49 protein-coding genes and 2 tRNA genes (2 of these 51 running past the window's edge) are annotated in these 57,671 nt (G+C 44.7%); 16 read left to right on the top strand and 35 right to left on the bottom strand.

Annotated elements, in window-relative coordinates; translation table 11 throughout:
- On the top strand, positions 1–1,726 hold the 3' portion of the coding sequence (locus tag GCWU000325_RS07115) for a chloride channel protein (protein ID WP_006255664.1). 80 nt of this gene lie to the left of the window's left edge; 1,726 of the gene's 1,806 nt are visible here — the last part of the coding sequence; its start codon lies off the left edge, out of view; its stop codon occupies positions 1,724–1,726.
- Between the two features lie 2 nt (positions 1,727–1,728).
- The gene (gene fmt, locus GCWU000325_RS07120; protein WP_006255665.1) at positions 1,729–2,697 is read left to right on the top strand and encodes a methionyl-tRNA formyltransferase; all 969 of its coding nucleotides are present in this window, start codon (positions 1,729–1,731) and stop codon (positions 2,695–2,697) included.
- A gap of 44 nt (positions 2,698–2,741) precedes the next feature.
- Here fmt and GCWU000325_RS07125 read toward each other — a convergent pair whose 3' ends face one another.
- From GCWU000325_RS07125 to GCWU000325_RS07135, 3 genes are read right to left on the bottom strand one after another with little or no spacing between them, the layout of a single operon-like run.
- A complete protein-coding gene (locus GCWU000325_RS07125) occupies positions 2,742–3,167 on the bottom strand; it encodes a DUF2141 domain-containing protein (RefSeq protein ID WP_006255666.1) in 426 nt (141 codons plus the stop codon).
- Positions 3,168–3,189: 22 nt separating this feature from the next.
- Positions 3,190–3,483 (bottom strand): winged helix-turn-helix domain-containing protein, encoded by a 294-nt coding sequence (locus GCWU000325_RS07130; protein ID WP_006255667.1) that lies wholly within the window; start codon positions 3,481–3,483, stop codon positions 3,190–3,192.
- A gap of 2 nt (positions 3,484–3,485) precedes the next feature.
- The gene (locus tag GCWU000325_RS07135; protein WP_006255668.1) at positions 3,486–4,082 is read right to left on the bottom strand and encodes a hypothetical protein; all 597 of its coding nucleotides are present in this window, start codon (positions 4,080–4,082) and stop codon (positions 3,486–3,488) included.
- 191 nt (positions 4,083–4,273) lie between these two features.
- On the opposite strand from GCWU000325_RS07135, the gene GCWU000325_RS12000 reads away from it, so the two are divergent.
- From GCWU000325_RS12000 to GCWU000325_RS07155, 4 genes are all read left to right on the top strand, one after another.
- Complete coding sequence (locus GCWU000325_RS12000; protein ID WP_169303828.1) at positions 4,274–4,489, top strand: hypothetical protein; 216 nt, start codon at positions 4,274–4,276, stop codon at positions 4,487–4,489.
- Between the two features lie 358 nt (positions 4,490–4,847).
- Positions 4,848–6,539, top strand: coding sequence for an AMP-binding protein (locus tag GCWU000325_RS07145; protein ID WP_006255671.1), 1,692 nt, complete (start codon positions 4,848–4,850; stop codon positions 6,537–6,539).
- A gap of 71 nt (positions 6,540–6,610) precedes the next feature.
- A complete protein-coding gene (lptB, locus tag GCWU000325_RS07150; RefSeq protein ID WP_006255672.1) occupies positions 6,611–7,429 on the top strand; it encodes an LPS export ABC transporter ATP-binding protein in 819 nt (272 codons plus the stop codon).
- Entirely contained in the window at positions 7,426–9,924 is a 2,499-nt protein-coding gene (locus tag GCWU000325_RS07155) for a S9 family peptidase (protein WP_006255673.1), read from the top strand. Before lptB ends, GCWU000325_RS07155 begins: the two co-directional genes overlap by 4 nt.
- A gap of 742 nt (positions 9,925–10,666) precedes the next feature.
- Here the strand turns inward: GCWU000325_RS07155 and GCWU000325_RS07160 are convergent.
- Positions 10,667–11,077, bottom strand: a complete 411-nt coding sequence (locus GCWU000325_RS07160; RefSeq protein WP_006255675.1) for an HU family DNA-binding protein — start codon at positions 11,075–11,077, stop codon at positions 10,667–10,669.
- A gap of 477 nt (positions 11,078–11,554) precedes the next feature.
- Here GCWU000325_RS07160 and mltG point away from each other — a divergent pair, with 477 nt between their 5' ends.
- Positions 11,555–12,562, top strand: a complete 1,008-nt coding sequence (mltG, locus tag GCWU000325_RS07165) for an endolytic transglycosylase MltG (RefSeq protein WP_006255676.1) — start codon at positions 11,555–11,557, stop codon at positions 12,560–12,562.
- 123 nt (positions 12,563–12,685) lie between these two features.
- Here mltG and GCWU000325_RS07170 read toward each other — a convergent pair whose 3' ends face one another.
- The 8 genes from GCWU000325_RS07170 to GCWU000325_RS07205 form a co-directional block, all read right to left on the bottom strand.
- Positions 12,686–13,135, bottom strand: coding sequence for a hypothetical protein (locus GCWU000325_RS07170; RefSeq protein WP_006255677.1), 450 nt, complete (start codon positions 13,133–13,135; stop codon positions 12,686–12,688).
- Between the two features lie 154 nt (positions 13,136–13,289).
- Positions 13,290–13,363 (bottom strand) — tRNA-Arg (locus GCWU000325_RS07175).
- 11 nt (positions 13,364–13,374) lie between these two features.
- Positions 13,375–13,448: transfer RNA gene (locus tag GCWU000325_RS07180), tRNA-Arg, on the bottom strand.
- A 182-nt stretch (positions 13,449–13,630) separates the two neighbouring features.
- Positions 13,631–14,461, bottom strand: coding sequence for an orotidine-5'-phosphate decarboxylase (gene pyrF, locus GCWU000325_RS07185; protein ID WP_006255679.1), 831 nt, complete (start codon positions 14,459–14,461; stop codon positions 13,631–13,633).
- 62 nt (positions 14,462–14,523) lie between these two features.
- Positions 14,524–15,639, bottom strand: coding sequence for a peptide chain release factor 1 (gene prfA / locus GCWU000325_RS07190; protein ID WP_006255680.1), 1,116 nt, complete (start codon positions 15,637–15,639; stop codon positions 14,524–14,526).
- Positions 15,640–15,674: 35 nt separating this feature from the next.
- A complete protein-coding gene (locus tag GCWU000325_RS07195; RefSeq protein ID WP_006255681.1) occupies positions 15,675–16,844 on the bottom strand; it encodes an AIR synthase-related protein in 1,170 nt (389 codons plus the stop codon).
- Between the two features lie 28 nt (positions 16,845–16,872).
- Positions 16,873–17,475 (bottom strand): LemA family protein, encoded by a 603-nt coding sequence (locus tag GCWU000325_RS07200; protein ID WP_006255682.1) that lies wholly within the window; start codon positions 17,473–17,475, stop codon positions 16,873–16,875.
- 71 nt (positions 17,476–17,546) lie between these two features.
- Complete coding sequence (locus tag GCWU000325_RS07205) at positions 17,547–18,383, bottom strand: TPM domain-containing protein (protein WP_169303829.1); 837 nt, start codon at positions 18,381–18,383, stop codon at positions 17,547–17,549.
- Positions 18,384–19,093: 710 nt separating this feature from the next.
- On the opposite strand from GCWU000325_RS07205, the gene GCWU000325_RS07215 reads away from it, so the two are divergent.
- The 9 genes from GCWU000325_RS07215 to ispF all read left to right on the top strand — a co-directional run bounded on the left by GCWU000325_RS07215 (position 19,094) and on the right by ispF (position 31,839).
- Positions 19,094–20,008 carry a ribonuclease Z gene (locus tag GCWU000325_RS07215; protein WP_040599487.1) on the top strand — a complete coding sequence of 305 codons (915 nt, stop codon included), beginning with the start codon at positions 19,094–19,096 and terminating at the stop codon, positions 20,006–20,008.
- Between the two features lie 114 nt (positions 20,009–20,122).
- Entirely contained in the window at positions 20,123–21,163 is a 1,041-nt protein-coding gene (gene galE / locus GCWU000325_RS07220) for a UDP-glucose 4-epimerase GalE (protein ID WP_006255688.1), read from the top strand.
- A 74-nt stretch (positions 21,164–21,237) separates the two neighbouring features.
- Positions 21,238–22,386, top strand: coding sequence for a carboxynorspermidine decarboxylase (gene nspC, locus GCWU000325_RS07225; protein ID WP_006255689.1), 1,149 nt, complete (start codon positions 21,238–21,240; stop codon positions 22,384–22,386).
- 41 nt (positions 22,387–22,427) lie between these two features.
- Positions 22,428–24,389: an OPT family oligopeptide transporter gene (locus GCWU000325_RS07230; RefSeq protein ID WP_006255690.1), complete on the top strand. Its 1,962-nt coding sequence runs from the start codon at positions 22,428–22,430 to the stop codon at positions 24,387–24,389.
- Positions 24,390–24,486: 97 nt separating this feature from the next.
- On the top strand, positions 24,487–25,065 hold the full coding sequence (locus GCWU000325_RS07235; RefSeq protein WP_006255691.1) for a 30S ribosomal protein S16: 579 nt from the start codon (positions 24,487–24,489) through the stop codon (positions 25,063–25,065).
- Positions 25,066–25,645: 580 nt separating this feature from the next.
- Complete coding sequence (locus GCWU000325_RS07240) at positions 25,646–26,275, top strand: fumarylacetoacetate hydrolase family protein (RefSeq protein ID WP_006255693.1); 630 nt, start codon at positions 25,646–25,648, stop codon at positions 26,273–26,275.
- 72 nt (positions 26,276–26,347) lie between these two features.
- On the top strand, positions 26,348–30,124 hold the full coding sequence (gene porU / locus GCWU000325_RS11025; protein WP_006255694.1) for a type IX secretion system sortase PorU: 3,777 nt from the start codon (positions 26,348–26,350) through the stop codon (positions 30,122–30,124).
- Positions 30,125–30,189: 65 nt separating this feature from the next.
- On the top strand, positions 30,190–31,350 hold the full coding sequence (porV, locus tag GCWU000325_RS07250) for a type IX secretion system outer membrane channel protein PorV (protein WP_006255695.1): 1,161 nt from the start codon (positions 30,190–30,192) through the stop codon (positions 31,348–31,350).
- Positions 31,351–31,353: 3 nt separating this feature from the next.
- Positions 31,354–31,839 carry a 2-C-methyl-D-erythritol 2,4-cyclodiphosphate synthase gene (ispF, locus tag GCWU000325_RS07255; protein WP_006255696.1) on the top strand — a complete coding sequence of 162 codons (486 nt, stop codon included), beginning with the start codon at positions 31,354–31,356 and terminating at the stop codon, positions 31,837–31,839.
- Between the two features lie 985 nt (positions 31,840–32,824).
- Here the strand turns inward: ispF and GCWU000325_RS07260 are convergent.
- From GCWU000325_RS07260 to GCWU000325_RS07380, 23 genes are all read right to left on the bottom strand, one after another.
- Complete coding sequence (locus GCWU000325_RS07260; RefSeq protein WP_006255698.1) at positions 32,825–33,277, bottom strand: lipocalin-like domain-containing protein; 453 nt, start codon at positions 33,275–33,277, stop codon at positions 32,825–32,827.
- A 39-nt stretch (positions 33,278–33,316) separates the two neighbouring features.
- A complete protein-coding gene (locus GCWU000325_RS07265) occupies positions 33,317–34,813 on the bottom strand; it encodes a capsule assembly Wzi family protein (RefSeq protein WP_006255699.1) in 1,497 nt (498 codons plus the stop codon).
- Entirely contained in the window at positions 34,803–36,341 is a 1,539-nt protein-coding gene (gene rny, locus GCWU000325_RS07270; RefSeq protein ID WP_006255700.1) for a ribonuclease Y, read from the bottom strand. The genes GCWU000325_RS07265 and rny overlap by 11 nt, the downstream gene beginning before the upstream one ends.
- 91 nt (positions 36,342–36,432) lie before the next feature.
- Entirely contained in the window at positions 36,433–36,735 is a 303-nt protein-coding gene (locus GCWU000325_RS07275) for a cell division protein ZapA (protein WP_040599712.1), read from the bottom strand.
- 13 nt (positions 36,736–36,748) lie between these two features.
- Positions 36,749–37,042 carry a hypothetical protein gene (locus GCWU000325_RS07280; protein ID WP_006255702.1) on the bottom strand — a complete coding sequence of 98 codons (294 nt, stop codon included), beginning with the start codon at positions 37,040–37,042 and terminating at the stop codon, positions 36,749–36,751.
- 98 nt (positions 37,043–37,140) lie between these two features.
- Positions 37,141–37,779, bottom strand: coding sequence for a hypothetical protein (locus GCWU000325_RS07285; RefSeq protein WP_006255703.1), 639 nt, complete (start codon positions 37,777–37,779; stop codon positions 37,141–37,143).
- Between the two features lie 722 nt (positions 37,780–38,501).
- Positions 38,502–39,839 (bottom strand): dihydrolipoyl dehydrogenase, encoded by a 1,338-nt coding sequence (lpdA, locus tag GCWU000325_RS07295; protein WP_006255705.1) that lies wholly within the window; start codon positions 39,837–39,839, stop codon positions 38,502–38,504.
- Positions 39,836–41,329, bottom strand: coding sequence for an aminomethyl-transferring glycine dehydrogenase subunit GcvPB (gcvPB, locus tag GCWU000325_RS07300; protein WP_006255706.1), 1,494 nt, complete (start codon positions 41,327–41,329; stop codon positions 39,836–39,838). Before gcvPB ends, lpdA begins: the two co-directional genes overlap by 4 nt.
- A gap of 10 nt (positions 41,330–41,339) precedes the next feature.
- Positions 41,340–42,656, bottom strand: a complete 1,317-nt coding sequence (gcvPA, locus tag GCWU000325_RS07305) for an aminomethyl-transferring glycine dehydrogenase subunit GcvPA (protein WP_006255707.1) — start codon at positions 42,654–42,656, stop codon at positions 41,340–41,342.
- 62 nt (positions 42,657–42,718) lie between these two features.
- Positions 42,719–43,096, bottom strand: a complete 378-nt coding sequence (gene gcvH, locus GCWU000325_RS07310) for a glycine cleavage system protein GcvH (RefSeq protein ID WP_006255708.1) — start codon at positions 43,094–43,096, stop codon at positions 42,719–42,721.
- A 21-nt stretch (positions 43,097–43,117) separates the two neighbouring features.
- Positions 43,118–44,203 carry a glycine cleavage system aminomethyltransferase GcvT gene (gene gcvT, locus GCWU000325_RS07315; RefSeq protein ID WP_006255709.1) on the bottom strand — a complete coding sequence of 362 codons (1,086 nt, stop codon included), beginning with the start codon at positions 44,201–44,203 and terminating at the stop codon, positions 43,118–43,120.
- A gap of 19 nt (positions 44,204–44,222) precedes the next feature.
- Positions 44,223–45,257 carry a lipoate--protein ligase gene (locus GCWU000325_RS07320; protein ID WP_006255710.1) on the bottom strand — a complete coding sequence of 345 codons (1,035 nt, stop codon included), beginning with the start codon at positions 45,255–45,257 and terminating at the stop codon, positions 44,223–44,225.
- A 610-nt stretch (positions 45,258–45,867) separates the two neighbouring features.
- Positions 45,868–46,380 (bottom strand): NUDIX domain-containing protein, encoded by a 513-nt coding sequence (locus GCWU000325_RS07325; RefSeq protein ID WP_006255711.1) that lies wholly within the window; start codon positions 46,378–46,380, stop codon positions 45,868–45,870.
- A gap of 86 nt (positions 46,381–46,466) precedes the next feature.
- Positions 46,467–46,670 (bottom strand): hypothetical protein, encoded by a 204-nt coding sequence (locus GCWU000325_RS07330; protein WP_040599490.1) that lies wholly within the window; start codon positions 46,668–46,670, stop codon positions 46,467–46,469.
- Between the two features lie 16 nt (positions 46,671–46,686).
- Positions 46,687–47,868, bottom strand: a complete 1,182-nt coding sequence (locus GCWU000325_RS07335) for a phosphoribosylaminoimidazolecarboxamide formyltransferase (RefSeq protein ID WP_006255713.1) — start codon at positions 47,866–47,868, stop codon at positions 46,687–46,689.
- Positions 47,869–47,972: 104 nt separating this feature from the next.
- Positions 47,973–49,424: a Do family serine endopeptidase gene (locus GCWU000325_RS07340; protein WP_006255714.1), complete on the bottom strand. Its 1,452-nt coding sequence runs from the start codon at positions 49,422–49,424 to the stop codon at positions 47,973–47,975.
- A 228-nt stretch (positions 49,425–49,652) separates the two neighbouring features.
- A complete protein-coding gene (locus GCWU000325_RS07345) occupies positions 49,653–50,132 on the bottom strand; it encodes a BatD family protein (protein ID WP_040599491.1) in 480 nt (159 codons plus the stop codon).
- Between the two features lie 56 nt (positions 50,133–50,188).
- The gene (locus GCWU000325_RS07350; protein ID WP_006255716.1) at positions 50,189–52,153 is read right to left on the bottom strand and encodes an NAD(+) synthase; all 1,965 of its coding nucleotides are present in this window, start codon (positions 52,151–52,153) and stop codon (positions 50,189–50,191) included.
- Positions 52,154–52,991: 838 nt separating this feature from the next.
- A complete protein-coding gene (locus tag GCWU000325_RS07360; protein ID WP_006255720.1) occupies positions 52,992–54,287 on the bottom strand; it encodes an ABC transporter permease in 1,296 nt (431 codons plus the stop codon).
- Complete coding sequence (locus GCWU000325_RS07365; RefSeq protein WP_006255721.1) at positions 54,280–55,191, bottom strand: ABC transporter ATP-binding protein; 912 nt, start codon at positions 55,189–55,191, stop codon at positions 54,280–54,282. Before GCWU000325_RS07365 ends, GCWU000325_RS07360 begins: the two co-directional genes overlap by 8 nt.
- A gap of 5 nt (positions 55,192–55,196) precedes the next feature.
- Entirely contained in the window at positions 55,197–56,441 is a 1,245-nt protein-coding gene (locus GCWU000325_RS07370; protein WP_244832885.1) for a TolC family protein, read from the bottom strand.
- A gap of 81 nt (positions 56,442–56,522) precedes the next feature.
- Positions 56,523–57,626, bottom strand: a complete 1,104-nt coding sequence (locus tag GCWU000325_RS07375) for an efflux RND transporter periplasmic adaptor subunit (RefSeq protein ID WP_006255723.1) — start codon at positions 57,624–57,626, stop codon at positions 56,523–56,525.
- 33 nt (positions 57,627–57,659) lie between these two features.
- Positions 57,660–57,671, bottom strand: the end of a protein-coding gene (locus GCWU000325_RS07380; RefSeq protein WP_006255724.1) for an ABC transporter permease. Its footprint extends 1,233 nt past the window's final position; the window shows 12 of its 1,245 coding nt (coding positions 1,234–1,245); its start codon lies off the right edge, out of view; the stop codon is at positions 57,660–57,662.

Raw genomic sequence — 57,671 nt, forward strand, 5'->3', positions numbered from 1 at the left:
GCAATTTATACAACTGCTTAGCTTTTTGGTGGGCGTGGGAGCTGCGCTTTCAGCACAGCTTCTAAAATGGCTAATCCATGAGATACAGTTTTTGCTGACTTTCCGCTTTGATGTCGGAAGGGCGCAATGGCTTTTCTTGGTTTATCCGCTCGTTGGTATATTGTTGACAGCGCTTTTTATTAAGTATGTTGTTCGTGATGACATCGGACACGGCATTACGCGCATCCTTTATGCTATTTCGCGCCGACAAGGGCACATTCGCCGCCACAATACTTGGTCAAGTATCTTAGCTTCTTCCCTAACAATTGGTTTTGGCGGTTCAGTGGGCGCGGAGTCGCCGATCGTATTAACAGGTTCGGCCATCGGATCCAACCTTGGCGAAGTGTTTCATTTGGAGCACAAAGAATTAATGTTGCTTATCGGGTGTGGCGCATCAGCTGCAATTGCCGGTATCTTTAAGGCACCCATTGCGGGAATCGTCTTTACGCTTGAAGTTTTGATGATAGACTTGACGATGGCTTCTTTGCTTCCCCTACTGATTGCTTCGCTGACGGCTACCTGTGTTACTTATTTCCTGACCGGCCCCGCTGCGATGTTTAGCTTTCACTTAAACGATCCCTTTGTCGTTGAGCGTGTGCCCAGTTCTATCTGTCTCGGCGCTTTCTGCGGCATTCTTTCGCTTTATTTCACACGAGCGATGAATTGGTTTGAGCAAGTTTTCGGGCGCATCAATGGTACTTTTAAACGAGTCGCTTTAGGAGGAACAATCTTAGCGATTTTGATTTTCTTCTTCCCTCCGCTTTATGGCGAAGGCTACAATATCATAGCGATTTTGTTGAATGATGCCGGCACAATAAAGGCCGAAAGCGTGATGAACAATTCGCTTTTCTTTAATCATTCTGAATATTTTCTGATCTACCTTGGCTTAATCTTGTTCTTTAAAGTCTTTGCAACGACGGCGACTAATGGCGGCGGTGGTTGCGGTGGTACTTTTGCGCCGAGTTTGTTTATGGGGTGTTTGGGCGGATATTTCTTTTCAAAGGTTTGGAATAGTCTTTCTTTGTTAGGCATCCACGTTCCGGAGCGCAACTATGCACTCTTGGGTATGGCGGGTTTGATGAGCGGCGTCTTTCATGCGCCTTTGACCGGCGTCTTCCTCATTGCAGAGTTGACGGGTGGTTATGATCTCTTCCTACCTCTGATGATTGTTTCAGCTGTTTCGTTTCTGACGATCAATTTGTTTGAACACCATAGTATTTATGCGATGCGTTTGGCGCGTAATGGCGAATTACTCACGCACCATAAAGATAAATCGATCCTAACGCTAATGACCTTGGATGCTGTTATTGATAAAAGCGTCCCGGTGTTGCGTCCGGAGATGAAATTGGGCCAAATTGTGCGTATCGTCTCCAATGCGCAAGGAGAAGACTTTGCGGTGGTTAATGGCGCTGGCGCACTTTTGGGTATCGTCAATTTAAAGGCATTGCGCAAAGTTATATTCAGAAGCGAGTTGTATGGCCTATATACGGCAGAGCAATTGATGCAGAAGCCCCGTATTACGTTAGAAACGCTCGATGCTATGTCTTCGGTTATGGATCGCTTTCAAGAAACCGAGGCCGAAATGCTTCCCGTGCTTGATGGTGAAGGTATTTTTGTCGGTTTTGCATCTAAGACCCGCTTATATAGCTTATATAGAAAGCTAATGAAAGACTTTTCAGAAGAATAACGATGACAAAAGAAACATTACGTATAGTCTACTTTGGTACACCTGAATTTGCAGTTGAGAGTTTAAAGAGATTGGTCGATGGCGGCTATAATATTGTCGGCGTAGTTACGATGCCCGATAAACCGATCGGACGCCATCAAAGCATCCTTTCAAAATCAGCCGTCAAAATCTTTGCTGAGGCCCACGGATTACCACTTTTGCAGCCTGCGAGTTTAAAAGATCCTGATTTTTTGACTCAATTAAAAGCTTGGCAGGCGGATGTGCAAGTCGTCGTAGCCTTTCGTATGTTGCCCGAAGTCGTTTGGGCAATGCCGCGTTTCGGAACGTTTAATCTTCACGCCGCATTATTGCCGCAGTATAGAGGCGCTGCGCCCATCAATTGGGCCATAATAAATGGCGAACGTGAGACCGGTATCACAACATTCTTTTTGCAGCACGAAATAGACACAGGCAATGTGATCCAACAAGTTCGCGTCCCCATCTCAGATACGGATACGGCCGGAGATATACACGATCGCTTGATGCTGCTGGGCGGAGATTTAGTGATTGAAACAATAAACAAACTGATTGAAGGCGATATTGAGGCCATTCCCCAAGCAGAAATGCAGACCGATGAACCGCTTAAGCCTGCTCCGAAACTATTTAAGGATAACTGCAAGATAGACTGGAGTGCGGGTGTCAAGCGTTGCTACGATCACATCCGTGGTTTGTCTCCTTATCCCGCAGCTTGGACCACCTTCGTGAGTGGTGAGAAGCAGCAAGCGCTTAAAATAATTTCATCAGAAAAGGAATTTTGCACGCCCGCAGCGCCTGTTGGCACCATCATCATTGCAGATAAAGCCGATTTGAAAGTGGCTTTAAGCGATGGTTATTTGCATTTAAAGGAAATACAACCGGCCGGAAAAAAACGCCTGCCCGTTGCCGATTTCCTTCGTGGCTTCCGTCCTTTCGGAAATGAAAGGGTGGAGTAGGGAAGGCTTTATTGTCGGCAACGAACACGCGTAGTTCGTTAAGCTTAAAGCTCTACTTTTTGAAGATTTATGGTGCTTTCTGCATCTTTCTCAAACACAATTTTTGCATCTTCAAAAGCCGGAGGGCCCATAACGCACTTTGCATCGTTGCTGAACCCAAACTTTTCAATGGGGATTCCCATTTTTCCAAAATCCATAGTGCCGTTGCCGTTTTCGTCGTGGAAAATGGCGATGGCATATTCACCTTTGGGGAGATCCGAGAAAGTTACCGTGCAAGTAGCACCCGTTACGTCCTGCTCAAGACTCTTAAACGATTGCTTCAGCCACGTTTCCTGACTATTAAACAGGGCTACGAAAACCTTACCTTTGTCTTGTTCAATCCCTTGGATGTGAACGGTTAAACTCTGGGCCTTCATTTGATTGAGGCCGAACCATGCTGAGCAGATCAGCACAAACAAAAACTTTTTCATAATCAGATATTTTTTATTTGAGTTAGGGGTTTAATGTCGAGATGTATGACTGAAGCGCCTGCACATAAGCTTCGAATGCCTGCTTTCCTTTTGAGGTCAGACGGCATACAGTGCGCGGTTTCTTTCCGGCAAAGGTCTTTTCTACGTGGATGTAGCCCGCAGCGCCTAACTTTTCTATTTGCACACTCAAGTTGCCTGCCGTGGCCTGCGTCTTCTCTTTGAGATAGACGAAGTCTGCCTCTACGACATTGCTGAGCAGAGAAATGACGGCCAAGCGCAATTGGGAGTGCAACAAGGGGTCGAGTTCCGGCAACATAGTTATTTGGCGTATTTATGATTGAGGTAATGGCCGGGAATAATCATCAGTACGACGAAACCCAACGCAAACCATAGATTCGAGTTATAGTAAATGCCTCCGCGAGAGAGTTGGACTAACAGATGCAAGCCCAGACAAAAAGGCAGGAAGGGTAGGTAGGTCAGTAAGCGCTCCTGACTAATAAGACCGCTTACGCTTACTCCGACCGAGCAAAAGAGCAGTACGAGCGGCTGTATGTAGGCTGAATTGCTGCCCAATATGGGAAAGATAATCATCATGAGCATAAAAGCCGTCCCGATGACCATCCACAGCTGATTGATCATTGAGCGCACATACGTCTTCATCGGTTTTTCTCGCTGCCTGCTAAATAAATAAGATGACAGAAAACCAACAAAGGGTAAGCTTAACCAGAGCAGATTCCATTGCGGTGTGTTTGTAGCCAGCGTCAGTCCGTAAATGCCAAGTCCAAGCAGCGTCGTAAGGTAACCCCATATTAACATGGTGTCGCCGCTGTGGCGTCCATCGTCCGTTTTCGTCTGGTCGATCATTGTCATGATCAGTTTCAGACTCTCTTTCTCTGAAATCTTTTTCTCTTCCATTTTGAGTATTATTTTGCGAGTTTGTATTTCGTTGTCTTTTGCAGCAATGTAAGCGTGTTCGCATCGGAGTGGGCTTCATAAAGAAGTTTATATTATAAACCAAATGCTGTTTAAAATAAGCGACTTCCTGATTTTGCCGCTCTTAAACCTGGTGCAAAGATAAAGTAGTTTATTTTATAAACCAAGAAATCTTGCGTAAATTTTTGGAAAATCGATTTTTCTTCGCGGTGCGGGTGAAAATGACTGCCAAGCACATAAGGCCGGTTGACGATCTTGCCGCTGAAGTTGCGCAAACCTCAGCAGCCTATTGTTTGGCGGCAGCAAACCATCGTTTGGTGGGAGCAAACTATCGTTTGGTGGCAACAAACCATTGTTTGGTGGGAGCAAACGAAAATCATTCGTCATAAAACGATTCATTTATTGGCATTTGTGCCCTACTATCTACCGGCGGCGTTTTGTGAAGAATGTTGTCAGTCTTTACGGAATTGTTAGAGTAGCCGATTGTTAGAACATCCTTGCTCACAGTAGGCGATACCTTTTTCAAAGGCAGTATAGCTGCGTTGGTATTTGCGCCTTCTTATGACTATTTGTCCTCATTCTACCCATTCTGATCCAAACTACAAAAATTATATGCTTATTACGGAGCAGAATTTGAGACTTTAACCGTCAAATAGGGCGTTTATAGCCCTGCGAGGTCCTTACATTCCAATTTTATTGCTTAATTTTGCACAGTTAAAACACACTTGTGCTAAAATTTAGTAGAAAATGAATCCGTCAGCATACGACTATAAAGATTTTATCAAAAGAATAGAGGACAGTTTGAAAGAGCATTGGGATCAAGATGCTTTCACCGATTATCAGGGAGCGACCCTGCAATATCACGACGTTGCACGAAAGATCGAAAAACTCCACATTCTCTTTGAATATGCCGATATTCACCCCGGCGATAAGATAGCTTTGTGCGGCCGAAACAGTTCCGGATGGGCTTCAGCTCTGTTAGCGATTTTGACTTATGGAGCAGTCGCAGTCCCGATTTTGCACGAATTTAAAGCAAAGCAAGTACACGACATCGTGAATCACTCCGGCGCCCGCCTGCTTTTTGCCGGCGATCAAGCGTGGCCGGAGTTGGATGCCGAGCAAATGCCTGATTTGATGGGCATAGTCAGCTTGGTCGATTATAGTTTGCTACTCAGCCGTTCAGAGCAATTGGTGCAGGCGCGCGAATCGCTTAACAAAATCTTTGGTGAACGCTTCCCCAAATATTTCCGCCAAGAGCACGTTAATTATCGCCCTGCATCAGACCCTGATGCTTTGGCTATTTTGAACTATACTTCCGGAACAACGAGCAACTCTAAAGGCGTTTTGATCCCTTATCGTGCGTTGTGGTCGAATATGGACTTTGCCGACAGCGTTTTAGGTCATAAGTTGGAGCGCGGAAGTAAAGTGATTAGTATGTTGCCGATGGCACATATGTATGGCATGAGCTTTGAATTCTTCTACGAATTCTTGATTGGCATCCATATTTATTTCCTCACGCGCGTTCCAAGTCCGCGCATCATCTTCCAAGCCTTTGCCGAAGTGAAGCCCGACTTGATCGTTGCAGTCCCTTTGATTATCGAAAAAATCATACGCAAGTCGGTTCTCCCCAAGTTGCAAACACCCAGTATGAAAGTATTGCTGAAGTTGCCCTTGATCAATCAGAGAATCCGCGATAAGATTCGCGAGCAACTTGTGGCGGCTTTCGGTGGAAAGTTCTATGAAATCATAATCGGCGGCGCGGCATTTAATAGCGAGATTGAAAACTTCTTGTATAAGATGAATTTCAATTACACCGTGGGGTATGGAGCAACAGAGTGTGCGCCCATTATTACGTATGCCGATTGGCACGAACGCCGCTTAGGCTCTTGCGGTCGCGTCGTTCCGCATATGGAAATCAAGATTGATAGCAAGGATCCGCAACGCATCGTGGGCGAAATCTTGGTGCGCGGCGCCAATGTAATGCTCGGCTATTATAAAAATCCGGAGGCTACGGAGGCGGCCATAGATAAAGATGGCTGGTTTCACACGGGCGATTTAGGTGTTATTGATGCTGATGGCTTCTTGTACATCCGTGGGCGCAGCAAGAATATGCTGCTTGGCTCAAGCGGGCAGAATATCTATCCGGAAGAGATCGAAGAGAAATTGAATATCCTGCCTTATGTAGCAGAATGTATTGTCATTCAAGAAGGAGATCGACTCTTTGGACTCGTCTATCCGGATGAAGAAGAGGTGAAGCGCGACAATCTGAGCGAAGAACAATTGAAAGAAAAAATGGAGCAAAACCGCAAAGAGTTGAATACGATGGTCAACAGCTACGAGCAGCTCTCCGGCATACGCATCCATAGCGAAGAGTTTGAAAAAACGCCCAAGCGCTCTATCAAACGTTATCTCTATACGAGCAACTTTGAAAAGGCTTAGTAAGAAATCCTTACGCGGCTTGGCGCTTCCGCACTTTCGCAATGAAATGATACAGATAAGCATACCTTTATATGGATGACTTAGAGAAAGATTTGGCTGACTTGACGGCAAAGGACGCAATGGTTCTGCGCACAGAGGGTTTAGTAAAAAAATACGGGCGCCGAACGGTTGTGAACGACGTCTCATTTAACGTGCATCAAGGGGAAATCGTCGGACTGCTCGGACCTAACGGAGCGGGGAAGACGACTTCCTTTTATATGACTACGGGCTTGGTAGTGCCGAATGGGGGACACATCTATTTAAATGACCACGACATTACAAAGTTTCCTGTGTATAAGCGAGCGCGCTATGGCATTGGTTACTTGGCGCAAGAGGCTTCCGTGTTTCGCTCGATGAGTGTCGAGGACAATATTATGAGCGTACTCGAAATGACGGGGAAGTCAAAAGAGTATAGAAAAGACAAGCTCGAAAGTCTTATTGCGGAGTTTCGCTTAGGGAAGGTTCGGAAGAACAAAGGCAATCAACTGTCGGGCGGAGAACGGCGGCGCACGGAAATAGCTCGATGCTTAGCCATTGATCCTAAGTTTATCATGCTTGATGAACCCTTTGCCGGCGTCGATCCGATTGCAGTAGAAGATATCCAATACATTGTTTGGAAACTAAAAGACCGACATATAGGTATTTTAATTACCGACCACAACGTAGAGGAAACGTTAAGTATTACTGATAGAGCCTATCTGCTTTTTGAGGGGCGTATCTTGTTTCAGGGTACGCCTGAAGAACTTGCTGCCAATCAGGTCGTGAGGGATAAATACTTGACCAACTCTTTTAAACTGAGAAAGAAAGATTTCCAAAGTATAGAAAAACAAAAAGAAAATAGTCTCTCATGATGAAAGTATTTTTAAGCTGCTTGCTGCTATTGCCGCTCTCAGCCTTTGCAGACACGATCCACGTGGACAAGGTTTACCTTCAAGGTGCCTTGGTTTTGCAAACTCCGTATCAAACGGATAAGACGAATATGAAAGGAACTACCTTTGATATGGAGGAAGTTCTTAGTAAGAACAGCACTTTGATAGATCTCCCGACCGGCGACAAAACGATTCGGAGGGCAACGGCACTACCGGCAATTGACAATAAGCCTACTTTGCGCGCTTTACGCTTTACGCTTCGCACGCAAGACTTCCTTCGCCCTACAATTATTGCGAAGAATCTGAGTAAATATAAAATGTATCTCAACGGCAAGGAGATTTCAGCCGGTCAGCCTTTCTCCTTGCGGCCGGGCGAAAGCAATGTGGACATTCTCAGCCTTACTAAGCCTGAAGAAAAGGATTCCTTTAATATAAGTTTAGCGGGAAAGGACTTGAATCTTTTACAAATCAATGCGACAGGTAAGCGCTTGTATGTAAGAGACGATATGATTTTAGGGCCGCATCCCAACTACCTGAGCATTTCTCCAAACGGACGATATCTTGCCTACAGTATTGTTACGGTTAAGAAAGATGGAACGTCTGTATATGAGACATTTATCAAAGACGTTAAATCACAAAAGGTACTCAATCGCTACAATGCTTATACAGATGTTAGATGGCTGCCTAAAGCAGACATTATGTATGGTACGAGAGAAGAAACGGGAGGCCGCGTTTTATATACCTTTGATCCTGCAACACAACAAGAGTCTGTACTTGCTTCGGGCATTCCCACCGGTAGTTTTGAAATCTCTCCGCAAAGAGATTACTTGGTTTATCGTGTGGAAGAAGACGGACAGAGTTATGAAAACGGAATTAAGCGTATCTTTCAGCCCGATGATCGTATGCCAGGCTGGAGAAAGCGCCAATCTCTTTTCCGTTATGATCTAAAAACCGGGACGATGGCGCGCCTAACCTTCGGAAAAGAAAGTGTAGGACTAGAGGATATTTCTTCTGATGGGCGCCGCTTGCTTTTGCTTTACGACCGTTTTGAGGCCACGCAACGTCCCTTTAATCGTAAGGTTATTTTGACCTTAGATTTGTCGACCAACAAAGTAGATACGATCTACAACAACGCGACGTTTGTAGAGTCCTGCTCTTTCTCGCCCGACGACAAACAAATCTTGATCAAGGCCTCTCCTGCGGCATTTGATGGCATAGGATCAGAAGTTAAACCTGATCAATTTCCTAACTCCTTCGACTATCGTCTCTATTTGCTTGATCTCGCTACGAAGCAGGTACGCCCCATTTTGAAGAACTTTAAGCCTAGCGTTAATAGAGTTAATTGGGCTACGGGTGATAAGAACATCTACTTCTCGGCCGACGATGGTTTTGATATTTCCTATTTCAAATTAAATCCTCAGACAGAGAAGGTAATAAAATTCTCCCTTCCCGTTACTTGTCTCGGAAGCTGTGGCCTGTCTTACAATGAAGCGCAACCGCGCCTCTTCTTTACCGGACAGACCGACCATAGCGCAAGAGAGATGTTCTTGGCGTCATTAAAAGATGCTAAGCCGGCCGCAACTCGAATCGGCAATATCGATTTTGCTAAAATGATGAAGGATGTAGCCCTTCCTGCTTGTAAAGACTGGTCGTTTAAGACAGAGCGAGGCGATACAATCAAAGGCTTCTATTATGTGCCGGCTAATTTTGATCCCAATAAGAAGTATCCGATGATTGTCTATTATTATGGTGGTTGCACGCCGACTACAAAGCAGTTAGAGTATGTCTATCCTGTAGCTGACTTTGCTAATCAGGGCTATGTGGCTTACGTAGTAGAGCCCAGTGGCGCCATAGGTTTTGGGCAAGAGTTTGCGGCACGTCACGTTAATACTTGGGGTGACGAGAGTTCTGACGATATTATTCAAGGCGTAAAAGCCTTCCTAAAAGCCCATCCCTTTGTTGACAAGTCTCGTATTGGTTGCATCGGTGCCTCTTATGGAGGTTTTATGACGCAATATCTACAAACAAAAACGGATATCTTTGCTTGTGGAATTAGTCATGCCGGTATCAGTGATATTGGTGCTTATTGGGGTGGTGGCTATTGGGGCTATTCTTATGGTGAGACTGCTGAGTATGGAAGTTTCCCTTGGAATAATCCTGATTTGTTTGTAAAGCATTCTCCTTTGTACAATGCTGATAAGATTCATACACCGCTCTTATTGTTGCATGGTACGGTTGATACAAACGTACCGACTGATCAAAGTCAGGCTATATTTACTGCTTTAAAGATTCTGGGGCGTCCCACAGCCTATGTGGCCGTAGAAGATCAGAACCATTATATTGGCGACTTCACTAAGCGTAAAGCTTGGCAAGAAATCATCAATGCTTGGTTTGCGATGTGGTTAAAGCAAAAGCCTCTTTGGTGGAATACACTCTATCCGGGCGATGAATTTGATAAAACAAATACCACGAAATAAATAAGGCCGTAAACTATAACTTAGACTAAAAGAGCGCTTAATTACTACAGATAGGAGTTAAGCGCTCTTTTTTTTGTTGTGTCTACATCTTCTGAACTAAAGTCTTACTTGTTTCTATTAAGCAGACATTATTGTTCTAATGACCGTATCGATACGATTAAAGCCTTCCGCACTCTCAAAGAGGTAATGTCCGCGAAAAACATGGCATCATATTTTTTCACTCTCTGTACTTTTTATGTTTTCTTCTTGCGGTTTTCAAAACAAATAATGCAGAAAAGCTAAGTGGAAAGGCGATTTTTTAGTTTTATTTTGCTCCGCGTGTCGCATATCAGCCTTTGACGGAGATCTTTAAAGCGATGAATCAGTGTGAAAGCAGGTAGAAAATCCTTCCCCTGAAAGAGCCTTTGAAAATAGAAAAAGAGGAAATAAAAACGACTTTTACGACTAAGATTTTCGGAAAGTTGCTATCGGAGAACCCGCCTCCGCATCCTCGCTAAACTTTCACCTATGATCGTTGAAACTCTCCTATAAGACAATTTTAATTTGCCTATAAGACCGTTTAAACTTTCCTATAAGACAATTTTTCCGATCATAGGTGAAAGTTTGCCCGAAACCTATCCTTGCATACACGGAAAACAACCCTTTTTCAACAAGACACGAAAAAGCCGCGCCCCCGAAACCGGAAACGCGGCCTTTGTTAAATGTAATTTTTTGCCGGCACTAAGCTGTGCCTTAATCCCACTTACTTCGCATTCCGGATATCGTCCTGCGCACCGAAGATTAAGTTGCGCTTGTCAAGAGCTAAGCGCATCGCACTGCTTTTCGTAAACCTTACGCTCACGCGTTTAATGAGATTTGCACCTTTTTCCTTGGCCTCTTTCGCCGTCGACGCGCCCTCGCCGTGCATCGTCAGGCGAAAAGAACCGAGGTCTCCTAAGCGAACCGAATTACCGTCCGCAAGTGTTTGGAGAATCTCATATTGCAGGGCATCCAACACCGCCTTAACAGAGGCAGAAGATACGCCCGAACGCTTCTCGATGCGCCCGACAATCGTGCGCAACATTACGGGCACGCCCGGCGCCATCTGCGGATAAAATTTCACTTGATCTCTCTTGAGCGGATTTTTCTTCGCCCTAATAACGAATTTAATCATTGTGGTATAGATTTAATTGGTGAATAATTGAATCAAGAGCGCTCCTCGCCCTTGCGTATGCAAAGGTAAGCATTTCCGCCGAGCCGGCAAAACGCGCAATAATCGCTTGATTATAAGCTGATATGCGGATGATTTTGAAAGACCAACCCTAAGGGGTTGCCCTTTTGCGGCGAACTATGTCAGGGTTGTCGCTTCGCTCCAACGCCTGCCCTGCCAAAAGACTAAGCCTAAGGGCTTGTTGTTGCACTTTTTGATAATAAGTTGTTATCTTGTTATCTTCATCGAGAGAAGGCTATATTTAGTTGCGTATTGGATAAACAATTACACAATCATACCGACTCGCGTTAAATAATAACAATAGTGGAGTCTTCAACTAACATTGACATGTGCTTAAAGGAAATCCTGTAAAAATAGGTGAGGAGTTTTGCTCTTTTCTTGAGTTAGCGTACTTTTGCAGACAGTAAAAAAGTAGAGAAAATGAAACGTAACTATCGGTATATAATATTGTCTGTACTCGTCGGTTTAATTGTCGTTGCGTATTGGATGTTGTTTGCAGATTTTTCTTTGAAGAAGGATGCTTATATCTTTGTTGATGCTGACGACACGGCCGATTCTGTTTATGTGAAGTTAGATCGTGTAGCAGCACCCGGGCATTTTCTTAGTTTTAAGACCTTGTCGGCAGTGATGGGTTATCGTAAGCATATTCGTCATGGGCGGTATACGCTTACGGGTGTGGGTACTTTGCAATTGTTTCGTAATATGCGCAATGGGAAGCAAGGGCCTGTGGCTTTTGTCGTCCCCATTGTGCGTACATCCAACGATTTGGCAGGTAAATTGGGGCAGTCGTTTGAGACTGATTCCGCAACCTTCGCACGTGCCTTTCACGATCCCGCCTTTTGCGCTAAATATGGTGTAGATACAGCCACGATTATCGCACTTTTTATTCCGAATACTTATGAGTTGTATTGGAGTACCACGCCGGAGCAACTGATGACAAGGATGAAGAAAGAGTATGACAATTATTGGACTCCGAAGCGTAAGGCTTTAGCTAAGAAGAACGGGCTTACTCCGCTGCAAGTAATGACTTTGGCTTCAATAGTGGAGCAAGAGACGAACGACAATAAGGAGAAACCAATGGTTGCCGGTATGTATTTGAATCGCTATAAAAAAGGTATGCGTTTGCAGGCTGATCCTACGGTGAAGTATGCGACGGGTAAATTTTACCTGCATCGTATCGCGGGCGACATTCTCTTTACTGATAGTCCTTACAATACCTATAAATATGCAGGGTTTCCTCCAGGGCCGATTTGCATCCCGAGTATCGCGAGCATTAAGTCGGTACTCAATTATGCACACCACAACTATTTCTATATGTGTGCGAAAGAGGATTTCTCCGGATCACATAACTTCGCCGAAACTTATGAAGAGCATCAAGTCAATGCCCAAAAATATGCGGAGGCGTTGAATGCGAGAGGAATCAAATAAAGACTTTGGTAAAGAAAACTCAAGCGCTCCTTGCGAAGAACTATTCGCAAGGAGCGCTTGAGCTGTTATAGCTGAAAGTTTATTTGTGTGCCGGTTGAGCAGCCAAGGCCGCGCCTCTGCTACCTACTTCTTAGCTTCAGACAAACTATAGCCGGATTGTCGGTATAGCTGAACGAGGATGCGGTAGCGCTGGTTATACAGATTGTCTACACAATCAAAAGCCAAAACATCGAAGGACCTTTGCGTGATATAGATGGATATGCTGTTGTTGTGGTTACTCGGATCAAAACTTAGCGTAAGTCTATCGCCTCTTAAGTTCCAAAAACCATATTGCCTACCACTGAATGTCTCTATATAAAACTCTGAGGAGGTGCTGCCGAAGACGAGTAAATTTCCTATCCTAAACGGACAGTTTCCCGGGTTTTGTTCTTCTATGTTGATTACCCGCCAAGCTGTTTCTCTCAATGGGTTGCGCTGAAACCAAATATCTTCTTCGCAGCTACTGAAAAATAAGAGCGGGCAGAGGAGCAATAAACTGCAGAGGAGTCTTGATGCGGATGCGATTCTTTTCATATGCTTATCTTTACAAATTTATCTTGTTTTGCGACCAAAAATATAGAATTGGTCATATTTCAGATTCAAAGTTATGATAAGCAGATCAAATAGAAAAGAAATCAGCATAAAAAATCCCCATATCAACCATAAGGAGATATAGGGATGAATGGAGTGACTCGCATAGGATTCAAACCTATAACCTTCTGATCCGTAGTCAGATGCTCTATTCAGTTGAGCTAGCGAGCCAAACGTCAGAGTGACTCGCATAGGATTCAAACCTATAACCTTCTGATCCGTAGTCAGATGCTCTATTCAGTTGAGCTAGCGAGCCAATTCTTTCCGAATTGCGACTGCAAAAGTAGGGATTCTTTAGAGAATGAACAAGCGTTTAGCAGAAAAAAATAGCGCTTGGTTTGATATTGTCCTGAAAGTACAGATTAACGGCAAATGTATCACGCGCTTATGGCTAAAATTCGTTCTCTCCTTCTATTGCTTTAATTCATTATAAGATTGTTATAAGCCACGCTCGGTGAGGAGCTGATCCATTTCTATTTGTAGCTCGTGTGCTTTCTCACCGGCTACGGTAGCAAAGCGTGAGGATGAGTCTGCGTAAATAATGCCGCGGGAAGAATTGATAAGCAGACCGCATTCTTCATTCGTCATTCCATAACGACAAACTTCAGCAAGTGATCCTCCCTGAGCGCCAACTCCGGGTACGAGCAAGAAATGATGCGGGACAATCTCGCGAATATGTTTGAAAAAATCGCCTTTTGTTGCGCCTACAACATACATCATCTGCTCGCTATCTGCCCATTGCTGGCTCGTTTTCAGAACTTTCTCATACAAAGCCTCGCCATCAGCCAGCGTTTGTTGTTGGAAATCTGCCGATCCTTTGTTGCTCGTCAGTGCCAACAAGACTACCCACTTATTTTTATAGGGTAGGAAAGGGGCAACGCTGTCTTCGCCCATATAAGGTGCGACGGTTAGTGCGTCTACGTTGAGGTCTTCAAAGAAAGCACGCGCATACATCGCCGAAGTGTTGCCTATATCGCCTCGCTTCGCGTCGGCAATGATTAGATGTTCAGGATAATTGGTGCGCAAGTACTCCACTGTGGCTTCAAAGGCCGTCCAACCGGCCACGCCAAAGCATTCATAAAAGGCTAAATTGGGCTTGTAAGCCACGCAATAGGGAGCTGTGGCGTCGATGATCGCTTTGTTGAATGCAAATATGGGGTCTGGCATATCTAAAATATGTGCTGGCACTTTTTTTAGGTCGGTGTCCAAACCCACACAGAGGAAGGTGCGCCGTTTGCGTATGATATCGACTAATTGTTGTTTGTTCATTGAGATATACTTTTCGGTTTGTTGTTTAATTACTGAGGAATTTACCGGTAGAGACTTGCTGCTTATAGTTCGGCTTCCTTCATTCGCTCTGCATTTTCTGCCACCATCAATTGATCAATGCAGTCTTGGATATCGCCATCTACAAAGGCGGGGAGATTATATATGGTATAATTGATGCGGTGGTCTGTAATGCGGCCCTGCGGATAGTTGTAAGTGCGAATCTTTGCGCTTCTATCGCCTGTCGAAACTAAAGTTTTGCGCCGATTGGCTATATCGTCTACGTATTTTTGATGCTCTTTGTCATAGATAAATGTGCGCAAGCGGGCCAAAGCTCGCTCCTTGTTCTTCGGTTGGTCGCGCGTCTCCGTACATTCTATCAATATTTCTTCCGTCTCTCCGGTATTTGGATTCTTCCAATCATAGCGTAGGCGCACACCGGACTCTACTTTGTTGACGTTCTGCCCGCCTGCGCCGCTCGAACGGAAGGTTTCCCATCGAATTTCTCCTTCGTGAATTTCAACATCGAAAGCTTCCGCCTCAGGAAGTACGGCTACCGTTGCCGCCGAAGTGTGTACGCGTCCTTGCGTTTCCGTAGCCGGTACACGTTGTACGCGATGTACACCGCTCTCATACTTTAATGTGCCGTAAACATCCGCTCCTGTGACGGAGGCAACGACTTCTTTGAAACCGCCGACGGCACCTTCGTTAGCTGAAGATACTTCAAATTTCCAACCTTTGCTCTCGCAAAATTTCGCATACATACGAAAGAGATCGCCGGCAAAGAGAGCAGCTTCATCGCCTCCGGTTCCGGCACGTATTTCTAAGATTGCATTTTTCCCATCTTCGGGATCTTTCGGCACAAGCATCAATTTTATCTGCTCTTCACAAGTCGGGATTTCCGCTTCGCACGCAGCTACTTCTTCGCGAGCCAATTCTTTGAGTTCCGCATCCGTTTCCGTTAACAGCAGATTCTTGCTTTCTTGCAAATTAGACAAGAGTTCTGCATAGCGTTTGCGAGCTTGCATCAAGTCTTCCAGCTCTTTGTACTCTTTTGTCAGGCGCACGTAGCGCGTTTGATCAGCTATGACTGAAGGATCTGTGATTAACGTGGAAACTTCTTCAAACCGACTGCGCAGGCCGTCAAGTTTTTCTAAGAGCGTATTTGTGGTTACTGCCATTTTCTAAGTGTTGCACAAGATATAGTGCGTGAGTCTTAATAATTAAATTCGCCAAATTCGCTTCGAATCGTCAATGAGCGCTTTCCCTCTTCAATTCTGCCGACGATTTGTGCATCGATATTAAAGTCTTTTGCCGTGCTGATGACTTCTTCGGCCTTTTCCGGTGCAACGTAAATCTCCATTCTATGCCCCATATTAAAGACTTTATACATCTCTTGCCAATCTGTGCCGCTTTGTGCTTGGATTATACGGAACAAAGGAGGCAAGGGGAACATATTATCTTTGATTACACGGCAATTTTCACCAACAAAATGGAGCACTTTTGTCTGTGCGCCGCCGGTGCAATGTACCATTCCGTGAATCTCTGCCCGCATTTTCTCCAACAGACGTTTGATTACCGGCGCATAAGTACGGGTTGGCGATAAAACCAATTGGCCCGCCGTGAGCGGCGTGTCGGGAATCGGATCCAAAAGCTGGTAGATGCCGCTATAAACAAGTTCTTGCGGAACGTCGTGGTTGTAAGTTTCGGGGTATTTCTTCGCGAGATCTTTTGCGAAAACGTCGTGACGTGCCGAGGTGAGCCCATTGCTGCCCATCCCGCCATTGTATTTCGTCTCGTAGGTCGCTTGTCCGAATGAGGCTAAGCCGACAATCACATCGCCGGGGCGGATGTTCGCATTATCAATAACTTCTGAGCGCTTCATACGGCAGGTTACCGTGCTATCCACTATGATTGTGCGCACCAAATCACCCACATCGGCCGTTTCGCCTCCCGTGGCGTAAATACCAATGCCCATTTCGCGCAGTTGCTGTAAGAGTTCGTCCGTACCATTTATGATGGCTGAGATAACGTCTCCCGGAATCAGCATCTTATTGCGCCCGATAGTTGAACTTACTAAGATATTGTCGACTGCTCCGACGCAAAGCAAATCGTCGGTATTCATAATCAGCGCGTCTTGGGCTATGCCTTTCCAGACGGAGAGGTCACCCGTCTCTTTCCAGTACGCATAAGCCAAGCTCGACTTCGTGCCGGCGCCATCGGCGTGCATAATATTGCAATACTCCGGGTCGCCGCCCAAAATGTCGGGAATGATTTTGCAAAAAGCTTGTGAGAAAATCCCTTTATCAATGTTTTTAATGGCGTTGTGCACGTCTTCTTTCATTGCGCTAACGCCACGCATCATATAGCGTTGTTTTGGATCCATAATAAGGAGATATGTATTTTACCGCTACTTATTCAAAGTTGACAGTCGGTGCGTTTTGTGCGTTTTCTGCAGCTTCAAATTTTGCTTTAGGAGCAAAGCCAAACATTTTAGCTACGATGTTTCCCGGGAATTTTCGTACTGATATATTGTAGCCCTGCACAGCTTTGTTGTAACGCGTGCGGCTTTCTGAGATACGATTTTCTGTACCTTCCAACTGCGCTTGCAGTTCGGAGAAGTTTTCATTGGCTTTTAAGTTAGGATAGCTCTCAGATACAGCCAAGAGTTTCCCAAGTGCTGCCGAGAGTTGTCCTTGTGCCTGTTGATACTGTTGCAATTTTTCCGGTGTTAGTCCGTCTGCGCTGACCGTAATCTGCGTAGCGCGGGCTCTTGCAGACACAACGGCTTCGAGCGTTTCTTTTTCGTGTTTTGCATAGCCTTTGACCACGTTCACCAGATTAGGGATGAGGTCGCTTCGGCGTTGATATTGAGTTTGCACGTTGCCCCAAGCAGTGGTGACAACTTCATCTTGTCCCACTAAACTATTGTATGTGGAAAAGGACCAAAAGACACAGATGAGTAGCAAGCCTCCTACGGCGAGGAGAATCAGATTTTTCTTGGATAATGATTTCATAATGCGTTATTATTTTTGTTCTTAAAAATAGAGAAAGAGAATCGTGTACGCCAATTACTCATTCGGCTCGTCTAAAAGCTACCACCGCTTCCGCCGCCGCCAAAACTTCCACCGCCGAAGCTACCTCCGCCTCCAAAGCCACCCCCTCCACTGAAGCCTCTGCCCCAGCCACTACCGAACGAGTAGGGACCAACGTTTCTCAAGTGGGCTTGATTACGAGCAAGAGAATATTTTTTCTCATCCTCGTACCCACATTTTTTACAGCGATAGGAGAATACTTTATAGAGGTGTTTATCTTTGCCTCGTTCTATCCTTGTTTTAACGACCTTTAGCTTACTGTTACGACATTGCGGACAAATTCGTCTTGTTCTAAGGGCATTTACTACGGCATAAATTGCGCCTAGAAAGGCACAAAAACCAAAGATGATTAAGCCGAGTAATTGCGATAACTCATCCTCGTCCAAATCTCCGTTGGAGTTTACTAAACTTTTATCGCCCATGCAATAGGTTGACAAGGCTTTGACGGAAGTAAACATAGCTTCGTCCCAATCACCTCTTTTTAAGGCCGGGACCATCAGTCGATTCTCTACACGCCGGCAAATGGCATCCGGCAGTGTACCTTCTAAGCCCGTTCCCGTCAAAATTTGATATTTTCTATCTTTCGTTGCAAGCACGATGAGGAGGCCGGAGTTTTGCTCCTTGCTACCTATGCCGTAATGTTCCGCCAGATCCATACCAAAACGGTAAGCATCGGCATTTTCTACGCGCCCTACAACCACGACTATAGCCTGTACACCACGCTTTTCTTCAAGCACAGTAAGCATATTGTTGATCGAATCAGTCGTGGCTTTAGATAAGATTTGCTCCGGGTTGCAGACGTGCTGAGTCTTATCTTTCAAATATACCATTGGCAGATTCTTAGGTGTCCATTCTGTCGTTTCAGAAAAGCAACTTAAGGCACTTAAAGTCAATAAAAAGATGAAAAGTTTTCGCAGCATAATTCTGTAAGCGTGTATTTCTTTTCAGCAAATTTACATGAAGCCTGCCAAATACGCAAGAATCTCTGCTTTACTTTTGTGTTTCGCTCGTTTTAAGTCGAAAAAGTGACGCTCACCGTGCTGTTTTTGATGCTTATCTCTATTGTTGTTTTATGCTATTTTCATAGTGGAGGCAGTATGTCGCTCGCGTTTATAAGGCCGGTCAAAACAATAAGGACAAAGAAGCATAAAATCGGGTCAAAAGTCTCGGTGTGCATTGCCGACGAGTTGAACCGTCCATTGTTTGCCGGCAGCAAACGATAGTATGCTCGCGCCAAACCATAGTATGCTCCCGGCAAACGATAGTTTGGTGCCGGCAAACAATACTCATAGCATTGAAATAAGATGCATATAAGGATATAATCAGTTGAAAATAAGCCCATAATAAAGAATCTTAGACGAGGAAGAAACGAGTGGGGGAGTAAGTGTGCGACATACGGCTCTGCCGCATAAAATCATAGCCGAGAGTTGATCATTTTGCGGCGAATATCGTATCTTTGCCAAGCATTCGGCCCTTCAATTTGCGAAAGTCTTATGCCCGATTGAATGAACGGAAGCATCATTTAAGATGAAGAAGCCAAATGGAAAAGTTTGAAATCTCAATTCTTGGGTGCGGCTGCGCTGTACCTACGATGCGCCATAATCCGGCAGCACAGATCGTAAACTTTCGCCATAAATTGTTTATGATCGATTGCGGCGAAGGAACGCAACTTCAATATCGTCGCCGGCGCTTGCCCTTTGCTCGTCTGCAAGCCGTCTTTATTAGTCATTTGCATGGCGATCATTGTTTGGGTCTGGTCGGCATGATTTCAACGTTTGCCCTATTAGGCAGAACCGCCCCCTTGCACGTTTATGCTCCGGCAGAGTTTGAGCCGATATTGCAGGATCAAATTGATTTCTTTGTCGGAAAGTCGGCCTTTGAAGTGCCTTTTCATCCAATAGATACCAAGCAAACACAAGTGATATACGAAGATCGCGGCTTGACGGTGACCTCCTTGCCTCTTCTACATCGCGTTCCCTGCTGCGGTTTTCTCTTTCGCGAGAAACCATCTTTGCCTCACATTAAGCGAGAGATGATAGACTTCTATAAAATACCTCACTATGCCATCAACAGCATTAAGCAAGGAACTGACTGGACGACACCTGAGGGCGACATAATCCCAAATCATCGTTTGGTTTTTGCGGGTGATGCGCCGCGAAGTTATGCCTATTGTAGCGATACGGCTTACTATCCATCACTTTGCGAACCCCTCAAAGGTGTAAACCTGCTTTATCACGAAGCTACCTTTGCCGAAGATATGACAGAACGTGCGCGCCTTGTCGGCCATTCCACTGCACGCCAAGCGGCGCAGATTGCTCGGGCGGCTGAAGTGGGAAAGCTGTTGCTGGGACATTTCTCTGCGCGCTATGAAGACGAAACTGTACTCTTGCAAGAGGCGCAGGAGGTGTTTCCAAATGCGATTTTGGCGCACGAAGGCTTGTGCATCTCGCTTTGAAGAAAGAGCGCAGGTCGTACCATCGATTAAAGATAAAAGTAAAGATGGCTTTGTCTTTTTACATGCAAATCGTACATTTGCAGTAAGTATATGCATTGAAAAGTAACATAGAATATGAAAAAAAGAATTTTAGTCAGCGGCGGTACAGGCTTTATCGGCTCGCACACAACAGTAGAGCTTCTCTCGGCAGGTTACGAAGTGGTGATTGTTGATAACCTCTCTAATTCCTCAGCTGACGTTGTAGATGGCATAGAACAAATCACAGGACAACGTCCCTTTTTTGAAAAAGTAGATTGCTGCGACTATGCAGCGCTGGATGCCGTCTTCCATAAATATGCACCAATCGACGGCATTATCCATTTCGCAGCCAGCAAGGCTGTAGGCGAGAGTGTGGAGAAGCCTTTGAAGTATTATCGCAACAATACCCTTTCAACGATAAACCTGCTTGAGATGTCAGCAGAGCATAAGGTGAAAGGCTTTATCTTTTCCTCATCTTGCACGGTCTATGGACAGCCCGACCCTGAAAATTTACCCGTCACCGAGGCTGCTCCGCGCAAAGAAGCGGAGAGTCCTTATGGGAATACGAAAAAAATAGACGAAGATATTATCACTGATTTCTGTAAGAGCGGCGCACCACTAAGCGCTGTCTTGCTGCGTTACTTTAACCCGATCGGTGCGCATCCAACGGGAATCATCGGAGAAATGCCTAATGGCGTTCCGGCAAACCTTATTCCGTATCTTACACAAACGGCCATAGGCATTCGAGAATGCTTAAGCGTCTTCGGCGATGATTATGATACGCCTGATGGGTCTTGTATTCGTGACTATATATATGTGGTCGATTTAGCTAAGGCTCACGTTGCAGCAATGGAGCGCGTTCTGTCGGGAAAGAATACTGAACAAGTGGAGATTTATAACGTAGGCACTGGTGAAGGCGTTAGTGTCTTAGAGTTGATCCATACTTTTGAAAAATGTACGGGCGTCAAACTTAATTATGCTATTGCCGGCCGTCGCCAAGGCGATATCGTTAAAGTGTGGGGCAATGTTGATAAGGCCAATAATGTATTAGGATGGAAAGCTATGCACTCTTTGGAGGATGCACTTTCGTCTGCGTGGAATTGGCAATTGAAGCTCCGCGAAAGAGGCGTGATGTAAAGCAACCATATTCACTACCGAAGAGATTGCCTGCGGCGTTTAGGTGGTTTCTTCGGCAGTTTGGTAACTGAAATATGCGGGAAACACCTTATTATAGAATAGAAGAAAGATTGTTGCGCAATAATCTGGCGCTGATTCGCAGAACGGCAAACGAAGCCGGCGTGGAATTTATCTTGGCTTTCAAAGCTTTTGCCCTTTGGAAAACTTTCTTCATTTTCAGAGATTATATTGCGCATACCACGGCGTCATCTCCCAATGAAGCGCGTTTGGCTTTCGAAGAATTTGGTTCTAAGGCGCATACTTATTCTCCGGCTTATGAGGATAAGGACTTTGATACGATTATGCGTTGTAGTAGCCATATTACTTTTAATTCACTACAACAATTCGAACATTTCTATCCTCGTATTGTCGAAAATGGGAAGCTGATCTCGTGCGGGTTGCGCATCAATCCGCAGTATAGCGAAATAGAGACTACGCTTTATAACCCTTGTGCGCCGGGTTCTCGATTCGGCATTTTGGCAGAGCAACTACCTGACCAATTGCCTGAAGGCGTAGAAGGCTTTCATTGCCATAATCATTGCGAGAGTAGCGCCGCAGCTTTGGTGCATACACTTGAACATATCGAAGCGCGTTTTGGTAAGTGGCTTCCGGCAATTAAATGGTTGAACCTTGGCGGCGGGCATCTGCTTACGCGTAAAGATTATGACGTAAGACTGCTGATTGATACACTAAAAAGTTTTAAGGCGCGCTATCCTCAGCTTCATTTGATCTTGGAACCGGGTTCTGCTTTCGCATGGCAGACGGGCGATCTCTTTGCAAGTGTCGTTGACATCGTGGAAAATGATGGGATAAAGACAGCTATTTTAAATGTAAGTTTTACTTGCCATATGCCCGATTGTTTAGAAATGCCTTATTGGCCTGCAATTAGAGGTGCGGAGACATTGGAACCGCCGCAAGCTGCCGGACGCGAGCGCGAGCCACTCGTTTATCGTTTAGGCGGGAATAGTTGCTTGAGCGGAGACTTTATGGGTTATTGGCGCTTTGAGCAACCTTTGCAAATTGGCGATACCATTCGTTTTTCAGATATGATTCATTATACAACGGTAAAGACCAATATGTTTAACGGTATTCCCCATCCTTCCCTTGTCTTGTTGAGAGAAAATGGAGAAGAAGAGTTATTGCGCCGTTTTGGATATGAAGATTATCGAGACCGAATGGATTAAGAGAAACAATGACTTATTAACCAAGACTAATTGTATATATTATGAAAGAAGAAACCAGACTGCCGGATAATGCACTTCGAGAATTGAAGCTCGGCGAGGAGTATGAACCAATTATGAAGCCCAATAAGCAGTACAGAGAAGTTTCTGCTTGGTCGATTACTTGGGGTATTCTTATGGCTGTAATCTTTTCTGCAGCTTGTGCTTATTTGGGCTTGAAGGTCGGGCAAGTATTTGAGGCCGCCATACCTATAACCATTATCGCTGTGGGTCTTTCCGGCGCTACGCATCGTAAGGATCCTTTAGGTGAAAATGTCATTATTCAGAGCATTGGTGCCTGCTCCGGAATGATTGTAGCCGGCGCTATTTTTACTTTGCCTGCTTTATACATTCTGCAAGCAAAATATCCTGAGATGAGTGTCAACTTTATGGAGATCTTCTTCTCATCTTTGTTGGGTGGTGTGCTTGGTATCCTGTTCTTGATACCTTTCCGCAAGTTTTTTGTGAAAGATATGCATGGAAAATATCCTTTCCCGGAAGCAACGGCATCTACGCAGGTCCTGATTTCCGGTGAACGAGGCGGCAGTCAGGCCAAGCCTTTGCTGGTTGCGGGCTTGATTGGTGGCCTTTACGACTTCCTTGTAGCCTCTTTTGGCGCGTGGAATGAGTGCTTCACAAGCCGTGTTTGCGAGTGGGGTAGTACAATAGCCGACAAAACGAAGCTTATTTTTAAGGTCAACACAAGTGCCGCCGTTTTAGGTATGGGCTATATTATCGGATTGAAGTATGCAGCTATCATCTGCTTTGGTTCTATGATGATTTGGTGGGTCTTTGTCCCCGGCATAGCTCTGTTTTGGCCCGATCAAGTTGTGAAAGACGGCATTGTAGCTTCGCAAGCTTCTCCCGAAGACATCTTCTTTTATGCGCGCAGCATAGGTATTGGTGGCATAGCTATGGCCGGCATCATCGGCATCATAAAAAGTTGGAGCGTGATCAAGGGTGCTTTCTCTTTAGCCGGACGTATTTTCAAGGGTGGCGCAAAAGATGAAGAAAACGTACCTCGTACGCAGCGCGATCTACCGATGAAGATTATAGCAATGGGCTCTTTGCTTACCATTGTCTTAGTGACGCTGTTGTTTTACTTCGATGTTATGGGTGGTAACTTACTGTTTACCATTGTCGGTATTTTACTTGTAGCCTCCATAGCCTTTCTTTTCACGACGGTAGCTGCAAATGCTATTGCGATTGTCGGATCTAACCCCGTGAGTGGTATGACTTTGATGACCCTTATTCTTGCTTCTGTGATTATGGTGGCTGTTGGCTTAAAAGGCACGGGCGGAATGGTGGCCGCTTTGATTATGGGTGGCGTCGTTTGCACGGCACTTTCTTCTGCCGGTTCTTTTATTACCGACCTGAAAATTGGCTATTGGCTTGGATCAACGCCCTACAAGCAAGAGACCTTTAAGTTTATTGGCATCTTGGTAAGTGCTGCCACGGTCGGTGGTGTCATAATGATTCTAAATAAGGCTTACGGTTTTGAAGGTGACGCCTTAGCTGCTCCCCAAGCACGTGCTATGGCGGCCGTAATAGAACCTTTGATGAGTGGAGCAGGCGCACCTTGGTTACTTTACGGCATAGGCGCGCTTATCTCTATCATCTTAACGCTTTGCGGAGTTTCAGCTTTGGCTTTCGCTTTAGGTATGTTTATTCCTTTGCAATTGAACCTGCCCCTGCTTGTTGGCGGATTTGTCAGCTGGTATATTAGTTCGCGCACAAAAGATGAGGCCCTCAACAAGGCACGCAATGAAAAAGGCACACTGCTGGCCAGCGGTTTTATTGCCGGAGGCGCTTTAATGGGTGTTGTCAGTGCAGCTATGCAGTTTGGTGGCATTAAATTCATCAACAAAGATTGGATTAACAGCCCTAACAGCCAGTTGCTATCACTCGTAGTCTACATCTGCTTGGTGCTCTACTTCATAAATTCCTCAAAACGTGCGAAATTATAGGTAACTATAGTGTGCTAATTCTAAAAGAATATTGTACTTTTGCACCGCCGTTACGAGATAGCGGCATAGTTCAAACCTAAATAATTACATTTAATTAATGGCAACAAGAATCAGATTGCAACGTCGCGGCCGCAAAGGCTATGCTTTTTACAGCATCGTTATAGCTGACGTTCGCGCACCACGTGATGGTAAATTTACTGAAAAGATTGGTACGTACAACCCCAACACTAATCCTGCCACGGTAGATTTAGATTTCGACAGAGCCCTTTATTGGGTAGAGACAGGTGCACAACCTTCCGACACCGTCCGCAATATTTTGTCTAAAGAAGGCGTAATGTTGATGAAGCACTTGAGATCAGGTGTTCGCAAAGGCGCTTTTGACGAGGCAGCAGCACAAGCTAAATTTGAAGCTTGGAAAGCTGATCGCACGAAGAAGCTTGAGGCTACGGTAGGTAAGTTGGTTGCAGAGAAGCAAGCTGCAGCAGATGCCCGTCTCGAAGAAGAGAAGAAGCAAAACGAGCAAATCGCAGAGAAAGTAGCTAATAAGAAAGCTGCTGAGGCTGCCGCAAAGGCAGAAGCTGAAGCTGCTGCAGCTCCCGCTGAGGAAGTTGAGGCTGCTCCTGCTGAAGAAGCAGCTCCTGAAGTAGCTGCTGAAGAGGCTCCGGCTAACGAATAATTAGCGATATCTTCTTCTTAATCAATTAAGACAAGTCTCAATTGATATACCTCCGAAAGTCTGTATATGACTTTCGGAGGTTTCTTATATATAATTGACGTTTAGCGCAGAAGGTCTTATCACTTCTCGGTTTCCTTGCAAGCTCTTATCCACCGATTGCAGTCAACAGACTTCAAATCATTGTAGAAGTTTGTGCAAGCGTCATTATTTTTTGTCTTATTCTCCATTTTCATTTTCAAAGGTCAGAAAGATCTTGCGCAGCGTCTGATTTAGAGAAAACTAAGTTCCGTTTTTCACGGTTTATCCCTCTCTCTTGAATCCCCAGCGCTTGATTGATCAAAGTTTCACCGTGGTGAAACAACTGTACTGTTGTGAAGGTACATTCATACCATCGTGAGCGTACACGTTTACTGTCGTGAGTGTACGCATCATTGATCATAACGATGCGGTGGGAAGTCGGTCATTGATCACTTTATTTTCGACTGAATCGGGAGCGAAAAGGGCATTGCTTGTGCGAAGGTGAGAACTTGGGCGCAAATCATCTGTTGCTTTTCAATTTAATTACTATCTTCGCATTCTTATGAAGATTTTTGTGGTAGAGGGAAACTACCCTCAATACAATATAATAGACGGCGCATCGTTAGATGATAAGGTGGAGCGTCCAAAAACTGCAATCAATTTATTGCCGGATACGGCGCTCTTGATGCGCGGACGCCCTTTCTTCGTCCCCGATTTTGCTTGGCCTTGCACGGTTCAGCTGCATGGGGTCGCGCGGATAGCGCGTCTGGGAAAAAATATTGCGCCTCGTTTTGCTTATCGTTATTATGATGCGGTGAGTGTGGGAGCTACTTTTACGGCCGCCCGACTTTGGGCTCGCTTGCGGGCCTCGGGCTTGCCCTGGGATAAGGCAAAATCTTTTGATGGGGCTTGCAGTCTTGGCACGTTTCAAACGCTCTCGGAAGAAGAACGGAGGGACTTGAGTGGGTGCATTGACTTGTCAATTAACGAACAGGTTGTGCAGACGGCCGATCTGAAAGATATGCTGTGTAGTATTGATGATATTATTGCAGCAATCAGTAGGTATCATAAACTTTGTCAAGGTGATTTGATTTATTGTGGAACGCCTGCGGAAGGTAGTTTGGTGCAACTGGACGATCATATCGTAGGGCGTTGGAAAAATAAGCCTCTGTTGGCTTTTAATGTCAAATAAAAACAAGAATAGTCATACAATACGCGCTCTTAGTAGCACATACTTCGAGCCGTTTTAGCATTTCAGACAAATATGCGTAAGTTCTTGATCATTGTTTTCTGCTTAAACGCACTCTTAAGTGCGGCGCAGCATTTCATAGACTTGCCGGCAGCGAAATATCCTTTGTCGGCAGCGCTTGCCCCTCATTATACGACGCAAATATCTGTGACGGATTCGGTGGGTATAGCAATTACTTTTCCTGAATATCAACCCGTAACGCCTAAAGAGCAGCAAGTGTTGAAAAAATACTTCAAGCAGTTGGGCGATACGCCGGAAGTAAAGACCTCGTTTGGCAAAAGTAGGAAAGAGGGTTTGCTGGATATTTCTATTTTTCCCTTTATTAAGCGCGACAAACGCTATTACCGGTTGGTAAGTTTCAAGTTGGAGTTAGATAGTATAGCTTTGCGCACAAGTCAAGATAAGCGCCTCTTCAACAAACAGCTGAATGCCGCATCTGGTGCTGCGAATCGGTATGCACCTCATTCGGTTTTGGCAACAGGAAAATGGGTAAAAATACACGTGGGTGGCGAAGGTATTTATGAACTTTCAGCTACAAAGTTGAAGGAAATGGGATTTGCCGATATCAATCGTGTGAAGGTGTTTGGTTATGGTGGGCGAGTCTTGCCGGCTGTCTTTGACTTCTCTTCTGCCGATCGCCTCATGGACGATTTGGAAGAAGTGCCGCTTTACCGGCGCAATGGTAGTGTGCTCTTTTATGCTGAAGGGACGGTGCGTAAAATGTGGAGCCCCACGAGGCTGAAATGGACGCACAAGAATAATACTTACGCCCGTTATGCTTACTACTTTGTGACTGAAGGTGAGCAACCCCTTGCTCTGAATCGTATTGCAGCGACGCAGACTCCGGATACAACGCTGGATGCGACGATTAGTCAGGTCGTTTTGGACGATGATGCGTTTTGCTGGTATGAGGGCGGCACGGAAATGTATGATAGTTATGATTTTGCCAACGGAGCAACGCACGCTTATAAGCTCAACACGCCTTTTTATAATGGAAAACGCAACGCTGAGGTCGAAATAGCCTTTGGTGCAGCGGCGCAAAAGAAAGCGCTACAAGTTAATGTGCAACTTAATAATAGCGACTTGGGAACGTTTTCGATAAGCCGTTACTATGGAGAGACAGAAAGTGCACGCGAGACGCGCTCAAAATATAGCGTGGCAAATCTGAAAGAAGAAAATACGTTCAACTTTTCGGTAGGTGGTAATAGTAGTGCGCGATTGAATTATATCTCGATCAGCTATGCGCGCCGCTTAGACGCAACGGATCAGGCCTATGCCTTTCTGCCTGCAACCATAATGCAAGAGCCCGTTCGGCTACACATCGCTAACGCTACGCAAACTACGCAGGTGTGGCAAATAGGACGGGCAAAAGAACCGCTTGCGCAAGTGGCGGGAACGCTAAAAGGCAATACGTTGGAAGTGGATATTGACGATTCGAATCGTCGCTACATTATAGTTGATGTAGCTAAAGCTTATCCGGCTCCGAGCGTAGATGGACAGATTGAAAACCAAGATCTACACGCTGATGGGGCTGTCGATATGGTCATTATTATTCCTCAAAGCGGCAAACTGCTTGCGCAAGCCGAGCGCTTGGCTGAGGCGCATAAGAAGCAGGGGCTTCGCGTGAAGGTGGTGCGGGCAGATCAGTTGTACAATGAGTATTCTTCGGGTACGCCGGATGTGGCTGCGTATCGCCGTTATATGAAGATGTTGTACGATCGTGCACAATCGAATGCGGATATGCCGCGCTATTTGCTACTCTTTGGCGACTGCTTCTGGGATAACCGGATGCTGACAACAACAAAACTGAATGCGGCAGACTTCTTGCTGGCTTATGAGGCCGGTCCGGGAGATGGACAAACAGATATTTCTATCGGTACGCTTTATAGTTACGTTACTGATGATTACTTTGGAATGCTGGATGATGGAGAAGGCAACTCGATGGCGCAAACTGACAAACTCGATTTGGGTATTGGGCGATTTATGTGCTACGATGCGGAAACGGCAAAGATGCTTGTGGATAAAACGATCGACTATCTCGAGAATAAAAAGGTGGGTAATTGGAAGAACAAGATCGTAATGATTGCTGATAACGGCAAAAAAGGAGAGAATAATCTTCATATGAATGATTGCGAAAATGTAATTCGAACGATTAATGCTGTAAGTGGTGATCGATTTAATCTGAAAAAGGTTTATCCGGATGCATATACTTATATGACTTCCGCTACTGGTAATTCTTTTCCGCAGGTAACGAAGATGCTGCGTGAAGAAATGAATCGTGGCGCGCTCATATTCAATTATACGGGCCATGGTAGTCCGATTGAGTTGTCGCAGGCTCATCTCTTGGCCACTAAAGATTACGAGTTGCCGACGCAAGGTAACCTTCCACTCTGGATATTTGCGTCTTGTGAAGTAACGCCGTTTGACCAACAGACGAATGATATTGGCCGAGCTGCTTTGTATAATAAGAATGGTGGTGCAATGGCCGTCATCTGTGCTTCGCGTTCTGTCTTTGCCAACTACAATCGCTCATTAAATGTTGTGCTTAACAAGAACTTGTTGTCGATGAATCAAGATGGCGCCTATAATACGATGGGCGAAGCGATGCGATTAACTAAAATTGGTCTGCTTGATGGCTCATATAATAAAGAAACAGACCGCTCAATGAACAAGTTAAAGTATACATTGTTGGGCGATCCTGCATTGCCATTGATGGCTCCTCGGCAAGAGATCGTGTTAGATAGTATCAACGGCGCGCCAATCAACTCCTCGTCTAAAATACAGCTGAAGGCGGGAGAAAAAGTGCGCTTTTCGGGTCACGTAATCAAGAACAACGCCGTAGATACAGGTTTCTCCGGTGTCGTAACCGGCTCGCTGCACGATAGAAAAGAGACCATTACGTGCAAAAATAACGGAGGCAATGCTTCAGAGGCAATGGTTTATACGGATTGGCCAAACAGCCTGTACGAGGGTAGCGATTCTGTTAAGCAAGGTTGCTTCACGCTAAACATAACAATACCCCATGAAATCAGCTATTCAAATCAAAATGGTCGCTTATCGCTTTATGCCGTTGACAATACGCGGCAGGAAGAAGCGCATGGCTTTAATGAAAACTTCTTTATGAATGGTTCTGCTACAACAACAGAGACAGATTCTATCGGGCCGAAGATTTTTATATACCTAAATACGCCGGATTTTCCGAATGGTGGTTACGTAAAGTCAGACGCACTACTCATCGCGACTTTAAGTGACAGCGCGGGCATCAATACAGTAAAGAATAGTGTAGGACATGCGCTAGAGTTAGTCTTGGATAACCAGCAAGGAATACCGATCTTGCTCAACGACTATTTTAGTTATGATTTCGGAAGTTCTACATCCGGCACAGTTACTTATCCGCTTGAAGGTCTTACTAACGGAAAGCATCGTTTGAGTCTGAGAGCTTGGGATATTAATGACAATTCTACGACAGCCTATCTCGATTTTATCGTATCAGAGCAGGCAGGTAAAGAAATGGACGTAAATGCTACGCAAAATCCGGCAAAGAATAATACCTTATTCATTACAACGATTGCCTCCGACCAAGCGGAGCAGCCCGTTACGACGGAGGTGTATGACGTTTCCGGCCGACTAGTTTGGTCTGCTTCGGCAAAGGTTAGTGGCACTTACGCTACAATCAATTGGGATTTGACCAATAGTAGAGGTGCGAAAGTCAATGCCGGTATTTATATCTATCGTTCTTTAGTTAACGGGAAGCATACGAAAGCGAAAAAAATGATAGTTCTAAAGCAATAAAATCGCAAAAGCCAAGTTTAAATGACTGTACATAGCAGCGCGATCAGCGCTAACGAAAGAAAAATATGAAACGCATCATTCTCTTCACAATAGCCTTTATTGCCTTTGCCGGCATTTCACGTGCCGATGATAAAGATGAATTTAAGAAGAAGTTTAATCCGATTATGACGGCTGTTACTTCTCAAAGCATTTCTCCGGATGCACGTGCCGGAGGTATGGGAGACGTTGGCGCGGCTACAGATCCCGACGTCTTTTCTCAAGCTTGGAACCCCGCAAAGTATCCCTTTACCATTAGTCGGGCAGGTATATCTCTGAATTACACACCTTGGTTACGTAAGATTACTTCGGGCATTGCGCTTTTAGATGCAGCCGGCTATCTGCGCATCGGAGATTATCAGGCAGTCAGTGGCTCTGTGCGCTACTTTACGCTGGGCGATGTGATGACAGACGATAAAAACATGACGGTTCGGCCTTATGAATTTGGCGTCGACGTGGCCTATTCTCGTATGCTGAGTGAAAAACTTTCAGCCGCCATTGCTTTGCGATACATTTACTCTGACATAAGCGGCCATTATGATGACCAAATGAAAGCCGGCTCAGCCTTTGCTGCCGACTTAGCTCTTTATTGGAACAACTATGTAATGTTAGGTAGCCGCGAAAGTCAGTTGGCTTTTGGCCTAAATATTAGCAATGTAGGTAGTAAGATCAACTATGGAGGAGATTACTCCTACTTTATCCCGACCAACTTGCGCTTAGGTGCGAGCCTGATGATTCCTGTAAACGAATTCAACCGCGTTTCTTTCAGCGCAGATGTCAACAAACTCCTCGTACCCTCTCTTCCGTTGAGGAATGATGGGGAAACAAATGAAGATTATAACGAACGCGTGCGTCGCGAATATTACGATATGAGCTCCATCAAGGGTATGTTCAAGAGTTTCGGAGATTCTCCCAACGGCTTTAAGGGTGAATTAGAAGAAATTCAATGGGGTTTGGGTATGGAATATACTTACAACGATCAATTCTCTTTGCGTGCAGGTTATCACCACGAAAGCGACAGTCAAGGAGGTCGTAAATTTTTCACCCTGGGTGCCGGATTTAGAATGAACGTCCTCTCAATTGATGCAGGATATGTCGTTGCTACCAATGCTACAAACCCTTTAGATCAAACGCTTCGCGTGTCTTTATCATTTGATATGGACGGCATAAAATCTCTTTTTAGTAGATAAAAAATGAAGATAAGGGTAGGTTTTGGCTTCGATGTCCATCGCTTAGTACAGGGGCGTGACCTTTGGCTTGGCGGCATTAAGATACCTTATGATGCCGGTTTATTAGGCCACAGCGATGCTGACGTTTTGCTCCACGCTGTTTGCGACGCTCTCTTGGGAGCTGCTAATATGCGCGATATTGGTTACCACTTTCCGGATACGGGAGCTGCTTATAAGGATATTGATAGCAAGATTTTATTGCAGAAAACTATGCAATTGCTTGCCGATAATGCGTGGAGCGTAGGCAATGTCGATGCTACCATCTGCGCTGAGCAACCAAAACTCAATCCTCACATAGAAAAAATGAAGGCGGTCATAGCTCCGCTTTTAAGCATATCTGAAGAAGATATCTCCATCAAGGCTACTACAACTGAGAAGTTGGGCTTTACAGGGCGGCAAGAAGGTATCTCTGCTTATGCTGTCGTACTGATTGAAAAGAAGGGCGCATAGTTGAATCTTATTCTCGTAATGTTGGTTTGATATAAACGCAATTTGTTTTGAAGGCTATTAAAACAGGTCTTACTAACGTGATATAGAATGGGCTGAAAATCGGATATGGTTTTTCAGCCCTTTGCTTTTTCTTGGGTGAGTAGTACTTCCGGACAACAATACAATCGTTTGACAAAGTGAAGTTCCAGATCGTTTATAGCACCTTCTCTGAACTCAAGTATTTTTCGCTTATTATCAGGTAGATGCCTTTTGTCCTCATCTCTCGAAGTCTTAGTTTCGTATGGTTTGCTCCCGCCAAACTATCGTTTGGTGCCGGCAAACCATAATTTGATACCAGCAAATGATAGTTTGGTGGGAGCAAACGAAAAACTCATCAGTTAGAGGTAGAGTTTAATAATGTGATACTATGACAAAATTAGGCGTAGGGCAACTATATCTCTTACGTCAGTCGGAGAATATAGAAAGAACGAGCATATAGAATGGTACTTGCCAAATGACTTTATAGATCTTATGCGTGAGTTTTGTGTCGTTTTGTGTAAATAATCGGCAAGCAGTTTTTTGTAGAGGATACAATTGAGATTTATATAAAAGTAAGTTTTTGTTCAGTAAGACTAGCTTGTTATAAAGGCTAAGAATCTTATTCTATAATGAATGGTAACTCTTTATATATGTGCGTTTTGAAATGTGAACTCAAAGTCAATTTTATATAGGATTTTGCTTCGTTTAATGCTTTTCAATCTTGGTCAATACACGTTTGCATAGCAGAGAGTAGGAGAGAAGCCTCAGCCATAACTGAACAGTTGTACAAGGCCAAATCTTGATGTTAATAGTTGGGAAGGTGATTATAAATTAGCCCAACCACTACAATTTGAAACAAAAAACACTTATGTCGCGAACTTGTCTGCGGCATAAGTGGGAGTAGGATTGTTATAGTAAGCGCTTACCTTGAAGCGCTATTGTAGCTTTCTGCTATCTATGCTCCATTTTAGAATTTTCTAAAAGATAGTTTTGCATAATCTGATTGCAATAACATCGTTTTGCGGTCCAAATGTAGTACTGCAAAGTTGGCTTTTATGCCATTGATCCCTGTCTTTTGAAAGCAAGTCGTCAAAGGGTCGTCTATCTTTTGATCAGCTTCGCGATAGTGGCGATAGAAGTCGGATAGTTTTAAAGAATCTCCCGTAAAATTGAATCGACACAACGACTCTTCTGTCAATGATTCGTGGAGTTTGCCGGTCATACTATGTATGCTGATCAACTTATATTGTATATCCCAGAAGATTAGTTGCTCTTTCGTTTTTACTGTTCTGTTGCTGCCATCTAAATAGCTTACTTCCATTAATTGCCAGCGGCCATCCAACTTTCCATTGTCGGATGTCTCAATAGAACAACTGGTCAAGAGCAGAAGAAATATAGTGATCAGAGAAAAGTTTCTCATCTTTCTTATCGTATCATTAAGTTTTTAAAAAACGTTTGCTTAGAACAGTCCCCGCTTGCTAAGACCTATTTGCAGACCAACATTATTATCTAACAAATTACCTCGATCTATGCCGAACGAAGATGTGATCTGCCAATCTTTAGGTAAGCTATAGCTAACTTCGCATAGGATTGACGTGTTGTATTTTTTATCCTTGAAGGGCACAAAGTATGAACCCCAGTTTTCGGAATAAGTCAGAAGGAAACGATAGTGCAAGCGGTCAGTTGGGTTTCCACGAAAACCTATATGGTGCGCAAACAAACGATTGTTGCGAATTTGAAGTACGCGATCCTTATTGTAAATTGGAGAGGTGATTAAGGGGTTACCAATTACTTGCCCCCAATGCGCCCACGCTAAATAAAGATTGTGACTGTAGTAGCCGTCTTTTCCGCCAACCTCATCAGGAATTTGAGTGGTGTGGTCGTGATAGAGGGGGCCGCTTTGGTATTTCGTGTATAGATATTCATAGACTATGTCGGAGACAAATCTGTTTTTCGGCAATGTAACTTCAACTCCCCACAGCCCATCTTTGAGCTTGTAGCCGGTAAAATGCCTACTTTGCTTCGTGTTGTCTGCATTCCATCCTCCGCTTCCTAACATAAATAGGCCTGAATGGTCTTCAAAAAAATGGTCATAATAGGCTCTGACTTTCCACGTGGGAAACTTATAGGAAATATCTGCGATCCAACTACCCAACATATTGCCGGAGTTGTTCGCATATACGCCGTCTGTTGGGTCATTTCCGCCAGAGAAGAATGCATTCCAAAAAGCTTTTAGGCCGTGATCTAACTCAACTTTTGGATGAGTTGCGTCTAAGTTGTAGATAGTTCCACCAAACTGCGTTGCCATTTCTAACCCTAAGGTTCCGCTTAAAGGAAATCTTTCTTCGTTTCCAAAGTGTAGATAGCCGGATTTGCTATGATAGAGCGCTTTACGTACATATCTGCTTCCTGTAGGTTGGTAGTTCTCTTGCCATTTTCCATCCGTGAACCAGCCATAAGCAACGTGGCCTTTCAAACCAAGCCACGGCGTTACCTGCCAATAGTCCGGAAGTTCGACGCGAACTTGAGGTACGGGACGACTATTAATGCCTAAGGTCATTGAACCGCTACTCAGTTCGTCGTTTTTCAATTCTAAGGGGCGCTCTTTGCTACCTATCGCGAAGCGAACCTTTTTGTATTGGGCCTCACCATAGAGTTGCTGAATAATAAGCCCGCTTGTGTGGTCTATTGCGCCAGCAATATCTGCCCCATAATCTAAATGCCACTTTCCAAATTCATCTTGGCGAGTAATTTTAGCCCTAATATAGGCGCTCTGGGCGCGTACAGACGAAAGGCCATACTTGTTGGCGTTTAGCCAAAATGGATTACGGTTGCTTGCAAACGAAACTTGCGTGGAGGCCTCATAGACCCAAGGACTCTGCTCCGATTGGGCGGCAACCGCAACACAATAGAAAAAGGATACGAATAGGATTCCTAAACCTTGCTTACTTAGCATAATTGATTGAGCGTGTTTCTCGAATGACCGTAATTTTAACTTGACCCGGATAAGTCATTTCATCTTGGATCTTTTTCGCGATTTCGAAAGATAATTGCTCTGTCTGCTTATCGTCAATCTTATCTGCGCCAACTATGACACGTAGTTCGCGACCGGCTTGTATAGCATAGGTCTTCGTAACACCGGGATAGCTCATCGCAATGTTTTCCAAATCATTCAAACGCTTAATGTAAGCTTCTATAATCTCGCGGCGAGCGCCCGGACGAGCGCCACTAATCGCGTCACACACTTGTACAATCGGCGCAATCAAAGAAGACATTTCTACTTCGTCGTGGTGAGCGGCGATAGCATTAACAACTTCTGGCTTTTCCTTAAACTTCTCAGCCAATTTAGCACCGTATAATGCGTGTGGAAGTTCGCTTTCTTCATCAGGCACTTTACCTATATCGTGTAGTAAACCTGCTCGCTTCGCCTTTTTCGGATTTAAGCCTAACTCAGAAGCCATAACGGCACACAAGTTTGCCGTTTCGCGAGCATGTTGTAGTAAGTTTTGTCCATAAGAAGAGCGATATTTCATTTTACCAACAATGCGAATAAGTTCTGGATGCAGGCCGTGGATTCCTAAGTCAATTGCTGTGCGCTTTCCAGTCTCAATAACTTCTTCCTCAACTTGTTTCTGCACTTTTGCAACAACTTCTTCGATGCGTGCGGGGTGAATACGTCCGTCTGCGATCAATTGGTGCAAAGCTAAGCGCGCAACTTCTCGGCGCACGGGGTCAAAGGCTGAGATGACAATTGCTTCCGGCGTATCATCAACAACAACTTCTACGCCTGTAGCGGCTTCCAGAGCGCGAATGTTGCGTCCTTCACGGCCGATAATACGGCCTTTTACCTCATCGTTGTCGATGTGGAAGACCGTTGTACTATTTTCTATGGCCGTTTCTGTGGCTACGCGCTGAATAGTTTGGATAACGATTCGCTTTGCCTCTTTATTTGCCGTCAGTTTGGCGTCATCCATAATGTCGTTAATATAGGATTGCGCATTAGTGCGCGCCTCATCTTTCAACGACTCTACCAATCTCATTTTCGCATCTTCAGCAGAGAGGCCGCTGAGTTCCTCTAATTTTTGCTGTTCTTGGCGTTGAATTTTCTCTAAGTCTGCTTCGCGATTGGCTAATGCTTTCTGTTGATTCTGCAGGCGTTGGATTTCTTCTTCTAAGTCGCCTTTGCGCTTATTGATTTCCTCTTGGCGTTGCGTGAGTGTTTGCTCCCGTTGTTTTAGCTTGCTTTCTACTTGTTGTAGCTTTTGATTGCGCTGTTGCGTATCTCTTTCAAGCTCATTCTTCTTATTTAAGAATTTCTCGCGTACCTCAAGTAGTTTTTTCTCTTTCAGTACTTCTGATTGCTTCTCTGCCGCTTTGATTGTGCGACGATACTTTCCCGTAAGCATATAGCGGAAGCAGGCATAACCAAGTCCGCTTCCAATCAATAAAGCTAAAACTGTGGATATAATAAGAATAGGTTCCATATAGATTTTGTCCTTTTGATATTTTGTTGTTTCTGATTTGTTATTATTGTTATGTTGAAGAAGAGTGCTGAAAGAAAGACAAAATTTGTTTTTAGTCGTCCTCTTTTTTTAGCGTATCTTCTATTTCAGATGTCAATGCTTCCATGCTGGCTACGAAGGGCGCCGTGTTTTGTACTTGTTCAAGTTGTAGCGCTTGCACCGCAAAATCCAGAATGGAGATAGACATATATTTTTCGATTGTTTGATTAGGATAGGTTTGTGCATATCTGCCCAACTTATCATTAATCAGCTTTGCCGCTTTTCGGTAGATTTCTTCCTGACTCCTTTGGACTGAGATAGTGTGCATTTGACTCCCAATTCTGAGCTGGATAACTAATTTATTGCTGTCTGCCATATGTGTTTGCGAATTATCCATTTAGCAGTGCGATGCATTTGTCTATTCTTCTAATGAGCGAAGCCATTTTTGTCTTTGCTCCTTGAAGATCTGAGTTGCTTATTTCAATCATTTTAGCCAGTTTTAGGTTGTTATAGTCATCCTGAAGCTGCCTAATTTCCTCTTTTGCAGCTGCTATTTCTTTTTCACCTTCAGTTAGGGCCAACTGTAGTTCTGCATTTTTCTCCGTGAGCGCCTTGTATTGCAAGATGAGCTGTCTTACTCTCGTCTCAAACACTCTAAGTTTTTCTTCCTCTTCTTTTGTCATTACTCACCAACTTGTATAGCGCGAAGATACGTAAATATTTTATTGTATGCAATTTACCTATCTTCTGCTCATGCAAAGTTTATATAGGAGAAGTAGGCTTATTTTTCTTCGACGTCTTTCGGTTTTTTCTCCTTCTTTACCAATACGAGGAGGTGAAAGACATAGTCCGTTACCCACTGTTGCGAATAGCCCAGCGCGTGTTGGTAGCGGCGAACCGTAAGGGCTGCTTTGTATGCACCGGGATCTTTCCAATCGTTTTTTTCAAGAATGTCTCGCACGGTTTTTTGCGTCATAGCGTAAAGTGCCTTTCGCATAAAGCCGGGAACGCGAACTTTCCATTTCATCATGTTGCCTGCAAGCATCATCAGCTCTTGAGTAAAGCCCTGAAAATTGAAGAGAAATCCTTGCATTTGGTTGATGTTCTTACAATTGCGCTTGACGGACTGGTCAATTTCTTTAAAGAAATATTCCGGCATATCGTAGATTTCCATCAGCATCTTTTTGCAACGATTCTTTTCGGCCAAACCCAGTTTGTTGTTTGCTGTAGGAACGTGCAAGGTTTGCTTAAAAACGCGTAAGTCGGGCAAAGCTGCTAAATTGCTAATGCCCAAATTGCCAGCCAATACGGCTTGATAATATACGCGAATCAGCGTCATGAAATCTTCCAGACCGCCGAGACGCCACCCTTCATCTTGAGCGGTGGCTTTTCGCTTAAAGATTTTAGCTAAAAAACTCATAATATCATTTTCTTGTGCAAAGTTAATGTAAAGTAAAGGAAGGGCAAAATAAAACGAACGCTTTGCAGAAAAAGATAATGTCTTTTAGGTATCAAAGACGTATAGGAAATGGGGTGGAGTTGGGGCTGATTTCTCGCTTTTAGTGTGCTTTATAATTGTACTTCTGTATATAATAGCTAAAGATTTTGCCATTATACCGTCGAAAAGTTCGCATATTCGTTTGATAGAGATATGCATACGGTTGCGTAATGAAAAGTTGCGCCCAATTACATCAATATTATTTGTGTGTTCTGAAATGTTTTTGAGTTGTCTTGACTTTCTTAAAATGAAATGTTCTTTGATTGATCATTGTTTGCTCCCAGCAAACCATTGTTTGGCGGCAGCAAACTATCGTTTGGTCTCAGCAAACTATCGTTTGGCGCCAGCAAACGATACAATCCTAAAGATCTCCGTGAGTACAACCCAGCCTTATTTTCTTAATGGCAAATTGAAAAGAAAGAAGCAATAGCGCTCAGACGATGGATAAAGCTATCATTTTGCTTTAGAGTTTGTAGTACGTGATGAATGAAAGTACTTACGTTAGAGGTTTCCTTATGTTCAAGCGTAGCTTTTAAACAAATGGCTCGTAAATCCGGAAACTTCAATGGAATGGGGCGAACACAGAAAATAAAAATCGGGAAAACGACCTTGCATTTTCCCGATTTTTATAGATGATAGTAAGTTTATTGCACATTGAGAACAATCTCGCTGAGCGAGGGGTGGGCATGAATCGTGTCCTTTAATTGTTCGATAGTGCCATTATAGCGCATTAGCATTGTCACTTCGTGGATGAGGTCAGCGGCATGTGCGCCCAAAATGTGTGCGCCCAAAATGTGGCCTTCCATATCTGCGAGCAATTTTACCGTGCCGTCTTCCGCGTCCATCGTCATTGCTTTTCCGTTGGCGCGATAGAAGGCTTTGTAAGCTTTATATTCGACCTGCTCTGCCTTAAGTTGTTCCTCGGTCTTTCCAACCATAGCCAATTCCGGTACCGTAAACACTGCTGCCGGAACTAAATCAAGGCGAATGTCGTCCTTCTTGCCCAGAATGTGGTTCAAAGCGTGGAAACTCTGGAACGTAGCTGCGTGGGCCAATTGCATCAGACCATTGATGTCGCCAACAGCATAGATGTTGGGGATGTTGGTCTGGAAGTGCTCGTTGACAGTTACGCCTTTCTTGGTATATTCAATGCCGATGTCGCTGAAGTTCAGCGAGTCGAGATTTGCTCCACGGCCTACGGCCATCAAAACCAAGTCGCAATCAATGGCAGCCGGCTTTCCTTTTTCTTCAAACGCGACAGTGTAGCCATCTTGCGTAGGTTTTATGCCCGTTGCAGCTGCTCCTACTTTGAAATTGATACCTTTTTTCTTCAAGCTGGTACGTAGGCGTTTGGCAATGTCTTGATCAAAGAAGGGGAGAACCTCTTTGCAGAACTCGACAACCGTAACTTCGCTACCGAAAGCATTGAAGATGGAGGCAAACTCTAAGCCGATAACGCCACCACCTATGACGCAAAGGCGCTTCGGAACTTGAGTCAGGTCGAGCATTTCTGTAGACGTGACAACGCCTTCACAGTGTGCACCTTCAATAGGTAGGAACTTGGTGACCGAACCTGTAGCTATAATGATGTTGTCAGCTTGAATTTCTTCTTCGCCAACAAGTATCGTGTGGGCATCTTTGAATTGTGCACGACCATTGATAAGTGTGATGCCCGGCGTTTTCATTAATGCCTCTACAGAACTTACTAATTTTCCGACGATTTCATTCTTGCGGGCTACGGCCTTTTGGATGTCGAAGTGGAGTGTATCAAAGCTGATGCCACTCTTTTCCGCTTCACGAGCTTCTTCCAAAACTTCTGCGCTGTGGCAGAGGGCTTTGGTCGGAATACAGCCAACATTAAGACACGTGCCTCCGCAGGCGTGCTCCTCAATGACGGCCACCGTAAGTCCGGAATGAGCCGCTTTGACTGCTGCTTCATAACCGCCGGGGCCTGCTCCGATGATGGTTAAATCGACTTTCATTGCTGAGCCTTTAAGTCTTTGTAGGTAAATAGTGAAGCCTTGACAGCCTTAACGTCATCTAAACGACGAATCGGTGTATTATGCGGTGCGCTCTTGACCAATTCCTTGTTTTCCTTAGCCTCTTCGGCGATCTTTTTGAGCGTAGCAATAAAGCCGTCAAGCGTTTCTTTGCTTTCGTCTTCAGTAGGTTCGATCATCATAGCCTCGTGGAAAAGGAGAGGGAAATAAATCGTAGGAGCATGATAGCCGTAATCAAGCAAACGCTTCGCAACATCTAAGGTCTTAACATAATCTGCTGAGTCGCGCGGACCTGCATATTCCTCTTTCATTCCGTCGAAAACAAACTCATGCTTGCAAATTCCCTCAATCGGCAAATTATAATGCGACTTGAGGCACTCTTTGATATAGTTTGCATTTAAAACGGAGAGTTTGCCGGCCATAGCAATGTGATCTCGTCCGATCGTAAGCAGATAAGCGCAAGCGCGAATCAAAATGCCATAATTGCCTAATGCGGAAGAAATGCTTCCGAGAGCAGATTCTTTTATGGTTTGCTTGTACGTTCCGCCTTTTTCTTCGCATACAACGGGGTTGGGGAGGAATTCTTCTAATCCTTTTCCAACACCTACAGGGCCTGCACCCGGACCACCACCGCCGTGAGGCGTGGAGAATGTCTTATGTAAATTGAGGTGTAGTACGTCAAAACCCATATCTCCTGGGCGGCAAACGCCTAAGATGGGGTTGAAGTTTGCACCATCATAATACATTAAACCGCCACACTCGTGTACCAATTGTGCAATCTGCGGAATTTGCGTCTCAAAGATACCTAAAGTGTTGGGGTTGGTCATCATCATACCGGCAATGTCGTCTCCCAAAAGCGGCTTCAGGTCCTCTACATCGACAGTGCCTTGTGCCGTACTTTTCACCGTAATTACTTCTAAACCACAAACAGCAGCACTGGCGGGATTTGTGCCGTGTGCTGAGTCAGGTACAATGATCTTTGTACGCTTTGTTTCCCCACGCTTTTCGTGATAAGCACGAATAACCATTAAGCCCGTTAACTCTCCGTGAGCGCCGGCGTATGGATTCAGCGTGAAGCGCTCCATACCCGTTACTTCAGAGAGGATTTTTTGCGTCTTGTCGTAGAGTTCTAAAGCTCCTTGAACCGTATAATCAGGCTGAAGTGGGTGCAAATTGGTAAATCCGGGGAGTGCTGCCACTTCATCGTTGATTTTAGGATTGTACTTCATTGTACAACTTCCTAATGGATAGAAGCCTGTGTCAACACCGAAGTTGTTGTTGCTCGCATTTGTGTAATGGCGCGTCACTGTTAGTTCGTCAACTTCAGGAAGAGCCGGTTGGCTTCCACGTAATAATTGTTGCGGAAGTTGGTCCAAGGAATAGCCTTGTATGTTGTTTTTCGGAAGTGAATAGCCTTGCCTGCCTGGATTGGACAGTTCGAATATCAGTTTTCCGTAATATGTGTTGTTCATAACGAAAGGTTTAGAGAGCTAATTGAATGAATGTATCCAGTTCTTCCTTGCTGCGCTTTTCTGTTACAGCTATGAGCAATTTATCTTCGCCCACGGGAACGCCGGGAAGGATGCCTGCTTCGATCATCTTTGCCTGAAGAGCTTGCAGGTCACCTTTGTAGCGTACAATAAACTCATTTAAGAAAGGCTGATCGTATACTTTTTCAAACTTACTCGTCTCAAGTAGTTTGTTATATAGATAATGTGCGCCGGCAAAGCCTGTTTCGTTTACTTCTTTTAGGCCCTTTGCACTCATCATGCTAAGATACATTGCTACGTAAAGACACATAACGCCTTGAGCTGTGCATATATTTGATGTGGCGTGCTCGCGGCGGATGTGTTGTTCGCGGGCTTGAAGCGTTAAAACGAAGCAACGTTCTCCGTTAGCGTCAGTTGTTGCACCGACAAGGCGTCCCGGCATTTTTCTAACGTGTGCTTTTGTTGTGCAGAGGTATCCTATGTAGGGGCCGCCAAAATTTAATGGCAAGCCTAAGCTTTGCGCTTCGCCACAAGCGATATCTGCTCCCCATTCGCCCGGAGTCTTTAAGACTGAAAGCGTGGATGCGATGGTGTTGATTACGAACAAGGCTTTGTTTGAATGGCACAAGTCTGCGAGACCGCTGAAGTCTTCTACGATACCATAGAAGTTGGGTTGTGCAACGATAACTCCGGCTACGTCTTTTTCTTGTTCAAAGCGTGCTGTGATAGCCTCTTTGTCTGTGATACCATCTTTGGCCGGAATTACTTCTAAGTTGATTCCGTGGTACTTTGCGTAGGTTTTAACTACAGCAATCGTCCTTGGATCAAATGTTTCACTGATGAGGACCGTATTTTTCTTCTTTGCAGAGTTTACACACATCAGCATTGCTTCTGCTGTTGCTGTTGCGCCGTCATACATAGAAGCGTTTGAAACATCCATTCCCGTAAGTTCAGCCATCATTGTCTGATACTCGAAAATGTATTGTAAAGTTCCTTGTGAGATTTCCGCTTGATACGGCGTGTAAGATGTCGCAAATTCGGAGCGAGATGCAATATAAGGAATCAAGCTCGGTTGGTAGTGATCATAAGCTCCGGCGCCGGCGAAGCAAATCAATTGCTGATTTTTGTTTGCCAGTCTTTGGAACTCTTTGCGAACTTCTAATTCCGATTGTGCTTCGGGAATGTCAAGCTCGCGTTTTAGTTTTAATTCTTCAGGCACTTCTGCGTAAAGTTCATCGAGCGAATTGACGCCGATCACTTTAAGCATTTCCTGAATATCATTGTCTGTATGCGGGAAAAACTTAAACATAGTTGTGTAAAAGAATTAGGCCAATTAACGGAAAGTTGATAATTGGCCTAATGTGTTGTGGGTTATTTGCAAATTTCTTTGTAATCGCTCACGCTCATCAGGTCGTTAAGCTCTTGCGGGTTTGTGAGTTTTACTTTTACAATCCAATTCTCGAAAGCATCCTCATTTAATAATTCCGGATTATCTTCGAGTTGTTCATTGATAGCGACTACTTCACCTGAAACGGGAGAGGTTAAATCGCTCGCAGCTTTTACGCTTTCTACGGCTCCGAAGTTTTCTCCGGCGCTGATTTCGTCTCCTTCACTCGGCATATCTACATATACGACGCTACCCAATTGGCTTTGCGCGTAGTCTGTTATACCTAAGTATGCGAATTCTCCTTCTACTTTGACGTATTCGTGTGATTCACTGTAATACAGTCCGTCAATAAATTTTGCCATAATGATTTAGTTGCTTATTGATTATTTTTTATAACTCTTTTGATAGAAGCGTTTTTTTACGACCGTTCCGTTATGGAGGCGGTTGTGTATTTTTACTTGCAATTCTGTTCCAAGTTTAGCTGCGCTGATGTCAACTAAAGCCATACAGATGCTTTTGCCTGTTGAAATAGAGCGGTAGCCCGTTGTGATTTCTCCTACAACCTTTCCGTCTTTCTCCACTTCGTAACCGTGGCGAGGTATTGCGCGAGAAGCTAACTCAATACCTACGACTTTTTTCTCTACGCCTTCTGCTTTTTGCTTTGCGCAAGCCTCCTTGCCGATAAACTCTTCTTTATCCAACTTCACAAACATGCTCAAGCCGGACATAACCGGAGAAATTTCGGGTGACAATTCATCACCATAAAGCGGCAATCCAACTTCAAAACGAAGCGTATCGCGACAGCCTAAGCCGCAAGGTTGAACACCGGCAGCAATCAGTTTGTCCCAGCACTCTATGATAAAATCATGATTACCGTAGAGTTCGAAGCCGTCCTCGCCCGTGTAGCCGGTGCGAGAAAGGATTGCGGGCACCTCGTTGTTATCTAAAGTTTTGAAAGTATAGAAAGCAAGGTCTTTACACTCAAGACCAAGTACACTTCCTACGATTTCCTCTGCTTCAGGGCCTTGTATTGCTAATTGGCCATAGCTTTCGCTCAAGTTCTTTGTTGTTACATTGAAGCCCTTTGCTTGTTCTTCGATCCAAGCATAGTCCTTGTCAATGTTCGCGGCGTTGATGACCAACAAGAAATCTTGCTCGCCATTCTTGTAGACCAGCAAATCGTCGACTGTGCCTCCATTCGGGTAGAGCATCATGCCATAGAAAACGCTGCCAATCGTAGCGCTTTTAATGTCATTCGTAAATATGTGCTGAACGTAGCGTTCTGCTTCTTCGCCGGTCACGCTTACTTCGCCCATGTGCGAAACATCAAACACGCCCACCTTTTGGCGGACAGCGTTGTGTTCTGTAGTGATGTCCGAATAGTAGAGCGGCATGTCAAAACCTCCAAAAGGCACCATATTAGCGCCTAATGCGACGTGGCGATCGTGTAAACAAGTGATTTTATCCATAGTATAATTAGTTTATTGATTACGTATTCTTTTCGTTTATATTGTGAAATAAGATGTGCAAGACATCTTTTGCTTCCAGTCTGCGTATGTTGGCTTGCGGTTTTAGCTCATTTAGTTTCTCCGTAATCTCTTCTCGTGAAAAGGGGAGTCCGATAAGAGCTTCTTGGAAACTTGCTTCGGCCGATTTATCTCCCACCTCGAAGAAGTCGCCACCTAAGCGGAGATCATCTATGATTGAACCGCGCAGCGTAATGCTAAATTCTACGCGTCCACAACCCTCAATGCGATCGGAGCAAACAGTCGTAGCCTTCGATGTTTGTCCGAAAATCATTTCCTGTGTATAATAAGTAGCCTCAATCTTTCTGATTTCCGCTAAGTCGTCGACAGTTAATTTAACGCTGCGATCCGTAAGAATCAAGCGCATCTTTTGTCTCAAGACATCAACGCCAAACGGCAGGTAATCTTTGAGCAAGGCTATTCTGCTACGAACGCTCTTGACGCCTTGCGACTCCAACTTGTCAGGGTCAGGATTTAGTGCGCCAATCATAAGGTCCATTTGCGTATCGTGTAGCATCGTGCCGTGCACAATGTTGTGCCGGGCTAAATGGTAAAAAGCATTGCCGCATATTTTTCCACCCCCTTTTAAGGTGATATCATTACGCCCGGATACTTCCGTAGGCGCGCCTATACGGTTCAGGCCATCAGATATTTGGTGGACGTAAGCCGTAAAAATAGACTCTACACTTCCTGCCGGCGTTATAAGGCTGGTCATCAGGTTGCCCCAGTCTGCATAGACTGTTCCGCCTCCGCTTTTTCTGCGCAGTACGTCAATGCCGTGTTGCTTGCAGAAGTCAAAATTGATCTCTTTGTGCAAGGTCTGATTGCTCCCTAATAGGGCTGTCGGGCCTATTTGCCAAGAAAAGACGTAGTAATCCTCCGGAAAATTTTGAGCAATGTATTCTTCGGCGGCAAGATAGAACGCACAACGTTGCCTTTCCGCCTCAGGCGGAAACTCGACGAAGCAAGCCGGAAATATTTTTTGTGCGTTATCCATAGACATCCTTTTGATTCACGAGCAAAAATAGGATAAAACATTGAATCTTCCAAGCGAAGTTCTCCTTTATTAAACAAATGTTTTTTCAAGTAGGGTGAGACGCCTGTTTTTGGCGTTAGATTGTTTCATTTTGCACGCTTAATTTGGGTCTCGTTGGATTTAAAAACTCTTTATCGGTGGGCTGCGGTGAGAGCGTACGTGTAGCCTAAAAATTCGGATCTTAAATGCCTAACTCTATACGTGGAGGAATTTTTCTCCTATCGTGCAGTAGATTAAAAGTATATGTTGTTAACTCTCAACTATGCTTCTATATAAAACGAAAAGAGTTTTCGCGTAAAAACGAACAGTTAAAAATCCGATTTTTTTATGCCAAAAGAGGTGCTGAAAACCTTAAGATAATTGTAGGAGCGCAACGGTTTTGCTTGTACTGTCGTGAAAGAACGTTCGTGCGCTCACGATGGTACAGCTCTACGCTCGTGAGAGGACGTTCGTACGCTCACGATAACAGGCAGCAATGTCTTATCGTAGCAACTTAAAACTTGAAGCCGCTGATTCTTTTTCCCAGACATTCTAATGTGAAGTCGAGTGGTAGGCATAAAAAGCAAGCTGCCTATAATAGGGCAGCTTGCTTAATAGCTTCGTTGAGTATGTCTTGATGATCAAAAGCTAAGGGTGGCAGGTCCTTTAATGGGAACCAAGCGGCTTCAGCTGCATCATCTGCAGCTTGCGGCCGGTGCTGCTGAGGATCTGCTACGCCCCAAAAGGCAATAGATATAGTGCGGCCGCGCGGATCTCTGTCCACCTTGGTAAATGCTCCAATCTGATGGAGTGTAATACCGGAAATTGTCGTCTCTTCGCTCAATTCTCGTAAAGCGCCCGTTGGGGCGTCTTCATCCATATTGAGAAATCCGCCCGGAAAAGCCCAATGCCCTTGAAATGGCGGGTGCTTGCGCTGGATTAACAACACACTCGCTTCAAGCGATAACTGGCTGAAGATGACGCAATCTGTCGTTACGGCCGGCCGAGGATATTTGTAAGTATAAGCATTCACGATGAAATCATTCTTCTTAGAGGAAAAGTTGCCGCTGTGCGTAGACATTTCGCCGAGATAAGCAGTTGGCATCCTTTATGAATAGTGTGACGTCATATCTCTTGCGCATTTGGGGGGCGCTCAACTTGCTATGCTTGTCAATGCTTACAACTATCGGGCTATTTCTTGTGCCTGTTGGCGCGGCGTTGTCGGATATCGGCCTTCTTCTTTGCAGACCCGCTGCCGTGAGCGCCGGTGATATATCCTTTTCGCTTAGCCTTAGTCTTTACCTTACCTTTGTCTTGCCGGCCGCTTCCGCTTCCTCGGAAGACGAAACCATTCAAGAGGGCTTGCTCTATTTCGGTCTTGTCGGCTTCTCTCATAATTTCAAAATCTAATTTAGTGATGGAATAAGCGCACGCCGGTAAAGGCCATGGCAATATTGTATTTGTCGCAGGTCTCGATAACATTATCATCGCGCACACTGCCTCCAGCTTGCGCTACATAAGCAACGCCGCTGCGGTGAGCGCGCTCTATATTATCACCAAATGGGAAGAAGGCATCTGAACCCAGGCTGACGCCGGTATTTTGACTGATCCAAGTCTGCTTTTCCTCTCTACTTAAAGGCTCGGGGCGCGTGGTAAAGAAGCGTTGCCATTCTCCTTCTTTCAGTACATCTTCGTAGTCGTCAGAAATATATAAGTCGATGGTGTTGTCTCTATCAGCTCTTCTGATGCCATTAACCCAAGGTAGGTTGAGCACTTTCGGATGCTGGCGAAGCCACCATATATCTGCTTTGTTGCCGGCCAGACGTGTGCAGTGGATGCGGCTTTGTTGTCCGGCACCAATTCCGATGGCCTGCCCGTCTTTTACGTAGCAAACGGAGTTGCTCTGTGTATATTTCAGCGTAATGAGCGCTATTTTCAAATCTCTGATAGCTTCTGCCGGGAAGGTTTGGTTCTTTGTCGGGATATTAGCAAATAGGTTGTCGTCGTTAAGATTGACTTCGTTGCGCAATTGTTCGAACGTGATGCCATAAACCTGTTTGCGCTCCATCGGAGCCGGTGTATACGTGGTATCAATTTGCAAGACATTATAAGTGCCTTTACGCTTTTCGCGAAGTATTTCCAAAGCTTCTTCCGTGTAGCTTGGCGCAATGACGCCGTCAGATACTTCTCGCTTGATCAGTAATGCGGTCGCAAGGTCGCAAGTATCGGAGAGCGCAATAAAATCACCATAAGAAGACATTCGATCTGCGCCACGTGCTCGAGCATAAGCGCAAGCAACAGGCGATAATTCTACTTTTAAATCATCAACGAAGTAGATCTTCTTGAGTATATCTGAAAGCGGAAGACCGATAGCAGCGCCTGCCGGCGAAACATGCTTGAAAGAAGTTGCCGCCGGAAGCCCCGTTGCCTCCTTCAATTCCTTTACAAGTTGCCAACCATTCAGCGCATCTAAGAAATTAATGTATCCCGGTCGCCCGTTCAACACAGTTATGGGAAGCTCTTCGCCTTCTATTAGTAATTTTGCCGGTTTCTGGTTAGGATTACAACCGTATTTTAGTTCAAATTCTTTCATTGGGTATGCGTTATCTTTGATATTATGTGTGCGAAGGTACGATAAAAACAAAGAAAGGCAAAAGGATGAATTCTTCTTTTGCCTCTCTTTTGCGCGAAATAGCTTTAGCGCCGTCTTTCCGTGCGCTTTGCTTTGTTGCTATCTAATTCTATGGTGAAACTCTTATTGATTCCGCTCTGCGTTTTTGCACGTATCCAAAGCACACGATCGTTACTCATATTTGTAGTTTTGACTGCCTCGTTGAAATCTTCAGGCGTGTTGAGCACTTTATCGTTTATCTGCAAAAGAATAAGGCCTTTGGTGACGCCGGCTTCCTTCATTTTGCCGTCACGCACAGCCGTTACGACTAAACCGTTGCCTAGTGCTAGCTCCTCTTTCTCATTTGTGGTGAGCGGTCTAAGAGCTACGCCCAACTGATCCACGTCTACGCTTTCCAAAAGGCTTGTTGTGCCTTGCGCATTACGCAATGTAAGCGTTGCGGTGTGCGTGCGCTTGTCACGAATATAAGTGATTGTAACTTTATCTCCGGGTTTGTGGCTCGCCATAATCTCTTGCAGTTCGCCAAATTTCGTTACGCTTCTTCCATCCATCGCAGTAATGACGTCACCGGCCTTTAATCCGCCTTCTTGAGCTGCACCATCAGAACTTACCTCTGCGAGATAGACGCCTTTGGTTGTACCTAAGTCAGCATCTTTCCCTTTTTCTTTCTGCAAATCTATATAGGTCGAAACGTCTTGTCCGGTAAAGCCGAGCAGCGCGCGTTGCACAGTTCCGTATTTTTTCAAATCTGCGACGACTTTATTCATAATGCTTGTAGGAATAGCAAATCCATAGCCCGTGTAAGAGCCTGTTTGAGAATAAATCTGGGCATTTATTCCAACCAATTCCCCATGCGTGTTGACTAAAGCACCACCGGAGTTTCCGGGGTTAATAGCTGCATCAGTTTGGATAAATGATTCGATGCCTTCACCGCCTACTGTGCGCGCTTTAGCACTAACAATGCCGGCTGTAACCGTAGATGTTAAACTGAAAGGATTACCAATGGCCAATACCCATTCACCTAACTTCAAGTTGTCCGAATTGCCGACTGTTATGGGTTGAAGATCCTTTGCTTCAATCTTGATGAGCGCCAAGTCTGTCTTTTTATCCGCCCCGATAATGCGAGCTTTATATTCGCGGTTATCGTTTAGTTTTACCATCAGTTCATCAGCCCCGTCTATCACGTGGTTGTTTGTGACGATATAACCGTCTTTGCTAAGGATAACGCCTGATCCTGCGCCTTGTCGTTTCGGAGTTTGGTATTGTCTGCGTTGGCCTCTGCTGCTCGGGTCTCCAAAACTGAACGGTCCGAAGTTGAAAAAGTCTTCAAAAGGATCAGAACCCTCTATCGTTTGTGTCTTACTGTTAATAGTGACTTTGATGAATACGACCGAATTGACGGACTTTTCTGCCGCATAGGTCAAATCTACAGGTGTTTGTGCCGAAGCTACGGTCATTTGCATCGGAGCAAAGTTCAAGGCAAACGCAGTAGCTGCAATCAAAAATACTTTTTTCATACTGTGATCTTTTTTCTTTCGTCTTTTTTGTCTTTTCTATAAAACGAGAAGTTGCAGGAAATAGTATTGAGAACCCCTCATTTGTTGCTGAAGTACAAAAATAGCGTGGCTGATCCCCAATCGTATTTCGCGCAAAGCGGAAAATGCAGGTTTCCTACCATCTTTAAATCTTCTTAGGCCCTTAATTGTTGAAAAATGAACTTTAGTGGCACTTGAAAGATCGCTTTTTTAGATTACATTTCCGCTCTTTTGCATCTCTATGGTTGTCCGCTGCGGCTTCTCGTGCACAGTTAAAGTCAGCTTTTCACTGCTTAGCGTCATTGTTTGTTCTTTATAAGGGCGCTCATAGCCGAAGAATTCTTCAAAAGGGTCAGCTTCTCTTTCATACTTTCGCACACTGATGGTATATTTCATTGGAGGAATGAGCACCTTGTTTGGTCTTTCTGGAAGAAAGGCGTATTGATCCAAAAGGAAAACATTATATAATTTCCCGTTCTCTTGTGTACGGTTGATGTAATATACCTTTCCGCCGGTAAGTCTCTCAATATTGTATCCTTTCAGAGTTAATTCCGGTCCTGCTTGTCTGACGCGTTCTACATCTTGGGTTGTATAGAGATAGATTGATATTAAAATTTTTTGTCCGGTGACAAGTTCTTTTGGTTCTGACTGTGTACGAATGAATGTTTCCGGTGCTTTTTCTGCGGCCATTGTCGTAAACAGAAACCAGCAGAACAAAGGAAGTATGTACCTTATATTTATATGTGTCATCGCGTTGCTGGGTTTTGAGTAAGTGAGTCGCACTCTTTCAGCCAGTCTGTCGCTGTTGCATCAGAGGGCATTCGCCAAAGTCCGCGCGGACTCAAAGAACAACTGCCGACCATCGGACCATCGGGCAAACAACTACGCTTAAATTGCTGTGTAAAGAAGCGGCGCAGGAATGTGCGGAGCCATTTTAGAATAACCGCGGGTTGAAATTGTGCTACGCGTGGGTTATTGCCATCAAAGGCAGCGCAGGCTAAGTTGAAAACCTTTGAAGGGCGAGAGCCATTGTGCAAGAAATGATATAGGAAGAAGTCGTGTAATTCATATGGGCCTACGAGATCTTCAGTCTTTTGCACGATCTGCCCGTCTTTATCTGCAGGAATTAGTTCCGGACTTATCGGTGTGTCGAGCACGTCCATCAATGTGGCGCTTATTTCATCGTCTGCTGTATGTTGAGCCACATAAGCTACAAGATGGCGCACTAAAGTTTTGGGAATAGAAGCATTAACACCATACATCGACATATGATCGCCGTTATAGGTGGCCCAGCCTAAAGCTAATTCGCTCAAGTCGCCCGTTCCGATAACTAAGCCTCCCATTTGGTTGGCCCCATCCATCAGAATCTGCGTTCGCTCGCGTGCCTGCCCATTTTCATATACGACATCGTGCGAAGCCATATCTGCGCCCAAATCTTTGAAATGCTGTTCGCAAGCAGCGCGAATGCTGATCTCGCGTATGGTAATGCCCAAGCCTTTCATCAGTTTTAACGCATTATTATACGTGCGATCAGTTGTACCAAAGCCCGGCATGGTAATCCCGACTATGTCCGCACGATCCCGCCCCAACAAATCAAAGGTGCGTGTGCAGACAAGCAGCGCCAATGTAGAGTCTAATCCGCCACTGATGCCTACTACGGCAGTTTTTGCATTGGTATGCTGCAAGCGTTGTGCCAAGCTGAGGCTTTGAATGTGCAAAATTTCTTCACACCTGTCGGCCAATTCGTCGCCTTCAGGCACAAACGGAAGCGGATTTACGGAGCGCAGTAGCGTAGCTTTTGTCTCCGAATTTCTTTGTGGCAGAGCGATGATGGTTGGAGCTAAGGTGTGTGGTTGGGGGCTTGTGTGGAATGATGTGTTGACCATTCTTTCATGCCTTAGTTGCACGACATCAATATCGCTGAAAATGAACTGCGCATCTAACGTGTAGCGTTGACTTTCAGCAATAATCTTTCCGTTTTCGGCAATCAAGTCAGCACCGCTAAAGACAAGGTCTTGCGTACTCTCGCCAAATCCTGCGCCAGCATAGATGTACCCACAATGACAGCGTGCGCTCTGTCCGGCCACTAAAGCGCGGCGGTAGGCGTGTTTGCCTGTTAATTCGTTGCTAGCACTTAAGTTAAAGATAATCTCTGCGCCTTGTTGTGCCAAGTAAGTCGAAGGTGGTTGAGGCGCCCACAGATCTTCGCAGATCTCAACGCCGAATGAGAAGCACGGCGTTTGGAAAATGAGGCCGGCACTGACCGGAATCATCTCTCCTTCGAGCGTTATTGTGGCATCCTTCTCCAAACTAAAAGCTGAGGAAAACCAGCGTGCTTCATAAAACTCCCGATAGTTGGGGATATAAGATTTGGGTACGATACCATAAATATGGCCATCGCAGATAACGGCGGCGCAATTAAACAATCGGCCGCGTAGCTGCAGAGGAAGCCCAACTAAAACGATGACGCGCAGGCCTTTGGTTGCAGCCCGCAAGCCGGTTAATGCTTGCAATGATTGTTTGAGTAGCAAATCTTGCTGAAAAAGATCTTGGCAAGTATAAGCCGTTAAGCAAAGTTCAGGGCAGCACACAGCGTCGCAGCCTTCTGCCTCGGCGCGGCGAACTACGGCTATCAGTTGCTCTTGATTATAGGTGCAGTCGGCTACTTTTACTTTCGGGGTAGCAGCGGCCACTTTTATGAAATCTTCCATCGAATTTTTACATATAGATAGCGCAAAGTTAATAGAATAGATGCTAAGCACAAAGTTCTGCAAAGCCTTTTGCCGCTGCGCCGTCTTTACTGTGTCTGCTTTAGTAGGTATCAGACAAACGGAAAGTCTGCAGGAGGGTAGTAGGTAAGGTAAATCTTGCGGACAATAAAAGCCTTGGCATCGCTTTCTGCAAATCCGGTTTAGCTGCCAATGTTTGTGGTCTCTTCAATGACAAAGATTGAGGATCATAAAATATAGGGTCGAAATCCTGACTTCCTATTTTCATCTTTATGAGACTGTGATTTCTCTTACAATATCAATATAATCAATGATATAATGTCTGTTGTTCACTTGATATATAGCGATATTTTATGTTTTCTTTTTCATTCTTCCATTGTTTGCCGGCACCAAACGATGGTTTGCTCGGGCCAAACGATGGTTTGCTGGCACCAAACGATAGTTTGCTCGGGCCAAACGACTCTTCTTGCTTCACAGAAATAGCATAGATTCGACAAAAGAATTAGGCAAATCCGCCTTCTTCGATGCTTATTTTGTTGTAGCGGAGAATAATAAAGCTATGGCCTGTGATTCCTATTATTCTCTGTGTGTATCCATTAGCCTATGTGGCGAAGCCGGAAGCTTTAGGCGAGCTTATCAAGTTGGTCGTCAATCAAAGAAAGATTAAAATAAAACAAACGCTCCCGAAAGTCGTATGCAAAAGAACTCTCGGGAGCGCCATATTGGTTTGTCGTCAATCAAATAGCCTACACGGTAAGGCTGTACTCAAAACTTCTGAGATAACTGCTTGACATCGTGATCGCATTTTAGGAAATCAGCCTCACCCCTTCAGCATCCAGCGCATCATTTGCTTGAGCGAGGGCTTCTTACCATACATCAAGATACCTACACGATAGATGCGGCCGCTACCCCATATACCCAATAGGGCCGTAAGATAGAGTAGGGCGACGGATAAGATTTCCTGCCAAAGCGGAACGCCGAAGGGGATGCGCACCATCATAACGATGGGGGAGCTTAGAGGGAATATAGAAGCCCAAAAAGCTAAAGGGCCGTCAGTGTTTTCCACACTATAGATCGCGGCATAAAGCGAAAAGGCCATCAAAAGCATAATAGGCATCATAAATTGGCTGGAATCCTGCTGCTCATTTATACTTGCGCCGATGGCAGCAAAGACGGAGGCATAGAGTAGATAACCGCCGATGAAAAGGAGTAGGAACATGATGCCCATTTCCAAATAGGGCAGATTCATAACGCTCAGCCACATGATCATAGCATCGCTTAAGCCGGCGTCGGGTACGGCTGCTGTACTCCCGTTTGCGCTCATCATTGCTATGTTTACACCGCAAAGCTTGTCGGCAATAGGCACAATTACAGCCAAGAGAAGAGCCCAAATGAGAAGTTGAAATAGTCCGACCAATAAAATACCGGCGATTTTTCCCAACATCAACTGGAAGGGTTTGACGCTTGAGACGATCAGTTCGACAATTCGATTAGCCTTCTCCTCCATGACGGCTTGCATGACCATACCTCCGTAGGTCAGGACGAAAAAGTAACTGATCATCGTCATAATAAAGCCTGCAACCATTGCAACGCCGCGATGTGAGTCTTTTTCTTCCCCACCTTCGCTCCACTTTATCGTGCGGATAGACGTCTCTGCTTGGATATTGTCGATCATTTTTCCAAGTTCGGGAATGCCTGTAGCCATTAGCTTATCCTTACGCACTTGGTCATTCAAACAAGACGAAACATATTGATATAAATTTTCAGCTACCTCTTTATGCGAATACATCTGAACCGCACTCGGATTTTTAGCTAAATCATCGGTAATGAGCACAACGGCTGAAATATCTGATGTATCGCTCTTATAAGCGGGTAGAAGTTGGTGTGAAGTTTGGAAATGAAAGTTGAGGGTGTCCTTGAAGCAGTCGGCATAATGGCCGGTTTTGTCTACGATGACGACCTTACTTTCCTCGTCGCTGTTTATTTGAGCCAAAAGTAAAGGTACGATGACCACAGCGCACATAATAAAAGGCATCAGTATAGTCAGTAGGATAAAAGACTTTTTCTTGATGCGCGTCAGAAACTCTCTGCGGATAATAATGGCAATCTTATTCATGGCGTCCTACGATTTTTAAGAAGATATCATTCATACTGGGCATCTGTTCTTGGAAAGAGCGAATTTCTACTTCGTCAGAGAAAAGACGGATCAACTCGGAGTTGCTCACAGCCGTTTGCTTCTTTAAGCTGTAACGAATTAAACCGTGCGATTCCTCCTTATCGATAATCGTAAAAAGATCCGGCCGCTCGGTAAGTGAGCCGGAAGTGGTGCAAAGCTTTAACAAGCCGGTGCGGTTGTCTTCCTTAATTTTATGAACATTGCCGGATAGCACGACATTGGCATTGTTGATTAACGCAATATTGTCGCATACCTCTTCGACGGAGGACATATTGTGGGTAGAAAAGATGATGGTGTGCCCCTCACGCTTTAGTGAAAGAATTTCTTGCTTTAGCAACTCTGCATTAACCGGATCAAAGCCGCTGAAAGGTTCGTCGAAAATCAAAAGAGGAGGACGGTGCAGAATGGTAATAATGAATTGCACCTTCTGCTGCATACCCTTGGAGAGTTCTTCAAGCTTCTTGTTCCACCAAGGCATAATATCGAATTTTTCGAACCAGTATTGAAGACGCTCTTTTGCTTCAGCTTTGGACAAACCTTTGAGTTGGGCAAAATAAATGGCTTGCTCACCTACCTTCATCTTGCGGTAGAGTCCGCGCTCTTCCGGTAAGTAACCAATCCGACTGACATCTTCCTGCGTTAGTGGGTGACCGTCGAAAGTAATCTCACCACTATCGGGCATCGTAATGTGATTGATAATGCGAATGAGCGTAGTCTTGCCCGCTCCGTTAGGACCGAGCAAACCGAAAACCGTACCCCGCTCAATATTAATAGAAACACCATCTAAAGCAGTATGTTGTGCATAACGCTTGACAATGTTTTGGGCTGATAAGAATGCATCCATAGCGTTTATTCTATTGTCTTTCCGCGATAATAATCAATGATTTTAGTGCGGAATAAGTAATCGTATTGAGCAGAAAGTCGATTGCTGACAGCGTTAAGATACTTCGTCTTCGTCTCATCAAACTCTGTTGCGTTCGCTTTCCCGTACTCATATTTCTTTGTCATAAGATCGAAAGCTTCGTGAGCCGTCTTTTCAGCACTAATACTTGCTTCAAACTTCTTGGCAGAAGCTACTGCATTATACCAAGCAGTTTGAATTTCTTTGTATAGCGCTTTTCGCGTGTTCTGCAATTGCTCTTGTTGGGTCTCATAATTGAGCTTTGCTCTGCGAATGTTAGTGCGGGTGGTGAAGTGATCAAAGACGGGGATGTTTAAGGACAAGCCGATAGACTTGCTAAAGTTATCTCTCATCTGTTTGCTAAACGATGTGCCTGACAAACCATTGACTTTATAGTATGAGCTACCAAGATTGCCAGACAAATTCAGTGTCGGCCAATAGCCTGCACGGGCAATTTCGATTCCTTTCTCTGCACTTTGTATGCGAAATTGCTGGGCTACGATTTCCGGTTTGGCAGCTACGGCTTCATCAAAGATCTGCTGTGGGCCATCAGATGGACGCTGTGGTATCTGAAGTGGTGGAACAGCAACATTTAAACTATCCGGAGAAGGCATTTCTATCAGTTGGCTGAGATCTAACAAGGCCAAACGATAGGCATTCTGGTTTTCTACTAATTGCAATTCGTCTTGGGCCACGGTGTTTTGAGCCTGTGTAACTTCTAATCCGCTGGCCTTCTTGTTTTCGTAGAATGCTTTGACGCGCTCTAATTGAACATTGCTTAAAGCCAATTGATCTTGAGCCGTTTTAACCAACTCTTTTTGATAGAGTACTTGTAAATAGGCTTGCGTTACTTGTATGCTTAAAGATTCACGCAAACGTTCTAGATCAGCAACGGCTGCGGATAAATTTAATTCGGCTTGTTTGCGCTGATTGACTAATCTGAATCCCGTAAAAATAGGAACCGATGCTGAAATCCCAAAGCTCGTGCTTCGTGTGTTTTGACTTACGTACGTATTACTAGATGTTAGGCCACGCCCGAAATTGAAACTCTGATTGGCTGTTGCACCAACCTCTGGGAGTCGCTCATTCTTGGCTGCTGAAACATTTAATGCCTCAGTACGATTGTTGAGTTCTTGTAGTTTTATCTGTACATTGCGTGACAAAGCATAGTCAATGCATTGGCGTAAGCTCATGGTTTGCTGTGCAAATGCAGATATCCCTGACAGTAACAGTAACGTTATGCCAACAAAAAAACTTCTCATCATTGTTGCGAATTATTCAGTTTTTTGACTTTGATTGCCTCTTACTTTATCTCCTACTTTGAGTCCTGAGAGAACTTGAATGTTTATGCCATCACTCATTCCTGTCTTTATTTCGCGACGATTAAATGTTTGAGGCTTTTCTTTAGTCAACACATAGACGTAAGGCTTCCCTTTTTCGTATTCTATGGCACCTTCGGGAATAGTTAAGACCTGTTGTAGTTTGTCTAATACGATTTGAGCGTTGGCGCTATAGCCGGAACGAATCGTCGCTTTATTGTTGATCCTCACAGCTGCTTTGATCTCAAATTGATTTGCTGCGCTCGCTGTACTATTTACTTTTGGGGCAATATATTCTAAAGTCGCATCAAATTTCTTTCCTTGTAGAGCTCCAATCGTTATTTGCATAGGCATCCCTTTATGAACTCTGTCTACTTCTGTCTCGTCAATAGAGCCTTTAAAAATAAGATCATTCATATTGGCCACGGTGGCAATCGTAGTTCCATCGTTGAAGGAGTTACTCATAATAACAGACTCACCGACTTTTATAGGAATATCTAAGATTAAGCCATTAACCGTAGATTTAATCAATGTGGTACTCATCGCCATTTGATATTTTGAAACTCCGGTTTTTGCTATTTCTAAAGCGTCTGCAGCTGCAGCAACTTCTTCTTTAGTTTGTCTAAGTGTTTGCAGGCTTTTTTCGTATTCTTCTGCGCTAATGAGTCGTGAGTCATACAGCTTTTTCTCTCTTCCGAAGTCTGTTTGGGCTTGACTATAGTTAATTCTAGCCAGTCGTAATCTATTTTCTGCAGCACTTAAAGTACTCATATCCGGAATGACTTTGATCTTTGCAATAATTTCACCTTCCTTTACTTCGTCACCTGCTTTTTTATACAGCTCGCTGATGATTCCTGAGATTTGCGGTTTGATGTGCACTTCATTGCGTGGCTCTACAGATCCGGTGACAACGCTTGTTTGTTCCAGATTGTTTATCGCTGCGGTATAAGTTTCGTAACTGATCTCTTCCTGTTTTGAGCGTTGATAAAGGAAAACAAAAGTGCCAATAAAGAGAATTGCTACAAAGACGAGCAAACTCCATTTAAAAAACTTCTTCATAGTTATTGTTGATTGTTTTGTTTCGATTGTTTGTTATTCATTCCT

Source organism: Alloprevotella tannerae ATCC 51259 (genome assembly GCF_000159995.1).
Classification (GTDB): Bacteria; Bacteroidota; Bacteroidia; order Bacteroidales; family Bacteroidaceae; genus Alloprevotella; species Alloprevotella tannerae.

What these genes read in the sequence shown, in the direction of transcription:
- GCWU000325_RS07275 (WP_040599712.1), bottom strand. Translation starts at nt 36,735, where the DNA reads ATGGCAGACAGCAATAAATTAGTTATCCAGCTCAGAATTGGGAGTCAA.
- GCWU000325_RS07135 (WP_006255668.1), bottom strand. Translation starts at nt 4,082, where the DNA reads ATGGAAGAGAAAAAGATTTCAGAGAAAGAGAGTCTGAAACTGATCATG.
- GCWU000325_RS07240 (WP_006255693.1), top strand. Translation starts at nt 25,646, where the DNA reads ATGAAGATTTTTGTGGTAGAGGGAAACTACCCTCAATACAATATAATA.
- GCWU000325_RS07330 (WP_040599490.1), bottom strand. Translation starts at nt 46,670, where the DNA reads ATGAGAGAAGCCGACAAGACCGAAATAGAGCAAGCCCTCTTGAATGGT.
- ispF (WP_006255696.1), top strand. Translation starts at nt 31,354, where the DNA reads ATGAAGATAAGGGTAGGTTTTGGCTTCGATGTCCATCGCTTAGTACAG.
- GCWU000325_RS07205 (WP_169303829.1), bottom strand. Translation starts at nt 18,383, where the DNA reads ATGGTATATTTGAAAGATAAGACTCAGCACGTCTGCAACCCGGAGCAA.
- GCWU000325_RS07360 (WP_006255720.1), bottom strand. Translation starts at nt 54,287, where the DNA reads ATGAATAAGATTGCCATTATTATCCGCAGAGAGTTTCTGACGCGCATC.
- GCWU000325_RS07320 (WP_006255710.1), bottom strand. Translation starts at nt 45,257, where the DNA reads ATGGATAACGCACAAAAAATATTTCCGGCTTGCTTCGTCGAGTTTCCG.
- GCWU000325_RS07340 (WP_006255714.1), bottom strand. Translation starts at nt 49,424, where the DNA reads ATGAAAAAAGTATTTTTGATTGCAGCTACTGCGTTTGCCTTGAACTTT.
- GCWU000325_RS07325 (WP_006255711.1), bottom strand. Translation starts at nt 46,380, where the DNA reads ATGCCAACTGCTTATCTCGGCGAAATGTCTACGCACAGCGGCAACTTT.
- GCWU000325_RS07170 (WP_006255677.1), bottom strand. Translation starts at nt 13,135, where the DNA reads ATGAAAAGAATCGCATCCGCATCAAGACTCCTCTGCAGTTTATTGCTC.
- GCWU000325_RS07195 (WP_006255681.1), bottom strand. Translation starts at nt 16,844, where the DNA reads ATGGATCCAAAACAACGCTATATGATGCGTGGCGTTAGCGCAATGAAA.
- porU (WP_006255694.1), top strand. Translation starts at nt 26,348, where the DNA reads ATGCGTAAGTTCTTGATCATTGTTTTCTGCTTAAACGCACTCTTAAGT.
- GCWU000325_RS07285 (WP_006255703.1), bottom strand. Translation starts at nt 37,779, where the DNA reads ATGAGTTTTTTAGCTAAAATCTTTAAGCGAAAAGCCACCGCTCAAGAT.
- GCWU000325_RS07155 (WP_006255673.1), top strand. Translation starts at nt 7,426, where the DNA reads ATGATGAAAGTATTTTTAAGCTGCTTGCTGCTATTGCCGCTCTCAGCC.
- GCWU000325_RS07215 (WP_040599487.1), top strand. Translation starts at nt 19,094, where the DNA reads ATGGAAAAGTTTGAAATCTCAATTCTTGGGTGCGGCTGCGCTGTACCT.
- rny (WP_006255700.1), bottom strand. Translation starts at nt 36,341, where the DNA reads ATGGAACCTATTCTTATTATATCCACAGTTTTAGCTTTATTGATTGGA.
- gcvH (WP_006255708.1), bottom strand. Translation starts at nt 43,096, where the DNA reads ATGGCAAAATTTATTGACGGACTGTATTACAGTGAATCACACGAATAC.
- GCWU000325_RS07345 (WP_040599491.1), bottom strand. Translation starts at nt 50,132, where the DNA reads ATGGCCGCAGAAAAAGCACCGGAAACATTCATTCGTACACAGTCAGAA.
- GCWU000325_RS07130 (WP_006255667.1), bottom strand. Translation starts at nt 3,483, where the DNA reads ATGTTGCCGGAACTCGACCCCTTGTTGCACTCCCAATTGCGCTTGGCC.
- porV (WP_006255695.1), top strand. Translation starts at nt 30,190, where the DNA reads ATGAAACGCATCATTCTCTTCACAATAGCCTTTATTGCCTTTGCCGGC.
- fmt (WP_006255665.1), top strand. Translation starts at nt 1,729, where the DNA reads ATGACAAAAGAAACATTACGTATAGTCTACTTTGGTACACCTGAATTT.
- gcvPA (WP_006255707.1), bottom strand. Translation starts at nt 42,656, where the DNA reads ATGTTTAAGTTTTTCCCGCATACAGACAATGATATTCAGGAAATGCTT.
- GCWU000325_RS07125 (WP_006255666.1), bottom strand. Translation starts at nt 3,167, where the DNA reads ATGAAAAAGTTTTTGTTTGTGCTGATCTGCTCAGCATGGTTCGGCCTC.
- GCWU000325_RS07365 (WP_006255721.1), bottom strand. Translation starts at nt 55,191, where the DNA reads ATGGATGCATTCTTATCAGCCCAAAACATTGTCAAGCGTTATGCACAA.
- GCWU000325_RS07335 (WP_006255713.1), bottom strand. Translation starts at nt 47,868, where the DNA reads ATGAAAGAATTTGAACTAAAATACGGTTGTAATCCTAACCAGAAACCG.
- GCWU000325_RS07375 (WP_006255723.1), bottom strand. Translation starts at nt 57,626, where the DNA reads ATGAAGAAGTTTTTTAAATGGAGTTTGCTCGTCTTTGTAGCAATTCTC.
- GCWU000325_RS07235 (WP_006255691.1), top strand. Translation starts at nt 24,487, where the DNA reads ATGGCAACAAGAATCAGATTGCAACGTCGCGGCCGCAAAGGCTATGCT.
- GCWU000325_RS07280 (WP_006255702.1), bottom strand. Translation starts at nt 37,042, where the DNA reads ATGACAAAAGAAGAGGAAGAAAAACTTAGAGTGTTTGAGACGAGAGTA.
- GCWU000325_RS07370 (WP_244832885.1), bottom strand. Translation starts at nt 56,441, where the DNA reads ATGAGCTTACGCCAATGCATTGACTATGCTTTGTCACGCAATGTACAG.
- GCWU000325_RS07200 (WP_006255682.1), bottom strand. Translation starts at nt 17,475, where the DNA reads ATGAAATCATTATCCAAGAAAAATCTGATTCTCCTCGCCGTAGGAGGC.
- GCWU000325_RS07145 (WP_006255671.1), top strand. Translation starts at nt 4,848, where the DNA reads ATGAATCCGTCAGCATACGACTATAAAGATTTTATCAAAAGAATAGAG.
- lpdA (WP_006255705.1), bottom strand. Translation starts at nt 39,839, where the DNA reads ATGAAAGTCGATTTAACCATCATCGGAGCAGGCCCCGGCGGTTATGAA.
- GCWU000325_RS07350 (WP_006255716.1), bottom strand. Translation starts at nt 52,153, where the DNA reads ATGGAAGATTTCATAAAAGTGGCCGCTGCTACCCCGAAAGTAAAAGTA.
- prfA (WP_006255680.1), bottom strand. Translation starts at nt 15,639, where the DNA reads ATGGCAGTAACCACAAATACGCTCTTAGAAAAACTTGACGGCCTGCGC.
- galE (WP_006255688.1), top strand. Translation starts at nt 20,123, where the DNA reads ATGAAAAAAAGAATTTTAGTCAGCGGCGGTACAGGCTTTATCGGCTCG.
- pyrF (WP_006255679.1), bottom strand. Translation starts at nt 14,461, where the DNA reads ATGAACAAACAACAATTAGTCGATATCATACGCAAACGGCGCACCTTC.
- GCWU000325_RS07230 (WP_006255690.1), top strand. Translation starts at nt 22,428, where the DNA reads ATGAAAGAAGAAACCAGACTGCCGGATAATGCACTTCGAGAATTGAAG.
- nspC (WP_006255689.1), top strand. Translation starts at nt 21,238, where the DNA reads ATGCGGGAAACACCTTATTATAGAATAGAAGAAAGATTGTTGCGCAAT.
- GCWU000325_RS07265 (WP_006255699.1), bottom strand. Translation starts at nt 34,813, where the DNA reads ATGCTAAGTAAGCAAGGTTTAGGAATCCTATTCGTATCCTTTTTCTAT.
- gcvT (WP_006255709.1), bottom strand. Translation starts at nt 44,203, where the DNA reads ATGGATAAAATCACTTGTTTACACGATCGCCACGTCGCATTAGGCGCT.
- lptB (WP_006255672.1), top strand. Translation starts at nt 6,611, where the DNA reads ATGGATGACTTAGAGAAAGATTTGGCTGACTTGACGGCAAAGGACGCA.
- GCWU000325_RS07160 (WP_006255675.1), bottom strand. Translation starts at nt 11,077, where the DNA reads ATGATTAAATTCGTTATTAGGGCGAAGAAAAATCCGCTCAAGAGAGAT.
- gcvPB (WP_006255706.1), bottom strand. Translation starts at nt 41,329, where the DNA reads ATGAACAACACATATTACGGAAAACTGATATTCGAACTGTCCAATCCA.
- GCWU000325_RS07260 (WP_006255698.1), bottom strand. Translation starts at nt 33,277, where the DNA reads ATGAGAAACTTTTCTCTGATCACTATATTTCTTCTGCTCTTGACCAGT.
- mltG (WP_006255676.1), top strand. Translation starts at nt 11,555, where the DNA reads ATGAAACGTAACTATCGGTATATAATATTGTCTGTACTCGTCGGTTTA.